The sequence below is a fragment of the Roseicyclus sediminis genome (genome assembly GCF_025515305.1).
In the GTDB taxonomy this organism is placed as follows: Bacteria; Pseudomonadota; Alphaproteobacteria; order Rhodobacterales; family Rhodobacteraceae; genus Roseibacterium; species Roseibacterium sediminis.
The window spans coordinates 1-57,671 of the sequence record NZ_JAOPHT010000018.1 but is presented as its reverse complement, the minus strand read 5'-3'; the positions used below and the strand labels follow the sequence as shown (position 1 = coordinate 57,671).

At 64.0% G+C, this 57,671-nt stretch carries 42 protein-coding genes, 1 tRNA gene and 1 pseudogene (1 of these 44 running past the window's edge); 33 read left to right on the top strand and 11 right to left on the bottom strand.

What is annotated here, in order from left to right; all coding sequences use genetic code 11:
• The 3 genes from N8I71_RS17810 to N8I71_RS17800 all read left to right on the top strand — a co-directional run.
• Positions 1-546, top strand: the 3' end of a protein-coding gene (locus tag N8I71_RS17810; protein WP_262879375.1) for a hypothetical protein. The gene continues 1,455 nt to the left of window position 1, outside the view; 546 of the gene's 2,001 nt are visible here — the last part of the coding sequence; its start codon lies beyond the left edge, outside the window; it ends in the stop codon at positions 544-546.
• An 83-nt stretch (positions 547-629) separates the two neighbouring features.
• Complete coding sequence (locus N8I71_RS17805) at positions 630-2,075, top strand: hypothetical protein (protein ID WP_262879374.1); 1,446 nt, start codon at positions 630-632, stop codon at positions 2,073-2,075.
• Positions 2,076-2,141: 66 nt separating this feature from the next.
• The gene (locus N8I71_RS17800) at positions 2,142-7,745 is read left to right on the top strand and encodes a hypothetical protein (RefSeq protein ID WP_262879373.1); all 5,604 of its coding nucleotides are present in this window, start codon (positions 2,142-2,144) and stop codon (positions 7,743-7,745) included.
• Positions 7,746-8,263: 518 nt separating this feature from the next.
• On the opposite strand, the gene N8I71_RS17795 is transcribed toward N8I71_RS17800, so the two are convergent.
• The gene (locus N8I71_RS17795) at positions 8,264-8,728 is read right to left on the bottom strand and encodes a hypothetical protein (protein ID WP_262879372.1); all 465 of its coding nucleotides are present in this window, start codon (positions 8,726-8,728) and stop codon (positions 8,264-8,266) included.
• Positions 8,725-9,681 carry a metallophosphoesterase gene (locus tag N8I71_RS17790; protein ID WP_262879371.1) on the bottom strand — a complete coding sequence of 319 codons (957 nt, stop codon included), beginning with the start codon at positions 9,679-9,681 and terminating at the stop codon, positions 8,725-8,727. The genes N8I71_RS17795 and N8I71_RS17790 overlap by 4 nt, the downstream gene beginning before the upstream one ends.
• 488 nt (positions 9,682-10,169) lie before the next feature.
• On the opposite strand from N8I71_RS17790, the gene N8I71_RS17785 reads away from it, so the two are divergent.
• From N8I71_RS17785 to N8I71_RS17770, 5 genes are all read left to right on the top strand, one after another.
• Positions 10,170-10,436 carry a hypothetical protein gene (locus tag N8I71_RS17785; RefSeq protein WP_262879370.1) on the top strand — a complete coding sequence of 89 codons (267 nt, stop codon included), beginning with the start codon at positions 10,170-10,172 and terminating at the stop codon, positions 10,434-10,436.
• A 52-nt stretch (positions 10,437-10,488) separates the two neighbouring features.
• The gene (locus N8I71_RS17780; RefSeq protein ID WP_262879369.1) at positions 10,489-11,052 is read left to right on the top strand and encodes a hypothetical protein; all 564 of its coding nucleotides are present in this window, start codon (positions 10,489-10,491) and stop codon (positions 11,050-11,052) included.
• 90 nt (positions 11,053-11,142) lie between these two features.
• The gene (locus N8I71_RS20615; RefSeq protein ID WP_406676244.1) at positions 11,143-11,340 is read left to right on the top strand and encodes a helix-turn-helix transcriptional regulator; all 198 of its coding nucleotides are present in this window, start codon (positions 11,143-11,145) and stop codon (positions 11,338-11,340) included.
• Positions 11,333-11,740, top strand: coding sequence for a hypothetical protein (locus N8I71_RS17775; RefSeq protein WP_262879368.1), 408 nt, complete (start codon positions 11,333-11,335; stop codon positions 11,738-11,740). Before N8I71_RS20615 ends, N8I71_RS17775 begins: the two co-directional genes overlap by 8 nt.
• 137 nt (positions 11,741-11,877) lie before the next feature.
• Positions 11,878-14,469, top strand: a complete 2,592-nt coding sequence (locus N8I71_RS17770; RefSeq protein ID WP_262879367.1) for a hypothetical protein — start codon at positions 11,878-11,880, stop codon at positions 14,467-14,469.
• A 1,180-nt stretch (positions 14,470-15,649) separates the two neighbouring features.
• Here N8I71_RS17770 and N8I71_RS17765 read toward each other — a convergent pair.
• Positions 15,650-17,116 (bottom strand): DNA cytosine methyltransferase, encoded by a 1,467-nt coding sequence (locus N8I71_RS17765; RefSeq protein WP_262879366.1) that lies wholly within the window; start codon positions 17,114-17,116, stop codon positions 15,650-15,652.
• Here N8I71_RS17765 and N8I71_RS17760 point away from each other — a divergent pair.
• The gene (locus N8I71_RS17760; RefSeq protein WP_316249264.1) at positions 17,007-18,056 is read left to right on the top strand and encodes an HhH-GDP family DNA glycosylase; all 1,050 of its coding nucleotides are present in this window, start codon (positions 17,007-17,009) and stop codon (positions 18,054-18,056) included. The two genes, N8I71_RS17765 and N8I71_RS17760, sit on opposite strands and share 110 nt — an antisense overlap.
• 85 nt (positions 18,057-18,141) lie before the next feature.
• Here N8I71_RS17760 and N8I71_RS17750 read toward each other — a convergent pair.
• From N8I71_RS17750 to N8I71_RS17735, 4 genes and pseudogenes are all read right to left on the bottom strand, one after another.
• Positions 18,142-18,842 (bottom strand): annotated as a pseudogene (locus N8I71_RS17750) (transposase); the annotation flags it as partial.
• A 269-nt stretch (positions 18,843-19,111) separates the two neighbouring features.
• Positions 19,112-20,461 carry a ComEC/Rec2 family competence protein gene (locus N8I71_RS17745; RefSeq protein ID WP_262879364.1) on the bottom strand — a complete coding sequence of 450 codons (1,350 nt, stop codon included), beginning with the start codon at positions 20,459-20,461 and terminating at the stop codon, positions 19,112-19,114.
• A gap of 225 nt (positions 20,462-20,686) precedes the next feature.
• Positions 20,687-22,495, bottom strand: a complete 1,809-nt coding sequence (locus tag N8I71_RS17740; RefSeq protein WP_262879363.1) for an ATP-binding protein — start codon at positions 22,493-22,495, stop codon at positions 20,687-20,689.
• Entirely contained in the window at positions 22,482-23,789 is a 1,308-nt protein-coding gene (locus N8I71_RS17735) for an SIR2 family protein (protein ID WP_262879362.1), read from the bottom strand. Before N8I71_RS17735 ends, N8I71_RS17740 begins: the two co-directional genes overlap by 14 nt.
• A gap of 581 nt (positions 23,790-24,370) precedes the next feature.
• Between N8I71_RS17735 and N8I71_RS17730 the strand changes: the two genes are divergently transcribed.
• The 8 genes from N8I71_RS17730 (at position 24,371) to N8I71_RS17695 (ending at position 35,088) form a co-directional block, all read left to right on the top strand.
• A tRNA-Gly gene (locus tag N8I71_RS17730) sits at positions 24,371-24,444 on the top strand.
• Positions 24,445-24,837: 393 nt separating this feature from the next.
• Positions 24,838-26,679 (top strand): ABC transporter transmembrane domain-containing protein, encoded by a 1,842-nt coding sequence (locus N8I71_RS17725; protein ID WP_262879361.1) that lies wholly within the window; start codon positions 24,838-24,840, stop codon positions 26,677-26,679.
• Positions 26,680-26,782: 103 nt separating this feature from the next.
• Positions 26,783-28,675: an acyl-CoA synthetase gene (locus tag N8I71_RS17720; protein WP_262879360.1), complete on the top strand. Its 1,893-nt coding sequence runs from the start codon at positions 26,783-26,785 to the stop codon at positions 28,673-28,675.
• Positions 28,676-28,741: 66 nt separating this feature from the next.
• The gene (locus N8I71_RS17715) at positions 28,742-29,989 is read left to right on the top strand and encodes a winged helix-turn-helix domain-containing protein (RefSeq protein WP_262879359.1); all 1,248 of its coding nucleotides are present in this window, start codon (positions 28,742-28,744) and stop codon (positions 29,987-29,989) included.
• Positions 29,990-30,114: 125 nt separating this feature from the next.
• Positions 30,115-31,581 carry a xylulokinase gene (locus tag N8I71_RS17710; RefSeq protein WP_262879358.1) on the top strand — a complete coding sequence of 489 codons (1,467 nt, stop codon included), beginning with the start codon at positions 30,115-30,117 and terminating at the stop codon, positions 31,579-31,581.
• A 63-nt stretch (positions 31,582-31,644) separates the two neighbouring features.
• Positions 31,645-32,559, top strand: coding sequence for a substrate-binding domain-containing protein (locus tag N8I71_RS17705; RefSeq protein ID WP_262879357.1), 915 nt, complete (start codon positions 31,645-31,647; stop codon positions 32,557-32,559).
• A gap of 61 nt (positions 32,560-32,620) precedes the next feature.
• Entirely contained in the window at positions 32,621-34,135 is a 1,515-nt protein-coding gene (locus tag N8I71_RS17700) for a sugar ABC transporter ATP-binding protein (protein WP_262879356.1), read from the top strand.
• Positions 34,132-35,088: an ABC transporter permease gene (locus N8I71_RS17695; protein ID WP_262879355.1), complete on the top strand. Its 957-nt coding sequence runs from the start codon at positions 34,132-34,134 to the stop codon at positions 35,086-35,088. Before N8I71_RS17700 ends, N8I71_RS17695 begins: the two co-directional genes overlap by 4 nt.
• Here N8I71_RS17695 and N8I71_RS17690 read toward each other — a convergent pair.
• The 4 genes from N8I71_RS17690 to N8I71_RS17675 all read right to left on the bottom strand — a co-directional run bounded on the left by N8I71_RS17690 (position 35,075) and on the right by N8I71_RS17675 (position 39,406).
• Positions 35,075-36,079, bottom strand: a complete 1,005-nt coding sequence (locus N8I71_RS17690) for a nuclear transport factor 2 family protein (RefSeq protein WP_262879388.1) — start codon at positions 36,077-36,079, stop codon at positions 35,075-35,077. The two genes, N8I71_RS17695 and N8I71_RS17690, sit on opposite strands and share 14 nt — an antisense overlap.
• Positions 36,080-36,176: 97 nt before the next feature.
• The gene (locus N8I71_RS17685) at positions 36,177-37,052 is read right to left on the bottom strand and encodes a carbohydrate ABC transporter permease (protein WP_262879354.1); all 876 of its coding nucleotides are present in this window, start codon (positions 37,050-37,052) and stop codon (positions 36,177-36,179) included.
• A gap of 4 nt (positions 37,053-37,056) precedes the next feature.
• On the bottom strand, positions 37,057-38,085 hold the full coding sequence (locus tag N8I71_RS17680; RefSeq protein WP_262879353.1) for a carbohydrate ABC transporter permease: 1,029 nt from the start codon (positions 38,083-38,085) through the stop codon (positions 37,057-37,059).
• An 82-nt stretch (positions 38,086-38,167) separates the two neighbouring features.
• Positions 38,168-39,406, bottom strand: coding sequence for an ABC transporter substrate-binding protein (locus N8I71_RS17675; RefSeq protein ID WP_262879352.1), 1,239 nt, complete (start codon positions 39,404-39,406; stop codon positions 38,168-38,170).
• Between the two features lie 284 nt (positions 39,407-39,690).
• Here N8I71_RS17675 and N8I71_RS17670 point away from each other — a divergent pair, with 284 nt between their 5' ends.
• From N8I71_RS17670 to N8I71_RS17595, 16 genes are all read left to right on the top strand, one after another.
• Positions 39,691-40,731 (top strand): ABC transporter ATP-binding protein, encoded by a 1,041-nt coding sequence (locus tag N8I71_RS17670; protein ID WP_262879351.1) that lies wholly within the window; start codon positions 39,691-39,693, stop codon positions 40,729-40,731.
• Between the two features lie 3 nt (positions 40,732-40,734).
• Positions 40,735-42,246 (top strand): GMC family oxidoreductase, encoded by a 1,512-nt coding sequence (locus tag N8I71_RS17665; protein ID WP_262879350.1) that lies wholly within the window; start codon positions 40,735-40,737, stop codon positions 42,244-42,246.
• Positions 42,243-43,235 (top strand): ester cyclase, encoded by a 993-nt coding sequence (locus N8I71_RS17660; RefSeq protein ID WP_262879349.1) that lies wholly within the window; start codon positions 42,243-42,245, stop codon positions 43,233-43,235. Before N8I71_RS17665 ends, N8I71_RS17660 begins: the two co-directional genes overlap by 4 nt.
• On the top strand, positions 43,232-44,254 hold the full coding sequence (locus tag N8I71_RS17655; protein WP_262879348.1) for a LacI family DNA-binding transcriptional regulator: 1,023 nt from the start codon (positions 43,232-43,234) through the stop codon (positions 44,252-44,254). Before N8I71_RS17660 ends, N8I71_RS17655 begins: the two co-directional genes overlap by 4 nt.
• Positions 44,251-45,219, top strand: coding sequence for a nuclear transport factor 2 family protein (locus N8I71_RS17650; RefSeq protein ID WP_262879347.1), 969 nt, complete (start codon positions 44,251-44,253; stop codon positions 45,217-45,219). Before N8I71_RS17655 ends, N8I71_RS17650 begins: the two co-directional genes overlap by 4 nt.
• A 138-nt stretch (positions 45,220-45,357) precedes the next feature.
• Positions 45,358-46,329: a cupin domain-containing protein gene (locus N8I71_RS17645; protein ID WP_262879346.1), complete on the top strand. Its 972-nt coding sequence runs from the start codon at positions 45,358-45,360 to the stop codon at positions 46,327-46,329.
• Positions 46,326-47,360, top strand: coding sequence for a dipeptidase (locus N8I71_RS17640; RefSeq protein ID WP_262879345.1), 1,035 nt, complete (start codon positions 46,326-46,328; stop codon positions 47,358-47,360). Before N8I71_RS17645 ends, N8I71_RS17640 begins: the two co-directional genes overlap by 4 nt.
• A gap of 30 nt (positions 47,361-47,390) precedes the next feature.
• Positions 47,391-48,455 (top strand): hypothetical protein, encoded by a 1,065-nt coding sequence (locus tag N8I71_RS17635; protein ID WP_262879344.1) that lies wholly within the window; start codon positions 47,391-47,393, stop codon positions 48,453-48,455.
• Positions 48,456-48,464: 9 nt separating this feature from the next.
• Positions 48,465-49,586, top strand: a complete 1,122-nt coding sequence (locus N8I71_RS17630) for a cobalamin-independent methionine synthase II family protein (RefSeq protein ID WP_262879343.1) — start codon at positions 48,465-48,467, stop codon at positions 49,584-49,586.
• Complete coding sequence (locus N8I71_RS17625; RefSeq protein WP_262879342.1) at positions 49,583-50,278, top strand: alpha/beta fold hydrolase; 696 nt, start codon at positions 49,583-49,585, stop codon at positions 50,276-50,278. The genes N8I71_RS17630 and N8I71_RS17625 overlap by 4 nt, the downstream gene beginning before the upstream one ends.
• A 415-nt stretch (positions 50,279-50,693) precedes the next feature.
• Positions 50,694-52,133 carry a xylulokinase gene (xylB, locus tag N8I71_RS17620; protein WP_262879341.1) on the top strand — a complete coding sequence of 480 codons (1,440 nt, stop codon included), beginning with the start codon at positions 50,694-50,696 and terminating at the stop codon, positions 52,131-52,133.
• 329 nt (positions 52,134-52,462) lie between these two features.
• Positions 52,463-53,644, top strand: coding sequence for a tyrosine-type recombinase/integrase (locus N8I71_RS17615; protein ID WP_262879340.1), 1,182 nt, complete (start codon positions 52,463-52,465; stop codon positions 53,642-53,644).
• Positions 53,625-54,122 (top strand): hypothetical protein, encoded by a 498-nt coding sequence (locus N8I71_RS17610; RefSeq protein ID WP_262879339.1) that lies wholly within the window; start codon positions 53,625-53,627, stop codon positions 54,120-54,122. The genes N8I71_RS17615 and N8I71_RS17610 overlap by 20 nt, the downstream gene beginning before the upstream one ends.
• Before the next feature lie 87 nt (positions 54,123-54,209).
• On the top strand, positions 54,210-54,389 hold the full coding sequence (locus N8I71_RS17605) for a helix-turn-helix transcriptional regulator (protein ID WP_262879338.1): 180 nt from the start codon (positions 54,210-54,212) through the stop codon (positions 54,387-54,389).
• Positions 54,379-55,647, top strand: coding sequence for a hypothetical protein (locus tag N8I71_RS17600; protein WP_262879337.1), 1,269 nt, complete (start codon positions 54,379-54,381; stop codon positions 55,645-55,647). The genes N8I71_RS17605 and N8I71_RS17600 overlap by 11 nt, the downstream gene beginning before the upstream one ends.
• A gap of 1 nt (position 55,648) precedes the next feature.
• Positions 55,649-57,442: a hypothetical protein gene (locus N8I71_RS17595; protein WP_262879336.1), complete on the top strand. Its 1,794-nt coding sequence runs from the start codon at positions 55,649-55,651 to the stop codon at positions 57,440-57,442.
• Positions 57,443-57,671 lie beyond the last annotated feature (229 nt).

Sequence of the window (57,671 nt, the reverse complement as noted above, 5' to 3'; positions counted from 1 at the left end):
TATGCCCAGTACCTCGTGAGGTTGGCCTGCGTCTCAACCGGCCGCCCAGCCTTCTCGCAGGTTATCTCGGAGTGGCAGAAACTACGTCTGCGCCTAAACACGGGAAAGCATATCAAGGACGATATTTTGAAAGCGGTCCGCGATGTGGCTTTGCCCAGCACGGACGACCACCATGCGTTCGCTTCGTCTTCTTTGCTTCCCGTACTCAAGCCGCGGGTAAACAGCCCCGGCTTCAGCCAACCGCACTTGGCCATGAGGGTTCGGCCCAAAGACTTCGAGGTCGAGGTTCTTCCCAACGGCGAGAAGATGGTCGTCCGGATCATGGAACGCGGAAGCAATGATTACGCGGAAACGGCATTCGATTTTCATCTCCTGAGAGAGGCGCTTTCGAGACAGCGAGGGAACGGTTTTACAGACTCGCTGCGCCACGTGGAGCCACGTCTCGAAAGGATGAGGGCTCGGCTCCTTTCGATGAAACTTCATGACCCGAAGGGCTCGGGCGATGCCGTGTTCATCACCAGCGATGGCAGGAGATTGACTGCATGATAGGGTCAGACGGAGCTGGACAGCCAGCCGTGTCAAAAGGGTCGGGCCTCTTCCTAGGGCTCAATCGTCCGCAATACGCGAACATGCCTGAAACCCTCATATCGGCATTGGTTTGGGGTTTTGTCGATCAAGTGGCGACGGGTACGAAGATCGAGCTTGTCGTGGACGACGGCGAAGCCGCTAGGCAAGCCGTTGCGTACGATAGGTACGACCAGGGCGGGTCGCGTCTCGACATCGGCTACACTTTGCCTGCTGAAGGTACCAAGCGGCGGGAACGGTTGGTCGATGCCTTGTGGGACGAATTTGATTTCGCGAATGAGCATGATGCCCGTGACGCCGCGCAGGTCCTCGTTCGCGATCTGCGCGCGTTGCGACCCACGAAGTCAAAGACGTTTGCGGCGGTCCCTATCGATCTCTACACGGCGCTCCTTCAAGATAGTTCGGGCCTTTTGAGAACCCGGGGGCCGGCTAACTACGCGGCGATATTCGAACGAATGTTTGCCTTAGGCGGTGGTGGCGGTTCGGCCGCGCAGCAGCTGGTTTCCGCGCTCTCCCGCGAAGGGGAGGGCCATCCGAAGTGGCTAAGCTCGATCCTTGGTTCTGCGGCGCCTGCATACGTCCAAGTCGCAGGCGATAAAGCGCTGGAAGGACTTGGGCGCGATTTCCCAGCCCCGGGAGGAAATCAGCCAGCGTGGCTTGCCGGAAGGAATACGCCCTACACCTGGTTTGCGAGGAGCTGGGTGAACCTTTGCGAGAACGGATGGACGGCTCGAATGCCGCGGCGGCGCTGGGTGGACTGGGCGTCAAGCGTTCTGCGTACAAGCCTTGGCATGGGGTACCTGTTCGAGATGAACCTCGTTCGAACAATGGTATTGTCAGTCGGGGATGAAAGGTCGGAAGAAGCTGTTTTGCGAGCTGCACTTGCAGATGGTCAGCCCCTCCTCCGGTGGGACGACACTGCACGAGTTTCAGACAGGTGCGTTCGCGAGCAGGTTCGCGGTGCCGCTCGCGAAGGCACCGCCGCTGCCAAGCTACTCGAAGGATGGATACAGAGCGAGAACTGCCCTTCTCCTAGTGATCACGAGGACCAGCAGGACGGCCTCGGTTCTTGGCTGCAGGTAGCTCGGGCTTGGGCAAACGAGCGCGGCATAAAGAAAACGGTCCGGGAGATTGCTGCCGCGATGGAAGGTGCTGGAGACCTAAGGCCGGCGAAAAACGTCGACGAAACGATCCTTTACTCGTTGCGTGAACGGTCGGAAGGGCCTTCGGCGCAAGACCACTATGCGCTCTTGAACCGGCGAGGGCGATATTTCGTTGTTGATCCCGGACAGGAGTGGCTCGTCGCGCTTGGTGGGCTTGCGTCTACTGGACCCTCCAAACCGATACGCGTTGCTGACATAGCCGACAGCCTTGCGAGCCTTCGCCTGCAGCCACCGATACCTTCCATCATTCGCCGTCTCGAGGCGAGCGGTCTTGCTCGTGGAAGCCACGATGCCGACGAGGCCATTGAAGTCCAAGCATCATTCTAAACCATTACCAAGGATCAAATGAGCGAAGCACGAAATCACTTGTTGGCAAGAGCCTTGGGGCGGGTAATGGCGAAGTCCGCCGGGCTCACGCGCCTGCAACTGCCCGCGGGCCTTGACCCCGAAGTCGCCGCTGAAGTGGCGAAATCTGCGAACGCCACTCGTGGCGAAGCGCAATTCGCACACGTGGTGCGGCAATCGCCGTCGGAAGGTGAAATTTCCCCTGAAGAAGCCATCAAGGTAAGGACGAGGGAAGACGGCAAGTCTGCGAACGCGCTCCTTGTCCACCAGCAAGGCGAGTTCAAGGAGCTCAAGTCACTGGAGGCTTTCCGGCTGGCAAATCCCGGGAGCTTGCCATCTGGGCTACTGGAAGAAGGCGAGGGCGAGCTCCAGTCAGCCACGCTTTTGGAAGAGGTGGCGTTGCTGTGTCCGGACCTGGCCACGAACGACGCTCAGCGTTCAAGGTTAGCCGGCATTCTCAAAACCGTTCTCTTGTTCCTACTGGACGCCTACCGCGCGGTTGGAAACGACGAAGTAAACTGGACCGATGCTTGGTGGCGGCACGTCGACACGATGCTGTCCAAGCTGACCTCCGTGGGCCAGGCACTTCCATCCGCCCACGGGCTCAACCGGATGGTGATCGCGGTATACGCAGCGGCAGGTCTGCCGATTCCGGACAACCAAACGGCCGGTGTTTATTCTCGTACCAATTCTGGCAAGAAATTTGCCAAGATCATCGGCGAAAGGTGGGGCAGTAGCAACTCGGCTGAGGCTGCGATCAAGGACATTCGCGACATCGAACGGAAGGCGAAGCGGCTGGCGGCCGACGCGGAACATTCCTTGGCGCGATTGGAATGGGAAGACTTGGCTGCGACCCGCGCACGCCTTCGTCACCCGGTGTTGGCGTGCTGTTTTCACGGACATGGTAGCAATGACTGGCTGGATGGTTGGGCCAGTACGAGCGAGACGGCCTTCTTTTCAGGAGCCGTTGTCGACAGCGATGACATCTTGCTGGGGCGTCTCGACGAGGATGGTCTCGTGCCTCTTCCATGTGTACCCGGCCTTGATGCCAGCAATCGCGTACACGTGCTGGCGGTCCGTGACGCGGATTTCGATCGAGGGAACAAGCAGTGGCTGGGAACTTTCGGGTTCGAGTTGCCGTATTCCGCGCAATTTGACGGCGTCGCGCCTAGCTTCGAAGTAGACTGCAATCCGCGAGCCCTCGTGGCAGAAAATGTTCGCGTAGAGCCCAGCGGCGATAAGAAACTCTTGGTATTTGACCTCGAGCTACGTCTTCCCGGCGGAACTTGGAGGGAGAACCCTAGCAAGATCACCGCAACGCCCCAGTCCGACAGCGCTCGTGAAGTCTTGCGAGGAAAAGCCACGATACAACTAGTAATCGCCCACCCGGGTAGGGGCTCCACTTGGTTGGTTGAACATCCCCGGGGAAAATCGGCGAAGGCCAGACTGCTATCTCACAGTACGACCAAGTACTCGATTAACGACGGCAAGATCGTTCCGGTTGAAATCGGGCGCGACGAGACGCCTCTTTTCAAGCTGGGCAAATCGACGGCTAGCTTCGAAGTAATATCAGCCGGTCTGGATGCTCCATTGACGCTTTCCAGCGCCGACAGGGAGTGGCAACCCGATATCACGGAAGTGCACAACGAGGAGCTCCCGCTCAGTCGCAGCGAACCTCTGCGTGCCGATGTGGATCTGCAACTGACCCTTGGCGGACACATAGTGGACATTCAGGTGCCGGAGGTTTCCGAAGAGCACCTCTCTCCATTTACCGCATGCGCCACCAACGAGGCAGTCGCCAACGATATCGACGGATCGATCATGGAAGAGTTGGAGCGAGACCCTCGCTGCGACCTGGAGAAATGGCTCGCATCCGAATTCGTGCTTGGCCCCGCGACGCCCGCACACCCTGGGTCGCTTGGGATCTTGGCCGTCGCCGCGGAAAGGCAGACCCGGAGTGTTGAGCCGAGCTTCGACGCCTCGATGGGGTATTTCGCCGCCGGCACCGTTCCAGGTGCACCGCGACTGCAGGACGGAATCGCGGACTTGGATGAGGTCCAAGATTTTTGGCGAGGGTTCCAAGAGCTTGGCTTGGGAGAAATCGCCGGGGCTAGTGGTGGACCGGCCGCTTGGCCGAGCCGACTGGACCTCAGGTTGCTCGATAAGGGCAAAGTCGAGAACTACTTGGAAGCGTATGGAAAATTGCTCGGGCAGGCACATGCATTCCAGCCCAGCATGTTGCTCGCGTTTCCGTTCTCGATCCCGATCGTTGCGGGCGGAGACCTTGAAGGTATCCTGCTTTCACCTTTGCATCCGCTTCGCCTTGGTTGGTCGTGGTCGGTGCAGAATAGCGCGGCAAACGCGCTGAGCACTCGGAGCAGCAGGGAGGTGCATGACCTGCTTCGTTTCGTTGACGGGCTAGGCTTTCCCTTGATCGCGCCGTCCGTGGAAGAAGAGCACCTGCTTTCCGTTCCCCTCGATCCAAAGCTTAACGGCGTGTTCTCGGCATGGTCATTCCTGGCAGCAAGGCGCGCTACCCGAAACGGCACCGGTACGATACCCACGATTCTAGGTCGTCGCTTTCCATTTGGTGCTGCATCCGGGCTGGATCGTGGCGGGGTGGCTTCAGCTCTTAGGGACTTCTTGCGGGTAAACCCGCTAGTGACCCAATTGAACGTCGGACTTCATGCGGCGGACAAAGTTGAGCGGGCCACGGAGCTCGACCAAGCATTGATCGACGCCGTTGGACGTGAATTGGCCGATGGTATGGGACGCTTGCCCGGCGGCGTAAGGATCTACGACAGCCCGAATAGGCTTGGTGAACTTCCCGAACCGGAGGCAGTCATAGCGTCGATCGAGGATACGATCTCCAGTGCTCGCCGTGGAACTGACCGTTCTGCGCGTACGCCGCACATCGAGTGGGCAACTGCGGACACCGGGGATCTGGATGTACAGTTCTTGGAAACCCCCCTCGTGCGAGTTGAAGTCGGGTCAACCGGGCAAGAGAAACCGGACGGCGCAGCGCCGCGCCTTCCGATTAACCGGCAAATCGTTTGGTCGCGAGAAGGATCCGGTACCCAACGCTCGGCCTACTGCCCGGTTTTGCCGGAGAACAGCTTTCAAGACCTGAGGTTTTACGGTCACTGCCTGCACGAGCTCGAGACGCTGGCTTCGCACGACAGCCTTCCCCGAGTAAGCTGCCGGCTGGCAGGCGTGCCCGCGCTAACGGGGTCCACCGCGCGTTGGACTGTCTCTGGCAATGCCCACATGGATCCAGCGAACCTTTCGAGGGAGCTCGGACAGATCAGCTCGGAGTTGGTCCTCTGGGAATGGCGACCGGCCTTTCTCGCGCGGTTGGAGAACACGTCTCGTTCAAGCGTTGCAACTGCACGTCCTTACATCACGATTTCAAGGCTCGATGACTTCTTCCGGCAGGAGTTGGAGGACGATTGCCGCAAGGCACTTGGGGAAACCGCGAAGTCTTCTGCGCAGCAGGTCCTTACGGAGCTTGGAACGCGGGGTATCGGGTTATCTTCGCTGCTGTCGATTGGTCACACGCAGACTTCGGGAGCGATAGGCTTCTTCCTCGCGTTCAGGGCCCTCAAGGACTGGGAAGAACGGAACAGCGACGATGACATTCGCTGCATTCTCCCGATGGATGCAATTCATCCCGTTCTCGAGGCCATTGCCGGCGAAGATTGGAAACCCGACGACAGGCGGAGGGCTGACGTTCTGGCCGTGAGGGCCAGGAAGCATGACGATGGGACGTACGCCGTGATCCTGCACCCCGTGGAAGTGAAAATGCGTTCGGATGACGGGAATTTCCCCTCGCCGCGATCAAGCCAAATAGAAGAAGCGCTAGGCCAGCTCGCGAATTCGTCGAAGTTGCTGGCGAGCCTGGCGGCACGTGTCAACGATGGGGACGACGTCTTGCTTAACAATGCGGTCGCATCGTTGTTGGAAGCGGCGCTCTCCATCCGCGCCGTCACAGGGCTCGAGGATCAGCGTGGCGAGGTCGAGAAGGAACGTGATTTTCTGAACGCGGTAGCAGAGGGTCGTTGTGACGTGAATACTTCGACGGGTACGCTTTTCTGGTTCCAAGCAGGCGGGCAATCGCTGGGAAGCAGGCCAATCGAAGAACGTGTCGGGGACGGTGCTGATCCTTGGCAGGTGCTTTTGAACCCGCTCCATTATGGAAATGCTCTGGTGGCCGACGAGCCGAGCGAGGCCCACGCACCCTTCACCAGGGCCCTCGACCGAGACGCGATCGGACGTTGCGATGAAAGCCGCCCTGGCACCGATCCTGCTATCGACACAGAAGGGAAGAATGAGAACCAAGGCGACCAAAGAGGAGTTCAGTCCGCCGAGCATCCAAATGGAGACCAAGGCACTGGTAGCGACGGCTCGCACCCGTCTGTTGACGTGCCGACGCAACTTGTTGGCACCGGTGATCATTCGCGACCCTCAGAAAGAGATTTCGTTAAGAAACCTCCGGAAAAGCCCCGGGAGCAGGAGGATGAGACACTCGACGGAGTAAAAATCCATGTTGGGACGCGCGCGTCTGGAACCAAGTCCGAGAAGGTCGTCTTCGATCCCAGCAACACGGCGGTGAACCAGCTGAACATGGGTGTCCTGGGAGACCTTGGCACCGGTAAGACCCAGTTTCTGCGCTCTTTCGTCTACCAGCTTTCGCAATCTGCAGACGACAATGGTGGCCGGCCACCAAAAGCATTCATCTTCGACTACAAGACTGACTACATCGACGAAGAGTTCCTCGAGAGCGTGAACGGCAAGCTCTTGGCCCCTGGGGATGAACCAATCCCGCTGAACTTCTTTGCGCTTCCAAGGGATGCGAAGAAAAATGCATACAAGGCGAGGGCGCGGTTCTTCGCGGACGTCATCGATAAGGTTAACCGCATTGGCACCGTCCAGCGGCAGCGCTTGGTCGATTGCGTGCAGCGCGCCTACGAGTATTTTGGTGACGGGGAGTATCCCCTGGTCAGCGACATCCTCGAGATGTACCGCGAACAAGTTCCGACACCCGACTCTGTTACATCTGCGCTTTCGGACCTTGTCGATCTGGAGGTTTTCGAGACCGACAGGGGGAACCTCCTTACGATCGAAGAGCTGTTCGATCGCACGGTGGTTGTTGATCTCAAGGGCATGCAGGCTGGCGCCCACGTTCAGAGCGTGCTGGTCATTCTCCTGATAGACCTGCTTTTTTCCGAGTACATGCCAAGTCGGCCCAAGGTGCTGCGCAAGGATGCCAATGGCGTGCAGCGGCGGCTGATCGACTCGTTCCTTTTGGTGGACGAGGCACATCACATCATGGCGCACGATTTCGAGGTCCTTAATCAGCTGATGTTGCAGGGGCGCCAGTTCGGGATGGGCGTCGTCCTGTCATCGCAGTACCTCTCCCACTTCAAGCAAAGCAGTATTGACTGGTCGCAGCCGCTCTTGACCTGGTGCATCCACAAGGTGCCCCGGATAAGCGCAAAGGACCTACAAGGTATCGGCTTCACTGGTGACAATGCTGCACTTGCAGAGCAGGTGCCGCAGCTCGAACCGCTTCACTCGATATTCAAGACCGAGCCGGACCTAATGTCCGGCACGTCTATGCGGGACAAGCCTTACTTCGAGTTCTTCGAGTAGCATTACCGATAAGCGGGATAGGACTCTGCATGGGGAAATAACTTGGCGAGCTGGGCAGCATATATTCCAGAGTCGGTTGACGAACGCAGAGACCTAACCCGCTACCAAGAGCGCTGGGGGAACCGCGGCCTTGAGGGGCTGGCTTGCTACGTGGACGATCACGCGACGCGAGCTCACTGGGTGCGGAAAGCTCTCATGCGTGGAAGAGCCATTCATCCGTCAGACTTTGGCCGGAAGCTTTGGTGGGACCCCGAGGTCAACTACTAGGCAAAGGGCGTGTTGGTAAGCAAAAACCCACCTCGAGCAAGACTACGAGCACACTCCGTTCATTCATATGGTAATTCTGGGGAACACGAAATCCCCCTTGGAGCCGAGGAATTCGATTGCGATCTGTTGTTGCTTCTCACTCGTGACGAGCAAGGCGTCACTCAAAGCGACTGCGTTCATTCCTTGTTTAGTGGCGACGGCAGAACAGCTTCTGCTTCTTTCTCGGTTCAACCCGCCGTGCAGGCCAGGATCTAGCTGGCAGGATAAGTCGCTGCGTCCGCCGCCTCGAGGACAGCACTCCAAAGCTGCTCGAATTGCCGCTGTTGCTCCCTGTACCACCTTTCCTGCAGCGTCTCGTCCCAGCGCATCTTGACGAACGCGATCGCAGGGTAGGTTCCTAGACCAGCTGCGATGGCAAGCACGATGACAAGCCCGTGCGGCCCGATAAGAAAGATTGGTGCCACGAGTACGGCAGCCGGAAGCAACATGAAGGCAAGCCACCAGAAAAACGCGGAAGGAAACCTCATAGGATCGGACGGGTAGGGGCCGATGCGCGCTTCGGTTGCGAGCTCAGCTTCCCTTATACTCGTCTCGGCGACTTGGAGTGCCTCTCTTTGCGCTTTCGATAACGGTTCGTCCCAATAGGGGGCGACGTGTAGTCCAGCCGTCGAGAGGTATTCCTGTGCGAGCGTGATAGGGTGGGGGATGCGGTTCATGCCCATGCTCCGCGCGGACCGGAGCCACCCTGACCACCAACTGTGATCCTCTCCAGCCGGAGTTCCTTGTCTCCGGGCATAAAGAGGTAAGAAACAAGCGGACCTTCCCTGCCAGCCGAGTAGTCAAGGCAGAGCGCGTTCGCCGCTTGTATGACCGGGCGCCCCGTCAACCAGTAGTGCCCGAAGAACACCGGCTTCGCGTTGGCCGGGTAGCTCCGCTCCACGATCCCTGCCGGTGGCTCGCCTGGAGGGAGCTCGTTCGGCTCCGGCACGGACATCGCGATGTCGTGCCACGTCCTTGGCTTGGCAGACCACCACTTGGCACGGATGTAGTCGCGCTTGACCCCATCCTTGTCATGGAAACCGTACCCTTTCGGGAGCGGAAACTCCGGTCCCTTTGTCGTCGTCTCCACGGCGTCGTGAAGTAAGTGCCGCGGGTCTGCGACCTCGACGTGTAGCTCCTCGTGGAGAATACCGTCACCGGCCGACGTCTTGATCTCGCAGACGTGGCTTTCGTCCCAGCAGGCGTGGACGGCGCGGAATTCATCGGTCTCTAGGAACAGTGGTAGCGATCGCATCCAATCGATGACGTCACGCGTCTTCGATGCTCCGACTGGGTACTCTTCGAGAAAGGTCCGGTGTTGCTTGGTGTTCTTTTCTGACCGAGCGCGCAGAGGCTCACCGCTTTCAGGGTGTTCGGTGTGGTAGCGGATCGCGTTGAGCTCGTGGTTACCCATGACAGCGCGAGCGGAACCGGCGTCGACCATGCGTCGGACGATATCGATCACCTCGGCGTTCTCGGGGCCTCGATCGATGAAGTCACCGAGGAAGACAGCGGTGCGGGTCACCGTTGGTTGGCGCCATGCGCCGCCGGTGTCGTGGTAGCCTAGGCTTGCGAGCCGGTGCTTCAGCTTCTCTGCCTGGCCGTGGATGTCAGGGATGATGTCGTACATCTAGTCTCCTTGTGTTGGTGTCTGCGTGCATCGTTGCAATGATCAGGCTGGTTCGGGGACGCGAGTGCTCGCTGGAGTGGCCACTGCCTGGCCGTCGGTTCGGGGACGCATCACGCGGTAGCGGTCGATCGGAAGGGACCTTTGCGTCGACCGTGTCTCCGGCGTCCAGTACCAGGAGCGGACGAGGTCAATGCCCGCGACGCCGATCCTTTGTACGACCCCGTTTTTCGCGTTCTTGGGGTCTTCCCGTGAAAATACCTCGACGATGGTGCCCTTCGGCACCGGCATGCACTTGCCGTCATGCCGCGTCCAAGGACCCCAAGCGCCTCGCCATACCTGGCCCATGCGCTCTCCTTGCCAACCATGTTTTTGGAGCGAGGCTGTTTCCCTGCCTCACGATAGAGGTAGTGTTACGTGACACGTATTACAAGTACTGAGTAGCACATTTTTTCACGTCGTGTTACATGGTGTCACACGGAGGCAAAAACATGGATGACAAGCCGATTTCTGTCAGGCTCGGCGCTCGCAGGATGGACGCGCTCCAGCGCTACCTCGACGCCCACCCCGGCGAGAACAGGAATGGCGTCATAGCGGGGGCCGTCGAGCAGTACCTCCGCGATACCGGTTTCTGGGAAGACGAGCTGCCCCTTGGCTCTCACATCGGTCATCCGGACGACCGTAAGCGGCCGACGCTCTCCGAGCGCGTGAAGCGGCTGGAGGAGATCGTCGAGCGCCTCGATAGGGCAGAGAAATGAGAGAGCTGCGGCACCCGACCGATGAAGGTCTCCGTCTTATGGGCGGACAAGTATGAGCAAGAAGAAAGCACGACGTGTCTACGAGGGCGAGCTCAACAAGCCACTGCCGCCTTTTCCGACCGTGCTCGACGAGGATCATGGTGATCGGAAGACGGCGCATGATGCGGCAGTTCAAGAGCGCATTGGACTGCTCTTCGATCTCTACTCGGTTAACCCTGCCGACCCCGTCGCGTGGCGAAAGCTCGCTTTCGAACTAATGGCCGACCACGTCCCGGGCTTCCAATACGTGGAACCCAGGGCCGACGGCGATCGCTTGGTCGAGATCTTGTTCAACATCGAGTACCTCGTGCGGAAGCATGGGGTGTCTCCGGATCAGGCAAGCGCCGTGCTTTCAGGTATCAAGCCGGAGCTTGGCAAGCCCGACGCCATCAGGACCTACTACTTCGACGTGAAGCGTCACCCGTCGAAAGCAGGCCTTGCGCGATTTTTCCAATGGGCCGCCGAGCAGACTTCCGCGGAAGCCTTGATATCGGCGCTGGAAGGCGAAGTCCTTCCTGCCATCGCCGCAATTGAGGACCTTCAGAAGGCTAAACGCGGTCGTCCAAGAAAGAAATAATTCCGAAGGTCGGGAGGCAGGGTTTCTACGGGTTTTTCACGGCATCAAAACGATTCCCATCAAGGCACATGCCAAGAAGGGAAAACACTGATGCGAGTTGAGAAGACATACTTTTCGACACCGGAAGTCGCGAAACACCTCGGTGTTTCTGCATCATGGCTTAACAAGCTGCGCATGCTCGGTGAGGGACCTCGCTATTACAAACTCGGCGCGCGTTGCGTCGTCTACGAGCTTGGCGAAGTCAAAGCCTGGGTTGAACAACACGGCGAGGGTGCTCGCCATGGATAATCAAAAGCGCAGCCTCCTAGCCGATCTCGTTGCAAGCGCTTCGCTGGAGAATGGGTGCATCTCTACGGGGGTTGAAAACCCGGTAATCAGCGAGGTCCAGGGGTACGAGCGAATGCTCATGCGGCTCATGGCGTGCTGGAGAGCATTTGACCAACTCAACGAGCGCAAGCGTCGAGATGTCGGGCATATCGTGGAAGAGGCATTGGACCTTTTTCAAGAGATTACGATCATGATCTGGAAACTCCATGCCGCTTGGGACCCAAACGGCGTCGTGAGCAAGGACGTGTTCAAGTGGGAGCTGGAGCGCTTGGGTCTGGTGCCGACTGGTTTCTTCAGTGATCAGGGCCGTCTGAGAAGCCCCCATACTGGCCGTCTACGCCCTTCATGGCGAGATCTTTGACCATGACAGATCTCCAAGATAGCCCCGACCAAGTCCAGTCCGGACGTTTGACTGTTGTCACCACGAAGCGGCCAGGGACTATCTCGAAGCGCATTCAACTTATGGATGGCACTCTCCGTATGGAGCCCGGCGGCCAAATGTCTGCCGGGCTCGCCGAGCATCGGGAGGTCCTGTCGTTACGCGATTTTTCGGCGATCCTCGAGGGGCTGTCGACATCGCAGGCACTCATCTACGGCATCGCCGAGACGTCGCCGCTCGAGCTGACCACGAAATCGAGTTGGGAGCGGCAGGGCCAGCCGGCGGACACGGCCGCCAGGACGCTCGACACGTTTTCCTGGCCCGACGGCCCTGCGATCATGATGATCGACTACGACCCGGAGGAGGGGGGCGAGGCCCTCTCGACCGATGCGCTAGTGGCCGCGATCAGGTCGGCCGTGCCCGGCTTGGCACAGGTCGACATCCTGTCATGGGCCTCGTCCTCCTCGTGGATCAAGAACCGGGACACCGGTGAATGGGTGTCGCGCCTACGCGGGCAGCGGCTCTACATCATGGTTGAAGACGGCAGCGACATCCTGAGGGCAGGGCAAGTCCTTTTCGACCGCCTCTGGCTCGCTGGCCACGGCTACGTCAAGGTCAGCAAGTCCGGAACGATGCTGCTCCGGACGCTGGCTGACGCGGGTGTTTGGCAGGCGAATCGCCTCGATTTCGCGGGTGGTGCGCATTGCGAAGAGCCGCTTCTCCAAGACCGGGGCAGGCCACGGTTACATCCGGGCGGCAGCGATCGCGTGGACACGTCGAAGGCGCTTCCCGACCTCAACGCTCACGAGCGGGACCTCCTCGAGTCCCTACAGGGCAGGGCGCGCGTTGGGAGGCAGGAGGAGGCATCCACGGTGCGCGAAGCATATGTCGGTGAGCGAGCCCGCGAAATCGCTGGACCAGGTGCCGACGACGACGCGGTTGAGGCAGCGAAGAAGAGCGTGAGGCGTGCCCTGGACACGCGGCGTCTCCCCGGCGATTTCGTCCTCGAGGTGGAGGTTGACGGCGAGGTGAGTAAGGTAACCGTCGGTGAGGTGCTTGATGCCCCGGCGAAGTATAACGGCGCCAAGACCCGCGACGCCTTCGAGCCCGGCTATGACGGCGGACGTATTGTCGGAAGACTATTCCTGGGCGGCACCAAGAAAACTCTACACAGCTTCGCGCACGGTGGCGTCACGTACTTCCTCGAACGCGGCCAAGTGTTCATCACGATCCTGAAGGGCGAGCTCGACAAGGCCGTAAACCAGACGCTAGACGTCCTTCGACACCATCCTGCCTTCTACGATTTCGGCGACGAGCTTGCATGGCTGATCGATGGCCATTTGCATCCTCTCGAACAGTACCGCCTAGAGCAGAAACTCGGTGGCATAATCCAGTACCAGGGTTTTGATGCACGCGGGAACCTCATCCATAGGGACCCTCCTGCGAACCTAGTGAAGCGCATCATTTCGCTTGGCCGAATTCGTGGCCTCAAGTCGCTCGACGCAGTGATAACGGCTCCCTCGCTGCGGCCGGATGGCACGATCCTCGACGCGCCGGGATACGACGCCGAAACCAAGCTGTACTACCACCGCGCCCCCGACGATCCCGAGGTTGCGATCCCGATATCACCCTCCGCGCGCGAGGTGGAGAAGGCGTTGGCTACCCTGATGAAGCCCTTCGAGGATTTCCCTTTCGTGGAGCCGCTAGACCGTGGCATCTTCCTTGCCGCCCTGCTCTCGGCCGCGGTGCGGGGCATCCTGCCGACATGCCCCGGCTTCGGTTTCGACGCTCCAGTGCAGGGCAGCGGCAAGACGTTGCTCGCGCAGTGCGTTGCCGTTCTCTCCGGGGACCACGATCCAGTCGTTTACCCCCACGCGAGCGGACGCGACGACGAGGAAGTGCGAAAACGGCTCATGTCCTTCCTCAGGACTGGCGCCAAGGCTATGGTGTGGGACAACGTCCTAGGCACCTTCGACTCTGCCTCGCTGGCGGCCGCCCTCACGAGCGAGAAGTTCACGGACCGCGTGCTGGGCCGTTCCGAGGTCATCACGGTCCCGAACAAGTCGCTCTTCATGTTCACGGGCAACAACCTCACCCTGCAGGGAGACTTGGTGCGCCGGATACTGGTTTGTCGTATCGACCCGAGGACGGACCAGCCCTTCAAGAGGAGTTTCGACCTAGACCCCTTGGTTCACGTGCGCGAGCACCGCGTGGAATTGATCGCCGCTGCGCTCACGGTCCTGCGGGGCTGCCTCTCAAGCGACGCTGAAAAACTCGTCGGTCGCATGGCATCGTTCGAGGGGTGGAGTGACCTCGTGAGGAACACCGTGTGCTGGATCGCCGATGATATCGGACAGGGTTCGTTCGCCGACCCGCTTGAAGCAGTATCACGCGCGCTGGAACACGATCCCGACCTGGAACTCCACACGGACCTCCTCGTCGCGCTTCGTGAGCGGTACGGTGAACGGGAGTTTCTCGCTGCCGATGTCTACCAGTCGGTTCGCCAAGAGCCGGGTGTCAAAGGCCCGGGTACTGCCCACGCGTTGTGGGAAGCCCTTGTTGCGATCAACGAGCAAACCACTCGCTCTGCATCGACGATTGGCAAGGCCCTGAGTTACCGCAAGGACAGGGTCGCCGGTGGCCTCGTGTTGCGCACCCGGAAGGATGGTCACACCAAGAAGAGCGTGTGGTGGGTAGAGGAAAAGAGCTGATGCCATTCATAGAAGTGGAGAAAAACAATGACGAGACGTACACGTTTCAAAAATATGGCGAGACGTACACTCATGACCGTGATGACAGACGAGGAACGGTTCAATGAAGAGCAGCGTAGGCGACGGATTTGCGACCATCCATTGTTTGGAATTGTCTTGTCGTCGATAAGAGCCGCGCAACAGAGGCACCCTGAAAGAGCACTTTCCACGCAATCCATTCGTGAAATCAGCCAAGAGCTCGGGGTCAGCCCAGCATTCATAACCGATGTGTTCTTGGCATACAGAGGAGATGTTTCGCCAAATCACCTTGGACAGGACGCGCCTGGTTCCTTCCTTAGGGAACGAGCACGCCAATGGACGCAGGGGGCCTACGATCGCCTCGAGGCTAAAGGCTCTATTCGCAATTCAGGCGAAATCCGAAACGGTTTGCCAGTTTACGTGCCGGATCGCCTCTCGATTCACAAGCCAACGCTGAGGGTGCGGAGGGTACGGAGGAAAAGGGAGGCGGATACCACACTTGGTGAATAACGATTGCATCGCGGATATTCATGAAGGGAGATTTGCCCTACGCACCCCCCGCATATTCCGCAAGCCCCCTCAACAGCTGAGGCAGGGCCACCTTGAAAATGGCTGCCAAAGAATCAATGATTCAAATGCGTGGTCGATCGTGCTAACACTCTGACCAGGTTGGTCTTTATGAGGCTTGGCGGCTATACGTACTTGATATCCAATCGATAAACCACAGGGGCTGGGAGACAGACTACGATATGGCTGGTCACGGTGGAAAACGACCAGGTGCGGGCAGACCGCGCGGCTCGAAAAACAAGGCGACGCTCGCGCGCCAAGCCGTCGCCGAGGTTCTCGACGTGGATGAAAACCAGCTTCTCGAGGCGGCCGTTCACAAGCGGGGCCATTCGCTGCTTCTCGAGTTGGAGCGTGTCGCACACGATCCCACGCAGCCGCTGTTGGCCAGGATTGCCGCTGCAAAAACCGTCCTTCCCTTCCTACTGCCGCGACGAGAGAGCGTGAGCACAGAGAAGCAGGTCTCAGCCGACCTCGTCGCGCTTCTACAATCTGGGCGCTCGCGCCTCGCACGGCGTTAGGCTGGTTGGGTTCTGACGGCTATTCCGGTCCCCTGTGTCTTGCACAAGTGGAAGGCAGGACCGCGCAACAAATGCGTTTAAGCTACCGCAGCATCACCTTTTCCGCGGTGCTCTTCAAAGCGAGCAGTCGAGATGATTGAAGCCAGCCTCCGGCCGAGCGCCTCGGCGAGTTTCGGGGGTACGGCGTTGCCAACTTGCGTGTACTGCGGCACCTCCGTGCGCCGTTTCGTACCACCGGTTGTCTCTTTGGCCCTGAACTCGAATGCATCGGGAAACGACTGGAACCTGGCCATCTCCCGCACCGTTAGCGTGCGCGCTTCCGTCGGGTGCACGTAGTCATCGGGTAGGCTGACGACGGTTGGCGCAGGGCTGTCGAGAGAGAGAGCTCGCTGGCTGTGCTTCTTCGTCGCGAGGCGGTTCACGAGGCGAACGAGCGCGCCCTTGCTTCTGGCAATGGTCTTGCCATTTTCCAACATAAGCGGGAACTCTAGCCCCTTGATCGCATCGTGGATCATCTCTCGCCGCTCGGCGTCAAATACATCTGTTCTCAAAGGCAGGGATAGGAGCCGCGTATCGATCCGGGCATCGCGCAAGAACTGGTAGAACTCGAACCTTCGCCTCACTAGGTCCGAATGTGAGCGGAGCACGTGGTTATGCAGGCTTGGGGTGTTTTCGAGCTTGTCATCCTCGCTCTTCAGCAATGGCTCGTTCGTCCTCATTTCCCGTGCGTAATCCGTCAATGGCTGGTCAAAGAGATATCCCTCGTTCCCAAGATCGGAGATCGCGTCCTTGACCGTGAGGTGCTGTCGATGGCCTGTGCCGAAGTGGGTTCGGCTGGGGGCAAGGGCAGGGCGGCTGGGGACTTGCGGCTCATGGGGTGTTTCGTTCTGGGAGAGCCAGGTGTCCGTCGTGACCCGCACGCCTTCCGCATCCGCGAGGTCTCGTCGGAGGCCGACGAGAAACACCCGCGGTCGGTGTTGTGGGACCCCGAAATGCATGGCGTTGAGCGCCATCGGCTGAACAGCGTAGCCCGGCCCAGTACGTGAAAGCGCAATCCTAAGGTCCTCGAAGGGTGACCTCGCACCGTGTTTCCTGAAGTCGTGCCGCATGCCCGCGACGTTCTCGATGATAACGGCCTTCGGCTCGACGCGTTCAACGAATTCGAGGAATTGCCAGGGCAGCTCGTTGCGAATGTCACCCGGATTGCGGCGCCCCGCCAGCGAGAAACCCTGGCAAGGAGGGCCTCCCGCGACGAGGTCGATGCCGGCAGCCCTCAATTCCCGCAGGAGCTCTTCCGATCCGAGGACCTCCTCCAGGGCATCGACGACTAAGCCCCTATGGGCCTGTTCCAGCGTCGACAGCCCGAGGTGGTCGTTCCACTTGGCAGGGTCGCAGATCGGTTCAACGAAGTTGTGGTAGTAGGTCTCGGCAGCCATGGGGGACTTTTCGACTGCTAGCTTAACCTCGAAGCCGGCCCGCTTAAGGCCGAGGGAAAGGCCGCCGCAGCCCGCGAACAGGTCGATGCATGCCAGGGACGAAGTCATGGGCCTTTTCCTGCCTTCTCAACTGCTCGCGAACGGTGCTGACCAAAGAGGCCGACCCCAAAGTTATTCGACCACGGCGACGACTCCAAGGCAAACGAATTCACGGCGCTTTCCACAAGATAGAGTGCGCCAAGAGATCGTCCCTTCAACTTGTAGAAGCTCTGGTCGATCTTTGCCGTTCGCGAGCCTTTCATGGTTTCGTCGGGGCTGGGGCTGCGAGATAAGGAAACCTCTGCAAGCTTTGCCCGAGGTCAGGATGACGCAAGAACGGCTCACTCGGGGCGAGAAGTCCAGGATCACGCGTCTCAGACGCCGCCTACTCGATTGGTACGCGCGTGAGGGTCGCGATTTCCCCTGGCGATCAGGTCAAGCGTCAACCTACGAGAGGATCTGCGTCGAGGTTCTGCTCCAGCGCACCCGGGCTGAAACCGTATCCGGTCTATACGAGTCTTTTTTTGGTAAGTTCCCCACGTGGGGCGCACTCGCCGCGGCAAGCCCCGATGAACTCGAGGACACGATCCGGCCCATTGGTCTATGGAGGCGTCGCGCAGTCTCGATAAAGGCACTCGCGACTTATGCTGACGAAAATGGCGGGGTCTTTCCGGACGATGAGCGAGAACTGTCGAAGGTGCCAGCCGTTGGCCAGTACGTCGCGAACGCCATTTTGCTCTTCCAACACGGGCAGGCCAGGCCGCTCGTTGACGTGAACATGGCACGCGTCATCGAGCGCTATCTCCGCCCCCGGCGCCTCGCGGATATCCGGTATGATCCATGGTTGCAGGAGGCCTGTCATTGGCTCGTCGAGAGCGAGGATCCAGCGCGGGTCAACTGGGCGACGCTCGATTACGCAGCGAAGGTTTGCAAGGCGCCCCAACCCCTATGCTCGGCCTGCGAGTGGAGAGGGCGCTGCAACTGGTGGAAGAAGTGCGCCGCCCAATAGAGGAGTTTGGGGGCGCGGCCAAATCTGCCGGGCGGGCATGCTTTCAGACGAAGCTAGCTCGAAAACTCGTCGGCGTCAGCGCGACGTGGTTATCGAGGGGTGGCCGCAGTTCGAATGCCCTCAGATCGCGGGCAAGATTCCAAACCCGGACAAGGCGCCAGCAATCTCGGTAATGTTCGGCCACGGCCAGCTCGTTTGGCGAGACGAAAGACGGTGTGCGCTCGCCGCCATTGGTGGTCTTCACCTCGAGCAGCCGTTCCTCGCGGTAGATGCGGTAGAGCTTCTTCCAGTTCACCTCCCAGCCTTCGCGGCGGAGCAGTATGTGCAGGCGGCGGTATCCGAACCGCCGTCGCTCGGACGACAGTTCGCGCAGGCGTCGTCGAAGTGGCCCGTCATCGCCCCGCGTCGAACGATACCGATAGACACACGGATCGATCCCGACGAGCCGGCATGCGCGCCTTTGGGAATAGCCCTTCTCGGTGATGGCCCAGTTCACGGCAGATCTCCTCGAACTGGGCCTCAGAAGTTTTTTCCAAGCATCTCGCGCAGCGTCGACACGTCCAGCATCGACTCCGCCAGAAGCTTCTTCAGCTTGGCGTTCTCCTCCTCGAGCGCCTTCAGCCGCTTCGCGTCCGACACCTCCATGCCGCCATACTTCGAGCGCCACTTGTAGAACGTCGGCTCGCTCACCCCGTGCTTCCGGCAGAGCTCCGCCGCGCTCAGCCCGGCCTGGTGCTCCTTCAGAATGCCAATGATCTGTTCTTCGCTGAACCTGCTGCGCTTCATCGTCCGTCTCCTCTGTCGAGGAACAGACTAACCTCAGAATGGGGAGGTTTCAGGGGAGCAGGTCAAGACTAACCTCAGAATGGGGAGGTTTCAGGGGAGCAGGTCAGCGGATTATGCGACATCTGGCGGATGCCTGGGAAGGGCGGAGAGCCGCCATGCGCAGTCGCGCTAGAGAACTAAAGAAAAGCACTGGAAGCAGACATTGCCCCTCGAGGGCTTGCCTGCAGCATTGAAGCCCTGCGCAGAGTGAAAACCAACAATGGAAGACCCTATTCTGTCGTTGGCTTCTTTTTCGCCGAGCATCTGACGAAAGCGGCCTCCTCGACTTCCGATTTCGTGTTGCTCGTTACAACCGAGAGGAAGCGACCGATTGAAGCAACACATTGCATAATCTTACTCCCCGGATGCCTCCACTTCGAATAAGTGTCAGCAGCCACGACATGGACAAATGCGTCAATCTTCATAATTAATTCTGAATTGTGATTATGATCCGATCCATGGTGTGGAACAGTCAAAGTGCCGACACTCTCTATATGGCCACCGTAGTGCTTTAAAAAAATCTTGGCACGTATCTTTGTACTCAGCGCAGCATCGCCTGTGGCGATCCATCCAATTTCTTGGCGCAGTGTTGGTCCTAGAAAATACGAACCGAGGCGGGCTTGGTACACTGCTTCTGTTGCGCCCTCGTTAGTCTTGGGCCCCGAGTAGAGACATAGTGAGGTCAGATTGAAATCGCTCGCGACAGTTTCATACGCTGCAGTAAGGTCGGGCAGACCCGTTAGCAGTAGTTCTACAATATTTGCTTCATCCGCAAGCCAAGACTTCAAATCCGAAACGGGCATTCTTCGAGCTAAGGCCAGCTCACTCAGGAACCGGTCCTTTTTCGACTTGATGGTTGGATCAACAAATGGGGACAGCACCCACTCAGGGCAGCTTTCCCCACCGGCCGTCGCCATTGCCAGAGTGTCGTCAACCACGGCGACGTGTGTGACCGCCTCAGTGCCGTCCGAGTCGGTAAACGGCTGCTGATATTCGTATCCTGTGCCTCGACCGATCAGTTTCCAGTACAGGCCTCCATCGCGTTCGCCTCCCCAAACGCGAGGAATATCCCGCGGCCCATCCGGATCGTCATCATCCTCAACTCTAGAGCCCGGCGCCCCACCATCTGGCGATCCGCGTCTGACAAACAGAATTTGCCGTGGCCCCAACCGTCCCAGTGCATTCACGGGGTTCACGACCAGTTCGCGAAAGAACGGATCACTGATCGAGACGGGGTCGTCGTTAGCAGCTCGCGCATACGCAAACAGGCGGTCTACGACGTTGATGAGCGGCATAACGATGGTATCTACCGCTAGTCCGTTCGCTTTATCCAACAGACGTTCGATTCCACTGATGTGGTCGAAGTGGATATGGGAAATGAACAATATGTCCAAGACAGCATTCGCGCCAACATCTCGCAGATACGCGTCGACACAGGCGTTGCGCGCCGTCTCATACTTCTTCATTGCTCCGCAATCGTAGACGTATCGGAGATTCCGACCGTCCTCCGACTGCAATTCGGCAGTATGGAAGAAGCCTTGACCAACGGCCCGCTGGTGACGGAGGTTGATGAGTGTCATCTTCGTGCCCGTGATGTTCGCCATAAAGTTGATACCCGCCCGACGTATCCTGAACACCCTTCATTCGATCGCAAGAGATTGCAGAACATCTTCGCGAATGACTAGCTTGATGAAGTAGAAAGGCAGCGGTTTGCTCAGTGAGCGTCGCTTCGGCCCGTCCTTTGCGGCTGGACGCAGGCGTACGGGTTAAAGTCGTTCCGCGCGACGCCAGTAAGGTGAACTCGATCAGATTTGCCTCCAGGTGCGTTGATAATCCGGACCGCGCGAGGTTGGCTGTGCAGCTTTATCCGGCGGAGTAATTTGGATCGGAAGCGGTGCGGGAAGATCTGGCCCTAAGACAATTGCCTCGCCTTGGCTCAACGACGGGATAAATGCAGCAGCGGACCTGTCCAGATCACCGCAGGCCCGCTCGATTGTCTCGCGGTCGCGCTCATTCGTAAGCCGATGGACAAACAACGTACCAAGCTGACTCAGCACGTCCTGCGGAACGTCGCGGGGGCGCTGTGTGGCGAGAACAGTCGTCAGACCGTACTTCCGGCCCTCTTTGGCGATCAGGCCGAACGCATCGAGCGAGACGCTGTTGAACTCATCCCCGACAGAACGACCCATGAACTGATGTGCCTCATCGAGGAAGCAGATGACAGGCTGCGTCCGGAAGCGGTCGGCACGGGCGAGGCCGAGGAGATACTCGCCTATTGTGTTCAGAAGCAGTTCGCGGGCGTTGTGGTTGAAACTGACATTCTTGAACGAGATCTGGCATACCCGTTGTTGCGAGTCGTTCAGGAAGCCATCGAGGAGGGCGCAAATATCTTCGCCCTCGTTCCCGAACAGGCATCGCAGCTCTGAGGACACCAGCATTCCACGCATGCGCACGATCAGCGTGTTGCAGTATCCCAACGTAGAGTCGTTCGGCCCGCCGAATTTTGACCGGTCGTTGCGATCATCCGGCCAGATGCACTCATTCGCGATCTGATCGGTCAACCGATGGATATCAAAGTTGCAGTTTTCGCTCGCGATTTCGGTGGCGTAGCGCTCTGTAGCCCTGTTGAATTCAGCGATCTTCTGGCCGGTCTTGCGGATCGTGCCCGCCTGTTCGACCCTGACAGTCCCGAATGATTGGTCGGAGTATTGCCTGCCTTGAGCGATGTCCTGTGCTTGCATTTGCTGGTCGGTCGCCAACGCGCGTGCCAACCTTAAGCTCCTAATGGCCTCGCGCATGGTCGGTCCTTGGCTTTGACCGGTGGGGCGCAGGAGCGCGAAGAGCGACAACTCGGTCATCCTTTCAGAAGGAAACCTGACCAGCGTCTGGTCATCTTCGGCCCGCGTGAAGACGTACTCAACCGCACCGGGCAGCTTGCCCGAGAACTCGCCGGTCGGGTCAAATACGATGGCCTTGCCGCCCAGCCGAGCGACTTCGGAGACGAGCTTTGCCAACGTCCAGCTCTTCCCGCCGCCGGTCGCGCCGAATATGCCACAATGGCGGCCGAACAGCTTTTCCGGCGGCAACGCTATTTCGGCGTCGTCGATGCCAGATATTCGACCGAGGGACACGGCGATCGGCGATCCGTCATTTGGGACGAAAACACCATCGAACAACGCAGTCTGGATCGATTGTGAAAGCGCCGAGCCGCTAGCTTCAAAAACACCATCGCCAACGCGTGGAGTCTCTAGAACGCCCCTTGCGACCGCCTGAGTGGGCGAGACGGCCCCGAGTGCAAGCTTTTGGATCTTTTGAATGGTGGCGAGCAGTTGAACTCTGCCGACCGGCTCTACGTTCGGCTCACGCTCGATCTGCCGCTCCAGCGCGGGACGGTTTCGGTCTGGGACACTTACCTCGACAATGCGCCCGAGGATGACTGCCCGGTCGCAGTCGATGAAGACGAAGTCGCCCACCGTACCACGCGCGATGCCACGCCGACCGGCCGCGGCGAGGGCTTGTGGCAGGTTCAGTTCGATCCCGGAAGCGCTAACTTTGGTCACGGTACCAAGGCGCTTCTCCCCGTCAATCAACGCCGAGCGCTCATCCGTCGACATGGTCCTGCCCCCGGATGCGTTCGAGCCGTGCCTCCAGCCGCTGCCGGTCGGTCTCACCCATGATCTCGGGCAATGCGAGGGCCAAGTCGCTGAAACGGCCGTTGAGGACCATGACCCGGCTATCGCCCTCCTTTACCAGGCTCAAAATGCGTTGCTGGTATGCGCGCAACGTATCCTCGGTCTGTGAGATGACGTGATCTTGAGTGTCGACCACGCTCACGTTAAGTTTGCCGACCGGCACGAAGCAGGGATCGCAAAGCACTAGACGGATTGAGAGGTTCGACTCAAGCGCGGACCAGATCGGAGCGCTAATGTGATCGTCGGCAAATCCGAAACCGCTGACGATCAATGTGGTGTCGGGGTCTCGCAATGCCGCCTGCCAAGCCGCGAACATGTCGAGGTAGGGCGGCGCGAACGCCTCCTGATATTTCGATGAGCGCGGATAGATCAGTACTGGCTCATGGTTCTCGTCGTGACCAAGGCGGCGTATGACCACGCCATCGGCCTTGCGCCGCCGCCAGTCCATCGAGCCGTGCAGCTTGTAGAGGTGAAAAACGCCATCAACGTAGTCTGCGCGCGTGCTGCTGGCGGATCGCCGCACGATGTCCTGCTGAAAGTGGTCGCGGTTAAACCGTTGGACCGCAGAGTGAGAAAAGCCGTCGATAAGGGCGAGGTTACGGGCGACGGCAGCTTCCTCGATGCAGCGGTCGTAGTTCGTCGTGAAGAGCTTCACCCGCGCCTTCTCGGCACTTCGGCGGGCGAGGCGCCGCAAGAACTCCTTGTGGGAGATAAGGTCGGTCTTTTCTGAAACAAAGTCGACGCGATCCAATATCGCCTGTTCGGCTTTTTGGATGAAGGATGGCAGGTCAAGCTGCTCGCCGTCAGATGCATCTTGGCTAATGTCTGCCCCACGGGCGGCTTGCAGCTCGACCGTCATCTTGCAGAGACTGAGAAGCGACTCGATGTCCTTCTTGTCGGTTGCGCCCCAAACCTTGGCTACAACCTTGTCGAAATCTGCCTCCCCAACCTTCTGTCGGGCATCGTCCCAGAGATCACCCATCCCAGGGGCTTGCTTCCCGTCCGCGTTCTTAGCCGCAAAAGATGCGCCCGAACCAAGTAGGGCCATCAAGTTGGTCGCATTCAGCGCCGACAGCAGTCGTTCTTCGACCTGTCCTTTTGCTCCCCGGCGGGTCTTTCCGTCTTCCTCGCGATCATCCCAGGCGAGCCACGTCCCATCGGACTGAAACAGCCGTAGGTTGTTTGCGGACGGTGGTTGATTGGTCCAGTAGCTCAAGGGCACTCCCGCGAAAAACTCACTATTCTACTGTTGATCCACACTATTGGCACGGGCGCCTCTACACGCTGCGAGGGGTACAATGGTCTCGACGCCAAGTTGCAGGCCCATCTACTCCTTTTCAACCTGAATGTACCGGTTTGCAGGTTTGCGCCGTGACCGCTCTGCCAATGTGAGGGCGCAGCACGCAAGGTGATGCTGCGAAAAGCACCCGCCGGTGCCTACGGCTATGGGCCTATAGGTCACGGTTCACGTCAGGCACGGATGGGCTGATGAACGGAAGAGGGGCCGAATGGCGGCATCTGGAAGTTGTCCAACTGGACCCGAGTGTCAGCTGAGGGCCGCCATTGAATGGCTTGCCCCGATGAAGTGAACCGGCTTCAATCTTTGCGCATGACGGGTTTCGGAGCTGCGGTTGGACAGGCCGGCGACTGCGCTACCTCGGGTGCCAGCGTTCTGTAATCCAGCAGGGAGTGCTGGCATTTGGTGTTTTGGTGTTGGCGCCGGCACTCGATGGCGGTTCTGGCTCAGCGAGCGTTCACTTGACCGTCTTCGACGTATACGCTAGCTGGGCACGCTGTGCGGGTGTGATGTAATGGTAGCCTGTCAGCCTTCCAAGCTGAACGCGCGGGTTCGATTCCCGCCACCCGCTCCAGCACGACGCCTCCGACAGATTACCTACAATATTGCGCTTTTTTATCGCCTATATTATTGAAAAATATTCAGTTTAAGGGCTTGTAGCCATAGCCTTCCAAGCAAGAGATACGGGTTCGATTCCCGTCGCCCGCTCCAATAAGCCCCGACCGAAAAATGGCCCGTAGATTGAGGTGGTTAGTCCGTCTGGTGGTTTGACTTAGGGGAAAAATCACGGATTTGGACATGAGCCTTCCAGGCTCCTGGTGATGGTTCGATTCCCGCCGCCCGCTCCAGCCTCTTTCCCGATCCCCCCGTGACATCGCGTCCGATGCCTTTGGCATCCGCCTCGCCTTGTGCCATCGGTCCCCTGAGGCTATCGCTACGGTTGCAACGGAAAGAGACGCGACAGGACATGGCAGCTTCCGGGCCACCGACGACACCGAGATCGGGCGCATCGCTGCCCGCGCCCGCGCCCGCCAGCGCGGCCGAGCAGCGCGAGAAATCGCGCCGCATCGGCAGCCTGAAGGCGCTTGGCCCCTTCCTCGCGCCGTACAAGGGACTGCTGGCGGCGGCCTTCGGCGCGCTCGTTCTGACGGCGTTCGTTTCGCTCACCATCCCGCTGGCGGTGCGCCGCGTGGTCGACGGGTTCGAGACCAGCAGCGTCGAGTTGCTCGACAAGTATTTCCTCGCACTGGTCGTGGTCGCGATCATCTTCGCCGGCGGCGCCGCGCTGCGCTTCTATCTCGTGACCCGGCTGGGCGAGCGGGTGGTGGCCGACATCCGCAAGGCCGTGTTCGACCGCATGATCGGGATGAGCCCGGCCTTCTTCGAGCGCATCATGACCGGCGAGGTCCTGAGCCGGATCACCACCGACACGACGCTCCTGCTCAGCGTCATCTCCTCGTCGGTGTCGATCGCGCTGCGCAACCTCCTGATCCTGCTGGGCGGCCTCGTCCTCATGTTCTTCACCTCGGCCAAGCTTTCGGGCGCGGTCCTTCTGATCGTGCCGCTGGTCATCGTGCCCATCGTGCTGCTCGGCCGCCGACTGCGTGTCCTCAGCCGCGAGAGCCAGGACTGGATCGCGGAAAGCTCGGGGAACGCCTCCGAGGCGCTCCTGTCGGTGCAGACCGTGCAGGCCTTCACCCATGAAAAGCCCTCGGCGGCGCAGTTCGACGCGGTGACCGAGCGCAGCTTCGACAGCGCGAGGAAGCGCATCGCCACCCGCGCGATCATGACGATCATCGTCATCTCGCTGGTGTTCACGGGGATCGTCGGCGTCCTCTGGATCGGCGCGCGCGACGTGCGGGCCGAGGCGATGTCGGTGGGCGAGCTGATCCAGTTCCTGATCTACGCGATCATGGTCGGCGGCTCGGTCGGCGCCCTGAGCGAGATCTGGGGCGAGCTGCAGCGCGCGAGCGGCGCCACCGAGCGGCTGGTCGAGCTTCTCAATACCAAGGACACGGTCGAGGATCCGGCCGAGGGGCGCGCCTTGACGCAGGGCGGGCGCGGGTCCATCGCCTTCGAGGACGTGGTCTTCCACTATCCGACGCGGCCCGAAAGCCATGCCCTCGGCGGCGTCAGCTTCACGATCCGGCCGGGTGAGACCGTGGCCCTTGTCGGCCCGTCCGGTGCGGGCAAGTCGACCGTCTTCCAGCTTCTGCTGCGCTTCTACGATCCGGGGTCGGGACGCATCACGCTCGACGGCGTTCCGCTGACCGAGATGCGGCGCGAGACCTTCCGCTCGGCGATGGCGCTGGTGCCGCAGGACCCGGTGATCTTCGCCGCCTCCGCGCGCGAGAACATCCGCTTCGGCCGGCCCGACGCCACGGATGCCGAGGTCGAGGCCGCCGCCCGCGCCGCCGCCGCCCACGACTTCCTCGTGGAGCTGCCGCAGGGGTACGACACCTACGTGGGCGAGCGGGGCCTCATGCTTTCGGGCGGGCAGAAACAGCGTATCGCCATCGCCCGCGCCATCCTGCGGGATGCGCCGATCCTGCTGCTGGACGAAGCGACGAGCGCGCTCGATGCCGAGAGCGAACGCCTCGTGCAGGACGCCGTGGCCCGCCTCTCGGAGGAGCGCACGACGCTGATCGTGGCCCACAGGCTCGCTACCGTGAAGCAGGCCGACCGCATCCTCGTCTTCGAGGGCGGGCGCATCGTGGCCGAGGGCACCCATGACAGCCTCGTGGCGGAGGGCGGCCTTTATGCCCGGCTCGCGCGGCTCCAGTTCACCGAGGGCCTCGCCGCCGAGTGACCACGCGTATCGCTTGCGCGGCGCGTCGCTTGCCCACATGCTGGGCGCACCCGGACGCCCGGGGGAAACAAGCGGGCGGCGGGTGCACCGAAGGGAGGACGGCATGGTGAGATTCGCCAATCGCGAGGACGTGGCCGGGATCGAGGCGGACATGCCCTGGCCCCAAAGCCTGCCCGCGACAACGCTCTACGAGTTGCTGAGTGACACGGCCGCGCGCCACGGGCCCCGGAACGCCCTGACGTTCCAGATGTTTTCCGGGCCGAGGGACAAGGCCGAGACGCTGACCTGGACCGAGCTTCACGCCCGCGTCACGCAGGCCGCGAACATGTTCCGCGCGCTGGGCGTGACCGAGACGGACACCGTCGCCTTCGTCCTGCCGAACTGCACCGAGACGGCGGTGACGATCCTGGGCGGCGCGGTGGCGGGGATCGTGAACCCGATCAACCCGCTGCTGGAGCCCGAGCAGATCGCCGCGATCCTGCGGGAGACGAACGCGAAGGTCGTCGTCACGCTCAAGGAATTCCCGAAGACCGACGTGGCCCAGAAGATGGCGGAGGCGGTGCGCAACGCGCCGAACGTGCAGGTTGTGCTGGAGGTCGATCTTCTTCGCTATCTCACGGGGCTGAAGAAGTTCATCGTTCCCTTCATCCGGCCCAAGAACCCGACAGGCCACCGCGCCCGCGTGGTCGACTGGGACAAGGAGGTGGCGAAGCACCCGCGCGACCGCCTGACCTTCGGGGACGGAAAGACCGACCGCGTCGCGGCCTATTTCCACACCGGCGGCACCACCGGCATGCCCAAGGTCGCGCAGCACACCTATTCGGGCATGATCTACAACGGCTGGGTGGGCCATACGCTCCTGTTCACCGAAACGGACAACGTGATCTGTCCCCTGCCGCTCTTTCACGTCTTCGCCTGCCACGTGATCCTGATGGCCATGGTCGCCTCGGGCGGACACATGATCCTGCCGACGCCGCAGGGCTACCGGGGCGAGGGCGTGTTCGACAATTTCTGGAAGCTGGTCGAACGCTGGCAGGTGACCTTCATCATCACCGTGCCTACCGCCATCGCCGCGATGATGCAGCGGCCTGTGGATGCCGATGTCTCGACGGTGAAAACGGCCTTCTCCGGCTCCGCGCCGCTGCCGGTGGAGCTGTTCCACCGCTTCGAGAAGGCGACCGGCGTGAAACTGATCGAGGGTTACGGCCTGACGGAGGCGACCTGCCTCGTCTCCTGCAACCCCGTCGACGGGGAGAAGAAGATCGGCTCGGTCGGCATTCCCTTCCCCCATTGCCGGGTGCGCATCCTGAAGCAGACGCCATCCGGCCCCATCGATTGCGACGTGGACGAGGTTGGCGAGATCTGCGTCGACAATCCCGGTGTCCTGGAGGGCGGCACCTATACCGAGGGTGCCAAGAACCAGGATCTCTACCATTTCGGCCGATGGCTGCGGACGGGCGATCTGGGCCGCATCGACGGCGACGGCTATCTCTGGATCACGGGCCGCGCCAAGGACCTGATCATCCGGGGCGGCCACAACATCGACCCCGCCGAGATCGAGGAGGCGCTGGCCGGTCACACCGCCGTCGCGATGGCCGGCGCCATCGGCCAGCCCGACGCCTTCGCCGGCGAACTTCCGTGCGTCTACGTGGAACTCGTGAGCGGTGCGCAGGTGACGACGGACGAGCTCATGGATTGGTGCAAGGAGCATATCCACGAGCGCGCGGCGATCCCCAAGCATCTGGAAATCCTCGACGAATTGCCCAAGACCGCCGTCGGCAAGGTGTTCAAGCCCGATCTCAGGAAACGCGCCATCACGCGCGTCTACAACGCCGCGCTGGAGGAGGCGGGCCTGCCGGCCCGCGTGGCCGCGGTGCACGAGGACAAGAAACTGGGCCTCGTCGCCGAGCTGAAGCGCATGGGCGACGTCGAGGAAGAAGAGGTGCGCAAGGTCCTGGGCGAGTTTACCCGGCCCTGGGAATGGCGGGCGCATTGAGACGATGCGACCATTCGCGGGATCGGGCGCAAACGAGGGGCTTTCCGGCCAGAACCGGCGCGAGCGATGAGCCTGCCCGTCGTTCCCAACGCCGTCGCGCGGCGCCTGTTCCTCGACCGCCACGCGTTGGCCGAACCGCCCGCAGGCCCGGCCACGGGGCAGGCGCTCGGCGATCTCGTGGAACGCCTGGGCTTTGTGCAGGTCGACAGCGTCAACACGCTCGCGCGCGCCCATGACCTGATCCTCTGGTCGCGCCGTCCGGCTTATCGCCCCGCAAGCCTGCGCTGGCTGAACGACCGCGCACGCGGCACCTTCGAGCACTGGACCCACGACGCCTCGATCATCCCGGTCACCTTCTACCCGCACTGGCGCCTGCGCTTCGCGCGTGACCGGGAGCGGCTTCATGGCCGCTGGAAGAACTGGCACGGGGACGCCTTCCACGGCGAGCTTGACCGCATCCTCGCCCATGTCGACGCGGAGGGGCCCGTGTCCAGCGGCGACTTCTCGGGCGAACGTCCGACGAAATCGACCGGCTGGTGGGACTGGCACCCGTCCAAGACCGCGCTCGAATACCTCTGGCGCTCGGGTGAACTGGCCGTCACGCGGCGCGAGGGGTTCCGCAAGCTCTACGACCTTTCGCACCGCGTGATCCCGCCCGAGGCCCTGAACGCGCACCATCCCGACCCGGAGGAAACCGTCGACTGGGCCTGCGCCGCCGCGCTCGACCGGCTGGGTTTCGCCACCAGCGGCGAACTTGCCGCTTTCTTCGACCTTGTCACGCCGGCCGAGGCAAAGGATTGGGTCGCCGGTGCACTGGACGGGGGCAGGGTTGTCGAGGCCGGTCTCGAGGGCGCCGATGGACAGCTGCGCCGCTCCGTCATGTGGCCCGAGACGCTTGATACCCTGTCGGACCTCCCTGAACCGCCCGCCCGGATGCGGGTGCTCAGTCCCTTCGACCCCGCGCTGCGCGACCGCAAGCGGGCCGAGCGGCTGTTCGGCTTCCACTACCGGATCGAGATCTTCGTCCCCGAGGCGCAGCGGCGCTATGGCTACTACGTGTTCCCGGTGATGGAGGGCGACCGCCTCGCGGGCCGGGTCGACATGGCCGCGCGGGCGGGCCGTGAGGTCCTCGATGTCCGCGCCTTCTGGCCCGAGCGCGGCGTACGCATGGGCAAGGGCCGGATCGCGCGCCTCACCTCCGAGATCGAGCGCGCGGCGCGTTTCGCGGGGTGCGCCCGGATCGAGTATGCACCGGACTGGCTCAGGGAGGCGGGTGATTCTGGTGAAATGCCGTTTGTGGACAATCGATCATAATATATGAAATACAATAACTTCATGTATTTTCATGATGTGGATAACTCGAACAGGCCGCGATCGGGATCTGGCGGCAGCCGGGCGCCGAGGCCAGGCTTCGCGCCGGAACGGAAGGATGAGACCCCATGGCGACGCAGGCGCTGATCCTCGGGATCGATATCGGAACCACGGCGGTCAAGGCGGTGGTCTACGACATGGAAGGGGCCGAGCGTCACCGCTTTGCCCGTGCCTATCCCACCCGCCGCGCCGGCGCCTTCGTCGAGCAGGACCCGGCCGACTGGATGGCCTGTCTCGGTGACGCCTTCGCAGGGATCGCGGCCGAAGGGCTCGCGCCCGCCATTGCCGCCATCGGCATCACCTCGCAGGTCAACACCCATGTCTTCGCGGATGACAGCGGCCGGCCGATGCATCCCGCGATCACCTGGGCCGACACGCGTGCCCGTGCCGCCGCCGCCGCGCTCGACGCCACGATCACGCAACAGGAGCGTCTCGCCTGGTTCGGCGCGCCCATGGGCGTCGACGCCAGCCACATGGCCGCCCGCATGGCCTGGATGGAGGAGGCGAAGCCCGAGGTCTGGGCCGCGACCGCCCGCGTCCTGCTGCCGAAGGACTGGGTCATCGGGCAGCTGACCGGCGCCCATGTCTCCGACCCCGTCAGCCAGATCGGCGCGGTCGGGCAGGACGGCCGCTTCGTCGCGGACCTCTTCGCCCGGATCGAGGGGGCCGCCGCCCGCCTGCCCGAACTGCGCGACCCGGCCTCCGTCGCCGGAACGACGACGCTGCCGGGCGCGGACCGCCCGGTGCCCGTCGCGACCGGCCTCATGGACGCCTGGGCCTCGATGTTCGGGGTCGGGGTGAAGGCCGAGGGCGATGCGATGTATCTCTCGGGCACCAGCGAGATCCCGGGCGTGATCTCCTCGAAGGTCCACCCCGCCGAGGGCGCGCTGGTCTTTCCGCCGCACATGGGCCTGACGCTCCATGCCGCGCCGACACAATCGGGCGGCGCATCGCTCGCCTGGCTCTGCCGGCTCTTCGACACCGACCCCGATACTCTGATGGCGGAGGTCGCGGCGCTTGCGCCCGAGGGGCCGGGTCTGCTGTTCCTGCCGCATCTGTCGGGCGAGCGGGCGCCGATCTGGGACGCCTCCGCGCGTGGGACCTTCCTTGGCCTGGACGCAGGCATGGGCCGGGCCGAGATGGCGCGCGCGGTGCTGGAGGGCGTGGCGATGTCGGTGCGGCTGGCCTTCGCGGCACTCGACGCATCCTCCGGCACCCACGCGCGGCTTCTCCAGTGCGGCGGCGGGGGCTTTGCCTCGGACACCTGGAACCAGATCCGGTCCGATGTCCTGGGGCGAGGTCTGCAACGCCTTTCGGCCCGTGATCCGGGCGCGCTCGGCGCCGCCGCGCTCGCGTCCGTCGCCGCCGGCCTTCAGCCCGATCTCGACACCGCGCTCGCCCATGCCGTCTCCTTCGACCGGACCTACGAGCCCGATCCCCGGGGCGCGGCGCGGGCCGAGGCGCTCTACGCGCTCTACCGCCCCGCCTACGAGGCCGCGCGGGCGACCAACCACGCGCTGGCCGCCATGGGCTAGGCGCTTGCTCCCGCTTCAAGGCCGGGGCAATGTCCGCGCAACAGGTCCGAAGGAGGGAACCCCATGAACGTCAAGAGCATTCTGATCGGCGCCGCTTCCATGGTGCTGGCAACCGCCGCCACCGCGCAGGAAAGGGTGGCCGTCATCACCCCCTATCTCGCGCAGCCGGGCACCCAGTTCTACATCGACGGCTTCGAGGCCGCCGCCGAGGGGCGCGGCTGGGAGGTCAACGTCATCGACACGGCGGGCGACATCGCCGCCGTCATCAGCCGGATCGAGGACGCCGTCACCCAGAACGTGGATGCCATCGTCATCAACGTCGACCCCGCGCAGGTCGAGGCCGGCCTCGCCATGGCCGCCGACGCCGGTATCCCGGTGGTCGGCATGGATGCGGGCATGTCCCCCTATGTCGCCACCAACGTCACCTCGAACGGGTACGCCATGGCCGCCGAGACCGCGGCCTATGTCGTCAACCGCCTGAACGGGCAGGGCAACGTGGTGATGTTCGTCTTCGACCCCTTCCCGCCGGTGCAGATCCGCGGCGTCATCGCAGACGCGATCTTCGCCAACACGCCGGACATCGAGGTGATCGCCCGCGTGACCCCCGACGTGCAGGACGGCGGCATCGCCGACAGCCGGGCACAGATGGAGGCGCTTCTGGCCGCGAACCCCGAGCCCGGCAGCATCTCCGCCGTGTGGGCCGCATGGGACCAGCCGGCGCTCGGCGCGCTGCAGGCGGTCGAGGATGCAGGGCGCGCGGGTGAAGGCATCGTGATCGTCGGCATGGACGCAAACCCGCAGGCGCGCGACGCGATCGCGGCCGGCGGCAACTTCGAGGCCTCCATGGCGCAGGACTTCGAGGGGATCGGGGCGGCCGCGGCCGAGGCCGTCGCGCGCCTCGTCTCGGGCGAGACGATCACCGCGCCCGTCACCTACGTGCCGACCCGCCTCATCACCTCGGCCAACGTGGCCGATTGACCGAGAACCCGGACCGAAACCTGGGGCAGCCCGAAGCGGCTGCCCCTTTCCATGGGGCGCCATGCGCGAACTGAAGATCTCCGGCCTCGACAAGAGCTATGGCCCGGCCCGTGTGCTGCGCGGCGTGGACCTCGGCCTGCGGGCGGGCGAGGTCCATGCGCTCATGGGCGAGAACGGGGCGGGCAAGTCCACGCTGATCAAGGTTCTGGCGGGCATCGTTCCCGCCGACGCCATGCGCCTGACGGTCGACGGGGCCGAGCATCGTCTGGTCACGCCCGATGACGCGGCGGCCCTCGGCCTGCGCTTCGTCCACCAGGAGCTGAACATCGTCCCGTCGCTCAGCGTGGCCGAGAACATCCTTCTGTCCCGCCGCACGCCACGCCGCCTCGGCTTCGCCGTCGACTGGCGCGCGATGAAGCAGCGCGCGGGCGAGGCGCTGGCCCGCTTCGGTGCCACCCATATCGATCCCGGCGCGCGCGCGGGCAGCCTGTCGACCGGTGACCGGATGCTGACGGTCCTGGCCGGGCTGGTGGCCGCCGACGACACCGCGCCGTCCGTTTTCGTGATGGACGAGCCCACCGCCGCCCTGACACACGCCGAGGCCGAGCGCCTGTTCGCCGTGATCCGCGAGTTGCAGGCGCGGGGGGCCGCGATCCTCTATGTCTCCCACCGGATGGGCGAGGTGGTGGAAATCGCCGACCGCGTGACGGTGCTGCGGGACGGGGCCGTGGCGCTGAGCTGTGCCATGTCCCAGACCTCCAAGGAGGGGATCATCGCCGCGATGACGGGGCGCGACGTGGCCGACGCCTATCCGGCCCGGCAGACGGAGCCGGGGCAGGGCGCGGTGCTGGACGTGCGGGACCTCGCCGCCGGTCCTGCGAGCGGCGTGAGTTTCACCCTCCGCCCCGGCGAGATCATCGGGCTTGCGGGCCTCGAAGGCTCCGGCCAGTCCGAGATCCTGCGCGCGATCCTCGGCGACATGCCGTGCTCGGGCACCGTCCGCCACGAGGGGCGCGCCGGCCCCCGTTCCGCAGCCGACGCATGGCTGAGCGGCATTGCCTATGTCCCGCGAGAGCGTCGGCGCGAGGGGCTGATGCTGTCGCGCGCCATATCGCACAACGTGGTTCTTCCGCACCTGTCCCGCCTTTCGCTGGCGGGCCTCTGGTCCCGTCCCCGTGCCGAACGCGCGGAGGCCGAGGCGCGCGGCCGCGAGGTGCGGCTGAAATGCGAAAGCATCGGCCAGAGCGCAGGCACCCTGTCCGGCGGCAACCAGCAGAAGGTGGTCTTCGCCCGGGCGATCGCGGGTGCCCCGCGCCTGGCGCTTCTCGACGAGCCCACGCGCGGCGTCGACGTGGGCGCGCGGGCCGACATCTACGGCATGATCAGAACCCTGAGCGGGCAGGGGACGGCGGTCGTCATGGCCTCCAGCGACCTGCCGGAACTCATCGGCCTTTCCGACCGTATCCTGATCCTGCGGGCCGGGCGGCAGGCGGGGATCGTGCCGGCGCAGGGCCTCGGCCCCGCGCGTCTTCTCGCCATGATCTACGGCGATGCGTCCGTTGAGGCCGCAGCATGACACTTGCCTCCCATCTGCGCCGCTACGGCACGCTTCTGGGCTTCGCCGCGATGGTGGTCTTCTTCGCGCTGAACCTGCCCGACACGTTCCTGACCGCGCGCAACCTCCTCAACGTGACGCAGCAGGTCTCCATGCTCGCGGTCGTCGCCTTCACCATGACCGTGGTCATGGCCATGGGCGATTTCGACCTTTCCGTGGGCGCCATGGCGTCGCTTGCCGGGGTGGTCGCCGCGACCCTTTTCGTCGCGGGCTGGCCCGTGGGCCTCGCCATCGCGGCGGCGCTGGGCGCGGGTGTGCTGGCCGGCCTTCTGAACGGGGTTCTGGTCAGCGTCCTCGGCATCCTGCCCTTCGTCGCGACGCTCGGCACGATGACCGTCTTCGGCGGCCTTGCCTTCGTCGTCTCGGACGGGCGGACGATCTTCGGGCGCGATATCCCGGCCTCCTTTTCCGGCTTCGCACGCTCCGCGCTGGAGGCGGGCGACCTCCGCATCCCCGCGCTGACGCTGGTTGCCGTCGCCGTTCTCGCCGTCATCTGGGTCGTGCTGGAACAGACGCCCTATGGCCGCCGGCTCTATGCCATCGGCGGCAATATCGAGGCCGCGCGGCTTGCGGGCACCCGCGTCGTGAAGCTGAGGCTTCTGGCTTTCTGTTTCACCGGGCTGGGCGCGGCCATCGCGGGGCTGATGTACGCCTCCCGCGTGGCCTCGGCCAACCCGACCCAGGGTGACGGGCTGATGCTCGACGCCATCGCCTGCGTCTTCCTCGGCATGACCATGAGCGAGGAGGGGGAACCGCGCGTCCTCGGAACGCTTCTCGGCGTGCTGCTGTTGGGCCTGCTCGACAACGGGCTGACGCAGATGAACGTCGACAGCTACATCCGCGAGGTGCTGGTGGGCACCATCATCATCCTCGCCGTCGCCTCCGGGCGTCTCGGCGTCTTCAGCCGCCGTTGATCGCCTCCATCCTCGCCAGAAGGTCGACCCCCTGGCTGCGGTAGAAATGCAGAATGTCGATGAACACCCAGTTCTCGGCCAGCTTGTCGCCCTCGCGCCGGTAGATGTCGACCACGCGGAATTCGGCCGGGCGGTCGGTGCCCGGCAGGCCCATGAAGCCGCCCTTGTGCCGTGCGGTGAAGTTGGGCCAGCCGAAGAAGCCGCCGTAATGCCCCTCGGCCAGCCGCGCGATGTGGCCCGTGCGCGTCCGGTCGGTGAAGGCCGCGCGGAAGGGGCCTGAATGCTGTTTCGCATAGCGCGGGATCGTGTAAGTGGCGCCGATCCCCTCGGGCCCCCACCACAGCATGTCCTCGACCCAAGTGCGGCGAAGCTCCTCCTCCAGCGGAAGGCCCAGGCTCCAGGTCCCCAGATCGCCGATCATGGCGTTGATCGCGGAGAGCGTCGCCACCCCGTCTTCCGCCGGTTGCGGATCGTCGAGCAGGCCATCGTGTGTCCGGGGGCCGGGCTGGACGAGATGCTGGGCGGTTGCGGGGCCGAAGGGGTTCTGTCCGGCCTGGACCATGAGGTGCGGGATGTCGACGAACTGCGCGGTCTCCACGATCCGGCCGTCCGCGACCCGGTGGAACTCCGCGTAGCGCAGCATCGCCAGTTTCCGGGTCGGGCGGATCCCCAGCCAGGGCGCGTCGAACAGGCCCATGAGGTGGCCCATCGACACCACCCAGCGCCCGGAGAATCCGTCGATCTCGTTCAGGCCGGCGAAGAAGATGTCCTCCCGCCGCTGCATCGAGGTCAGAGCCGCCAGCAGCGGTGCCCAGAAGACCTCGGCCACCGCCGCGGCCCCCCGACGCTCGTCGAAGGGGCACATGCCGCGCCAGTGCCAGTCGGCGCTCGTGTGGGCTGCAAGGGCCGCGGCGACGGTCTCGGGCGTGGCGGCGGAAAGGGCGGCATGGTGGGCGCGGACAAGCGCCTTTTCCGCCTGGAAGTCGGTCATGGTGGCGTCCGGGGACTGGATGTTCATGGGGTGGTGTCTCTGCCTCGAAAGCGTGCCGGTCAAGGGAGGGGCGCGCGGCCGGTCCGAACGCCGCCGCTCACCCCTTGACCGCCCCCGCGGTCAGGCCGCTGACGATCTGGCGCTGGAAGAACAGGATCAGCACGAAGAGCGGCGCGGTGGCCGAGACAACGGCGGCGACGGCGAACATGACGTTCCCTTCCTGCTGGACCGAGCCCAGGAAGGACGCGATCCGCGGCACCATCGTCTGGTTCTCCGAGGACAGCAGCATCGCCGTCACCGCGAAGTCGTTGTAGGCCAGCAGGAAGCTGAACAGGCCCGTCGTGATGACCCCCGGCCACATCACCGGCATGATGACGTGCCGGAACGCCTGGAACCGGGTGCAGCCGTCGACCATCGCGCTTTCGTCGAGGTCCTTGGGGATGTTCAGGAAGAAGGAGTGCAGCATCCACAGGGTGAAGGGCTGGTTGATCGCCACCAGCACGATGATCGCGGTCGGCAGATGCCCCCATAGGTTCCACTGGAAGAACGGCAGGAGGTAGCCCGACACCAGCGTGATGTGCGGCATCGCCCGGAACACCAGCGCGATCATGAGGAGCCAGAAGGCATAACGGAACCCCGAGCGCGCCAGCGCGTAGCCGCCAAGCGTGCCGAGCGTCAGCGAGATGATGACGGTGCAGACCACCACGATCCCTGTGTTCATCACGTTCCGCCAGAACCCGCTCTCGATCCAGGCGCCCCAGTAGCCGCGCCCGGTGAAGGCGCCGCCGGTCTGCTCCTGCGTGAGCGGCCCGGTGATCGCGTTCATCCAGTCCGAGCGCGAGAAGAAGTCGCCCTGAACCTTGAACGAGCCCCAGAGGGTCCAGAGGAACGGAAACGCCGCCAGGATCACCCAGAGTGCGACAAGCGCCGTCGAGACGACGACCAGCGCGGTCGATTTGCGATGCGCGGCCATGTCCCTAAGCCCTCTTGCGGTTGAAGTCGCGCCAGGTGCGGATCAGCACCGGCGCCAGCAGGATGGACACCCCGAGGATGGTCAGCATCGAGGTCGCCGCGGCCGAGCCGAATTGCTGCGTGTCGCCGCGCAGGCTCGAATAGATGAGGTAGCTGAGCGAGGTCGCGCTCGCCTGCGCCTGGAAGCCGACGATCGGCTCGAAGACGCGGAAGTTGTCCATCAACTGCATCAGCGTGATGAAGACGGCCAGCGGCATCAGGTGCGGGATGACGACGTATCGGATGCGCTCCCAGCGGCTTGCGCCATCGATCATCGCGGCCTCGAGCGTTTCCTCGGGCACGGTCTGGAGGCCGGCGTAGAAGACGATGAAGGCGAAGGGGGCCGAGGACCAGACCCCGTAGATGAACAGCGTGATCCAGGTCAGCGTCGGCGAGGCCTTGAGCGACAGGTCGGGGTCGTCGAACAGGATCTGGAGCGTCGCTCCGATCACGCCGTCCGCGTCAATCATCCAGAACAGCACGAGCGACCCGATCAGCGGCGTCACGATCATCGGCAGGAGCGAGAAGAAGATCGTCGGGCCCCGCAGCATCCGCGGCAGGCCGTTCACGCCAAGCGCGATGGCGAGCCCGAGGATCAGCACCAAGGGCGTGACGATGAACGTGTAGGCCAGCGTGAAGACGAGCGCGCGGTAGAAGGGCAGGTTCATGACCTGCCCCCAGAAGGCGCCGAGGCTTTCCGAGCTTTCCCACGCGGCGGCCAGTTCCTGCGTCGCGAGGTGGCCGCGGTCGAGATAGGTCCCGAACCCGTTGAACCGGCCGAGCGGCTGCGCCTCGCGCAGTTCCGCCGTCGCCTCGCGGTCGACGCGCGTTTCCTCGGTGCAGCCGAAGGGGCCGCAGTTCTCCACCGTCACGAGCACCTGTTCGTGCTCGACATGCAGCGACTGGACCAGGACGGACACGATCGGCAGCGCGATGAACAGGATCATCGCGGCAAGCGAGGGCAGGATGAACCAGATGAAGGTGCGATGGGGCATTGGGGCCTCGCGGCTGCCGGGTCTGGCGGGGCGGAGGTCTGGGCGCGGCGGCGGGAGAGGTCCGCCGCGCCCGGGGCGGTCGTTACTGCAGGAAGCCCTGTTCGCGGGCCGCGGCCGTGTAGGCGGCCTCGACATCGGCCAGCGCCTGTTCGGCGCTTTCCTCGCCCTGCAGGAACTGCGCCAGCTCATTGCCGAGCGCGGTGTGCATCAGGCCGACATAGGGCAGCATCGGGTAGGGCCGGGTGCCCGCCTGCGCGGTCGCCGCGACACCGGCTGCCGGCGCGCCGGGGGTATAGCCCGGCATCAGCCAGACCGCCGCGTCGTTGTTGGCCGAGATCACCTCGGGCCGCAGGCCGTGCATCAGCGCCTGGAAGGTCGCCGCCGCGTCCTCGTCGGAGATGTTGGCCGCGATGGTGAACCCGTCCCACCAGAGCGTCGAGGCCGGGATGTCGCCGCCGCCCACGGTCGGGGCCGCGGTCAGGACGGTCGCGCCGGTGATCTCGGGCGTGGAGTTCTCGTCATCGAGGATGCCGCCCCCGCGCGAGCCCCACATGTAGGCCGCGGCCAGTTCGCCTGACTCCCACAGCGCCTGCGTGGCGTTGGAGTCGAAGGTCAGGAAGTCGGGGTTGGCGTATTCGTTCAGCGCCGCCAGCATCTGGAGCGTGGCGAGACCGGTCTCGTTGTTGATCGCGGGCATCGCGGTGCCGGGCTCGAACAGGTCCCCGCCGAAGCCCATGTACATGTTGACGAATTCCTCGCCGAGATTCCAGCCGGAGCCGGTGTTCATCGCCCAGGGATGCTCCATGATCCCGGCCTCGCGGACGGCGGCCAGCACCTCGAGCACTTCCTCGTAGGTCGTCGGCTGCTCGGCGCCCACCTGCTCCAGGATGTCCGAGCGCAGGAAGAGGTGCTGCGCGTTGGCCATGAAGGCCACCGCCATGACCTGTCCGTCGATCGTGATGCGGTTGGTCATCGGCAGGTCGGGCGCATACTGCGCGATCAGGTCGTCGAGCGGCCGGATAAGGCCCTCGTTCAGAAGCGGCACGATCGAGGAGTTGGCGACGATCGCCGCGGTATACTCCGCCGGGTTCGCCGTCAGCGCGGCGACCTGCAGGTCGCGGTGCTCGGTCGTCTGGTTCGCGGTGACCTCGACGGTTCCGGATGCGCATTCCGCCGCGCCCTCGGCCATCGCGTGCAGCGCGGGGAAGTCGTTCGAGAGGATCGCGACACGGCCGCTCTCTATGCCGCAATCGGCCATCGCGGTGCCGGCTGTCATGATCGTGGCGACCGCGGTGAGGGTCGTCATCGGGGTGAAACGCATTGCTGTCAGCTCCCTGTTTCTTGGCTGGCGCGCCCCGGCCTCCGGCCGCGGGTCATGCCTGCCCCGTTGTATTCTTGTTCACGCCCGCCTCGGCCGGTGCGAATCGCGCCCAGGCTTGCATACGTTTTCAATCCTGAGCCATGGCGCCCCGGTCTGGCAAGGTTTTTCCGCGGCCTCGCCATCGGCTGAACCATACGGAAAATAAGGCTTGCGCGGTTTTTGGATTCGGCGCTAGCGTTGATGAAAACGTATGCAATCCGAAGCCCCGGGGAGGGCTCTTCGCCATGGCCGAGATACAGCTCAGGAACCTCTCCAAGCGCTGGGGCAGCTTCGTCGGCGTGGAGAATTTCAACCTCACCATTGCCGATCGCGAGTTCCTCGTGCTGCTCGGGCCCTCGGGCTGCGGCAAGACCACGACGATGCGGATGATCGCGGGGCTGGAGGAGATCACCGGCGGCGAGATCCTGATCGACGGCAAGCGGATCAACGACCTCGATCCCAAGGATCGTGACGTAGCCATGGTGTTCCAGAGCTACGCGCTCTACCCCAACCTCGACGTCTACGAGAACATCCGTTTCCCCCTGAAGGTGCGCAAGATCGACCCCGCCACCCACAAGGAACGGGTGATGCGCGCGGCAAAGATGGTGGAGTTGACGGATTTCCTTCACCGCCGCCCCGCCGAGCTTTCGGGCGGCCAGCGGCAGCGCGTTGCGCTCGCGCGCGCCATCGTGCGCCAGCCGAACGTCTTCCTGATGGACGAACCGCTGTCGAACCTCGACGCCAAACTCCGCGTCTCGACCCGGGCGCAGATCAAGAACCTGTCCCACGAGCTCAAGGTCACCACGATCTACGTCACCCATGACCAGATCGAGGCGATGACGCTCGCCGACCGGGTCGTCGTGATGAACAAGGGCGTGGTGCAGCAGGTGGGCACGCCCACCGACATCTACGACAACCCCGCCAACACCTTCGTGGCGAGCTTCATCGGAAGCCCGGCGATGAACCTCGTCGAGGGCGAGATGAAGGGCGGCGTCTTCGAGGGGCGCGGCATCCGGATCGAGGGGCTTTCGGCGCGCGACGGCAAGTCGGTGCTGGGTTTCCGCGCCGAGGACGCGATGCTGGAGGGCGGGGCCGAACTCAGCGCGCCGATCTACACGCTGGAGCTTCTGGGCGACTCGACCATGGTGACGGTGCGCCTCGGGCACGAGCTTGTCTCGGTCAAGGCGCCCAAGGATTTCCGGGCCGAGATCGACGATCCGTTCACCGCGCACATCCCCGCCTCGATCTGCCATGTCTTCGACGCGGCGACGGGGGCGCGGCTCTGAGCCATGGCCTCCGCCTGGGATTACATCGTCATCGGCGCCGGGTCTGCCGGCTGCGCGGTGGCCCATGGTCTCGCGCGGCACGGGGCGGGCGCGGTCCTCGTGCTGGAGGCAGGGCCTTCGGACCGGACGGCGCTCGTGAAGATGCCCTTCGGCCTCGTCTGGATGCTCGGTGATCGGCGGCGTGACTGGTGCTATCGCTCGGCGCCGCAGTCGGGTCTGGGAGGACGGACCCTCGCCATTCCGCGCGGGCGCATGCTGGGCGGTTCGAGCTCGATCAACTCGATGGTCTGGTTCCGGGGCAGGGCGGCGGATTTCGACGGTTGGAGGGTCCCCGGCTGGTCCTGGGCCGACGTGGCCCCCGCCTTCGACGAGGTGGAAGACCTCCTGAAACCGACGCGGCTTCGCGGTGCCCATGCCCTGACCGAGGCGCTGTCGGGCCTGTTCCCGGACAACGACCCCGACGCCATTCCCCATCCCGACCGCGAAAGCGCAGGGGTCTTCGCCTTCAACCTCTCCGATGGGCGGCGGCGCTCGGCGGCCGATGCTTTCCTGCGGCCGGCGCAGGCGCTGGGCGTGACCGTGCGGACCGGGGCCGAGGTCGCGCGCCTGCGTTGCTCGGGAGACCGGATCGGCGGCGTCGTTCTGGCCGATGGAACCGAGCTTTCGGCCCGCTGCGGCGTCGTCCTGTGCGCCGGTGCCATCGGGTCGCCCGCGCTTTTGCTGGCCTCGGGCTTCGGGCCGGCCGGGGACCTGCGCGACGCCGGCATCGACCCCGTCGCCGACCTGCCGGGCATCGGTGCCAACCTGCACGACCATCCGGGCGCGGGGCTGCACTACGAGGGGCCGGGATCGGGCTATGGGCTTGCGCCCGCGCTCTGGCCGCGCTGGGCGATGGCGCCGCTGCAATGGGCGCTTTCGGGGCGCGGCATCCTCGCCTCGCCCACCGTCGAGGGCGGCGGTTTCTTCAACGCGCGGGGGGATGCCGCGCCGCCGGACGTCCAGAGCCACTTCATCCCCTTCCGCCTGCCCCATGACGGGCGGAAACACGCGCTGAAACAGGGATATTTCGCGGATGTCTGTCTTTGCCGTCCGGCCTCGCGCGGGGCGCTGAGGCTGTCGCGGCAGGGGCTGGAAATCGACCTCGGGCTCTTCCGGGACGAAAGCGACCTCGACACGCTGACGGCCGGCTGGCTGCGGCTCAGGGCGCTCCTGGCCGGGGCCGACCTCGGGTCCCACCGCGCGCCCGAGATCTCGCCCGGCCCTGCCGTGGCGACCGAGGAGGAGGCGCGCGCCCATATCCGCGCCACGGCCGGCACCGCCTATCACCCCGTCGGCACGCTGCGGATGGGGCAGGACGGAAGCGCACCCGTGACGCCCGGCCTTCGGCTGCGCGGGGTGGATGGCCTCTGGGTCGCGGACGCGAGTGTCATGCCCGCCGTCACCTCGGCCAACACCAACGCGCCGTCCATGATGATCGGCCATCGCGCGGGCCGCCTGATCGCGGAGGCCGCATGACACCCGAAGCGCTGAAATCCCTTTTCGCCCCGTGGAGCCATGCGATGGCGACGGCGACGCCGGAGGCCGCACAGACCGCAACTGCGGCTCACTTCGCCCCCGACGCCGCGATCCGGCTCTGCCATCCTTTCGGCGATCTCGTCGGGCCGGAGGCACTTCTGCAGGCGGCCATCCTGCCGCTCCTCGCCGCCATGCCGGACCTCGAGCGCCGCGACATGATCGTGGTCGCCGGCACCACGCCCGAGGGCGCGGACTGGATCGGATGCATGGGCAATTACATGGGCACCTTCGCCGCGCCCTTCCTCGGCATCCCGCCGACAGGACGCCTCACGCATATGCGCTATCACGAGTTCTTCCGCATCGAGGCGGGCCGCGTCGCCGAGATGCAGGCGATCTGGGACATCCCCGAAGTGATGATGCAGGCCCGCGCCTGGCCCCTCGCGCCCCAGCTTGGCGCGTTTCTCGCCACGCCGGGGCCGATGACGGGTGACGGGCTGAGCGTCTCGGGGCATGGCGGCGCGGCGATGACGCGCGTCATCGACATGCTGACCGATCTCTGCCGCCATCCCGCCGATCCCGACCCCGGCGTGATGCGGCTGGAGCATCACTGGCACCCGCGCGTCAACTGGTACGGTCCGGCCGGCATCGGCACGGCGCGCGGCATCGCGGGGTTCCGGGCGCATCACCAGATCCCGTTCCTGCGTGCCTTCCCCGACCGCAAGCTCGACGCGATGGGGGACCTCATGTCCCACTGGATCGCCGAAGGCGACTACGTGGCCGAGACGGGATGGCCCAACATGCGCCTCACCCATGCCGGCGGCGGTTTCCTCGGGCTCGCACCCACGGGACGCGAGGTCACGCTGCGGTCGCTAGACTTCTGGCGCGTGGAGGACGGCCTCATCCGCGAGAACTGGGTGTTGGTGGACCTTCTCGACTTCTGCCGCCAGATTGGCCTCGATGTCCTGGCCCGCATGGAGGAGGCGGCATGAGCGACGCGCGTGTCACCTCACTGGACGTGGCGAGGCTGGCGGGCGTCAGCCAGTCGGCGGTCAGCCGTGTCTTCTCGGGCGCCTCGGCCTCGGCTGCGACGATCAAGAAGGTGCGCGCGGCGGCGGACCGGCTGGGCTACAGGCCCAACTCGCTCGCCCGCGCCATGATCACCGGGAAAAGCCGGATGATCGGCCTCGTCGTCGCCTATCTCGACAACCAGTTCTACCCGCTGGCCATCGAACGGATGAGCGCGGCGCTGCAGGCGCGGGGGTACCACATCCTTCTCATCATGGCCGGCAACTCGACCGAAGGCATCGAGAGCGTGATGCAGGACCTGATGACATACCAGGTCGACGGGATCGTGACCGCCTCGGTCGCCATCAGCTCTGACCTGACCGAGCGTTGCGCCGCGATGGGCATTCCGCTCGTCATGTTCAACCGCGGGCAGGACGGTGCGGGGCTTTCGTCGATCACCTCGGCCAATGTCGAGGGCGGGCGCAAGGTGGCGGAGTTCCTGATCGCCGGGGGGCATGAACGCATCGCCCATATCGCGGGCTGGCAGGGCGCCTCGACCGGGCGCGACCGGATGCGGGGCTTTCTCGAGGGGATGGCCGCCGCCGGCCGCGAACCGCTCGCCGTCATCGACGGGATGTATCACCGCGAACCGGCCATCGAGGCCACGCACGCGCTGATGGAAAGGTCCGATCCGCCCGACGCGATCTTCGTGGGCAACGACCACATGGCCTTCGCCGTTCTCGACACGCTGCGCGGCGCGCTCGGGCTGAGCGTGCCGGGCGACGTCTCGGTCGTGGGCTATGACGACGTGCCGATGGCGGCTTGGGAAAGCTATGACCTCACCACGTTGCGTCAGCCCGTCAACCGCATGGTCGAGGCGACCGTCGAGACGCTCCTGGGGCAGATCGAGGACCCCGCCCGGCTGCCGCAGAAGATCGAGATCGCAGGCTCGCTGATCCTGCGCGGCTCGGCGCGCATACCTGAAGGATGGGACATCACATGAAGGGTTTCGACCCGAAATTCCGCGACTTCCCCGACTACATCATCGGGATCACCCGCGAGATCTGGGAAGACCGGGGCATTCACACGCTGCATGACTACTACGCCCCCGATATCGTTGTGCGCGCGCCGGGTTCCGTGGTCGTCGGCAACACCGGCGTGATCGGCGCCACGATGGCGACGCTGCACGAGTTTCCCGACCGCGTGCTTCTGGGCGAGGACGTGATCTGGTCGGGCGATCCCGAGGCCGGCATGCTGTCGTCGCACCGCATCCTGTCGATGGCGACCCATGCGGGCGACGGCGTCTACGGCCGCGCGACGGGCAAGCGGCTGACCTATCGCATCCTCGCCGACTGCCACGCCAAGGACAACGTCATCGACGACGAGTGGCTGATCCGCGACCAGGGCGCCATCGTCCGGCAGCTGGGGTGGGAGCCGCGCGACTACGCCGCCGACCTCATCGCCCGAGAGGGCGGGCCCGGCGCCTGCGTGAAGCCGCTCAGCCCCGAGACCGACCGCCCCGGCCCCTACACGGGCACCGGCAACGACAGCCCCTGGGGCGAGCGCCTGTCCGAGATCCTGAGCCGGATCATGTCGGCCGACATGAGCGCGATCCCCGGCGAATACGACCGCGCCTGCCATCTCGGCTATGCGGGCGGGATCACGGCGCATGGCCACGAGGCCGCAGACCGGTTCTGGATGGGCCTCCGCGCCGCATTCCCGAACGCCGAGTTCACTCTGCACCATGTCATCGGCCGCGAGGACGAGTTGATGCCGCCCCGCGCCGCCGTCCGCTGGAGCCTCTGGGGCCGGCACGAGGGCTGGGGCGCATTCGGCGCGCCGACGGGCGCCATGGTCTACGTCCTCGGCATCACCCACGCGGAATTCGGGCCCTGGGGCCTGAGGCGCGACTACACGCTCTTCGACGAGACCGCCGTCTGGAAGCAGATCCTTCTGGCGGGGAGCTAGGGACATGCGCTGCCCGCGTCCCCACCGACCGCCGCCGCGAGGGTCCTGCAAGACCCTTGCCCGCGCGATTTCGAAATCGCGTGGAGACGCACGTTGCAACGGGCCTGCCCCCAGCCGGACCACCCGAGGACCCCGCCCATGACACCGCAAGAGATGGAAGCCCGCATCGTCCGCTACGGCGAGCTTCGCCCCTGCCGCACCGCCTTCATCGACGCCCATACGCCGGGCTCGGACCGCAAGGAGAACTTCACCATCATCGGTGGCGGCGTCTCCGAGGCCGCCGACCAGCATGTCCACATCAACATCCCCCACGGCTTCAACATCGGCGCGGCCGGTCAGCCGCCCTTCTGCCGCAACTCGCTCCATTCCCACCGCACGGCGGAGGTCTTCTTCGTCCTGTCCGGGCGCTGGCGCTTCTTCTGGGGTCGCTGGGGCAACGCGGGTTCGGTCGTTCTGGAGGAGGGGGACATCTTCAACATTCCCACCGGCATCTTCCGGGGCTTCGAGAACATCGGCACCGATTACGGGATGATCATGGCCATCCTCGGCGGCGACGATGCGGGTGGCGGCGTGATCTGGGCGCCGCAGGTGATCGAGGACGCGCAGACCCATGGCCTCGTCCTTTCCGAGAAGGGCAAGCTCTACGACACCAAGAAGGGCGAACACCTGCCCGAGGGCGTGAAGCCCATGCCCCTCCTGTCCGAGGAGGAACTGACGGCCTTCCCCGAGCCCGCCGCCGCCGACGTCGTGCCGGGCTACGTCGCCCGCTACTGGGATCTCGTGGCGCTGGCCGACAGGACCCCCGTCACCGTGATCGGCAAGGAGGGCGTCCTGCGAGACAGGCCTGGCTTCGAGGTGCAGCTCGTCACACGGTCGAGCGCCACCCAGACGCCCCATTCCCATGACAGGCCGAGCGTCCTCATGCCCGTGCGGGGCCACTGGCGCGTGACCTGGCCCGGCGGCGAGACCGTGCTTGCGCCCGGCGACACGATGAGCGTGCCGGACAACCTCGCGCATTCGGCCGTGCCCGCGATGACGGGCGAGGCCGCGCTCTATCACGTCGTGGGTACCGACGACCGGCCTGGCTCGACCTGGAAGCCCGCGGCATGATCGCGGTCTTCGACGGGCACAACGACGCGCTCCTGCGCCTGTCGAAGGCTGACGACCCGGTGGCGATCTTCCGCGATGGCGGCGCGGGGCATCTCGACCTGCCAAAGGCGCGCGCGGGCGGGATGGAGGGCGGTTTCTTTGCGCTTTTCTCGCCCACGCCGGACGTTCCGCTCGATTTCACGGTCTTCGACCATCCGCCCTATGACGTCCCCGTTCCGGGCGCGCTCCCCCGCGAGGTGGCCTCGCACCCGATCGCCAGGCAGATCGAGATCGCGCAGGCGCTGGAGGCGGCGGGTCTTCTCGCCATGATCCGCACGCGCGGCGAGGTCGGCAAGGACACCGGCGGGGCGCTCGCCTGCGTCCTGCACCTCGAAGGCGCCGATTGCCTCGGCCCCGAGGGGGAAGGTCTCGAGACGCTCTTCGACGCAGGGCTTCGCTCGCTCGGGCCGGTCTGGTCGCGCCCCAATGCCTTCGCCCATGGCGTGCCGTTCCGGACCGGATCGGACGGCGACACCGGCCCCGGCCTGACGCAAGCGGGACGCGCCCTCGTCCGCTCCTGCCGCGACCTCGGGATGGTCGTCGATTGCAGCCACATCACGATGCGCGGTTTCTGGGACATCGGCGAGGAGGGGCTACCGCTCGTCGCCACCCACTCCAACGCCTGCGCCATCTCGATGAGCGCGCGCAACCTCACCGACGCACAGCTTCGGGCCATCGGCGAGAGCGGCGGCATGGCCGGCCTCAACTTCGGCACAATGTTCCTCAATCCCGACGGGAGGCGCGCGGCCGCCGGCGCGCTGGACCATGCGGTCCGGCATCTCGCGCACATGGTCGAGACCGCGGGCGAGGCCCATGTCGGCCTCGGCTCGGATTTCGACGGCGCGCCGATGCCCGAGGGGCTCGGCTCCGCGGCGGAGCTTCAGGTGCTCGTGGCCGGGATGGAAGCCGCCGGGTTCGGCGCCGATCTGATCGACCGCATCTGCCACCGCAACTGGCGGGACTTCCTTGCCCGCACCTTGCCGCGGGACTAGGGGAGGACGCCCGTGAACAGGAGGCGCGCGATGACGATGAAATCTATCCTTTCCGCCGCCGTGCTCGCGTGTTCGCCGGCGACGGGCGCCGTGGCGCAGACGTGGCAGGCCGAGCTCGGCGACAGCGGCGCGCTGATCTCGGCGCGCGCCTTCGCGCCTCAGGGCTCGCTCGCCTTCCTGTGTACCGCACCGTCCCGGGGCGGTCGCGCCCTCATCGAGACCGGTGAACACGAGGCGCTGAGGACCGGCATACCCTACACGGCGATCGTTGCGGTCGGCGACGCGCTCCTCGATCCCTATGCCGACAATTCCGACCTTCTGGCCGCGCGCGCCACCATCGACGCGACGACCTTCGGCCTGCCGCCGCTCGGCTGGGACGAACTCGACTGGAGCTGGCACGTCACGCTGCCGATGGAAGACGCGCTCTTTGCCGCGACGCTTGCCGCAGGGCGTTTCGTTTTCGATCCCGGGCGGGGCACGGCCTACGAGTATCCCGTCGACGGCCTGTCCATCGCCCTGTCGGCCGCCTTCGGTCACTGCATCGCCGGGTGGCAGGTCGCGGGATACCCGGTGCCCGCGGCCCTGAGCCCCCTCGCGCCCATGGTTGCACCGCCGGGGCATTCGGCGACTGTGGTGCCGCAGGGTTCGCCGGGCCATGCGCCCATCCGCGGACAGCGCCTGCCCGAGGGCTACGTCCTCGCACCCCTCCTGCCGCTTCCCGCGGTTCCGCCGGCACAGGGCGACGCACACCTGAGTTCGCTTTGCCAGGGGGCGTGGTATTCGGACCCGAACCATGTGCAGTCCGCCGATCTCGATGGCGACGGCCTGCAGGACTACGTGCTCAACTGGAGCGGCGTGGAGTGCCATGGCGCGATGACGGGGCGCGCCTTCTGCGGGGCCGCCAACTGCCGGATCGACGTGTTCGTCTCTTCGCGCGGATACGCCGCCCCCCAGGAATTCCTCGGCATAGGCCTCGACATCGTCCAAGACCGACAGGGCCGCACCGGCCTGCTCCTGTCGGGGACGCAATTCATCTGTTCCGATGGCGCCTGCGACAGCCCCTTCTTCTGGAACGGCGCCCAGTTTTCGCAATAGGAGACCCCCATGCCCGTCCTCACCACCCATGTCGGATCGCTCCCCCGGACGCAGGAGGTCGTCGACTTCATCTTCGCCCGCGAGCGCAAGGAACCCTATGACGAAGCAGCCTTCGACGCTGCGATGACCCGCGCCGTGGACGAGACCGTGCGGAAACAGAAAGAGGCTGGAGTCGACATCGTTTCCGATGGGGAAACATCGAAGATTTCGTATGCCACCTACGTCAAGGATCGGTACACGGGCTTCGACGGCGACAGCCCGAGGAACGCGCCTGCGGACCTGAAGCTTTTTCCGAGCTTCCTGGAAAGGCTGGCGAATTCGGGTGGGACGCCGAAATATGCGCGCCCCATGTGCGTCGGCGAGGTGAAATCCAGGGGGCAGGGCGAACTGGGGAAGGATATCGCGAATCTGCAAGCCGCGATGGCCGCCCACGGGGTCGAGCGGGGCTTCATGAACGCCGCCAGCCCGGGGGTCATCAGCCTCTTCCTGCAAAATGCGTACTACCCCAGCCGCGAAGCCTATCTCGCCGCGCTCGCCGACGCGATGAAGGCGGAATACGAGACCATCGTCGCGGCCGGCCTCGACCTTCAACTCGACTGCCCGGACCTCGCGTTGTCGCGCCACATGCTGTTCACCGATCTCTCGGACGAGGAATTCGTGAAGGTCGCCGCCTCCCATGTCGAAGCGCTGAACCACGCGCTGTCGGATGTGCCCGCGGACCGTGTCCGCGTTCATATCTGCTGGGGCAACTACGAGGGGCCGCATGTCTGCGACATTCCCATGGCGAAGATGTTCGACACGCTCATGTCGGTGAAGGCGCGCTACGTCCTGTTCGAGACGTCGAACCCCCGCCACGGCCACGAATGGGCCGTGTTCCGCGACCGAAAGGCCGACATCCCCGATGACAAGGTGCTGGTTCCCGGTGTCGTGGACACGACCACGAACTTCGTCGAGCACCCGGACCTCGTGGCGCAGCGCCTTCAGCGGTTCGTCGACATCGTGGGCGCCGATCGCGTGATCGCGGGCAGCGATTGCGGCTTCGGCACCTTCGCGGGCTTCGGCGCGGTCGACCCCGAGATCGCCTATGCGAAGCTCGCGGCACTGGGCGAGGGTGCCGCCCGCGTGGCATGAGCCTGCCGCTCGTCCTCCTGCCGGGCATGATGTGCGATGCCCGGCTCTTCGGTCCGCAGATCGTGGCCTTCTCCGGCGCTCGGGAGGTCACGGTTGGCGACATCACCGGCGCCTCCGATATCGGGGGGCTTGCAGAAGACGTGTTGAAGAACGCCCCGCAACACTTTGCCCTTGCAGGGCTTTCCATGGGCGGCATCGTGGCGATGGAGGTCATCCGCCGCGCCCCGGATCGCGTTGCGCGCCTGGCGCTTCTCGACACCAATCCGCGCGCCGAACTGCCGGCGGTGCGGGCCCGGCGCGGCCCGCAGATCGAGGCCGTCCGCGCGGGCCATCTCGCCCGGATCATGCGCGACGAGCTGAAGCCGAACTACATCGCCGACACGCCCGACCGCGCCGCGATCCTCGATCTTTGCATGGCCATGGCGCTCGACCTCGGGCCGGAGGTCTTCGAGCGGCAGTCGATCGCGCTCCGCGACCGCCCCGACCAGCAGGACACGTTGCGCGGCGTCTCGGTGTCCGCGCTGATCCTTTGTGGCCGGGAGGACCGGCTCTGCCCGGTGGAGCGGCACGAATTGATGCACGCCCTGATCCCCGGATCGGACCTCGTGATTGTCGAGGGTGCGGGACACATGCCCACGCTGGAGCGACCCGAGGAGACGACGGCGGCGCTGGCGCGCTGGCTTGCGGACTGAACCGGAAAGGGAAAAGGGCCGCCTCATTCTCCGCGCCGCCGACGGCGATGCGCCAGCGGTTGGTCCGGGCGGGGCAGGCACGGGGTGCGCCATGTCGCGCGGCTTGGGCGCGGTCTCGCGCACAACCCGCGTCGGGCCGAATTCGCTGTGGCCGCACGCCGTCTGCTGATCGATCAAGTCACAAAGGATGAAACGGCAGAGACGGCGATGATGGGCGGGGGAGCAGGCCGCAAGCGCCTCTCGGTCCCCTTCCGCCACGCGGGTGACAAGGGTTCTGTCGCCGGTGTCTGGCTTGTGTCGCCCCGGCCAGTCTACATTCGCGGAGAGGTCCGCTATAACAAGGCGAGAAACGCCGCCCGGACCGCAGGAGTGGCGGCGCGCCGGGTGAGGCCGTGAAGAACCGGCGGGGGGAGACATGTATCTCGGGATCGATCTCGGCACATCGGGCGTGAAGGCGCTGGTCATCGGCGAAGGGCAGGAGCCGGTGGCGGAGGCGTCGGCGCCGCTGTCGGTGTCGCGGCCGGATGCGGGCTGGTCCGAGCAGGATCCCGGTGACTGGATCGCGGCGACCGAACGCGTTCTGGCGGCGCTCGCGGGGCAAGGGGCGCTGGCGGGCGTGCGCGGTATCGGGCTGTCGGGCCAGATGCATGGCGCGACGCTGCTCGGCGCCGATGACAGGCCACTCAGGCCCTGCATCCTGTGGAACGACACCCGCGCCCATTCCGAGGCCGCGGCCATGGATGCCGATCCGCGGTTCCGCGCCGTCTCGGGCAACATCGTCTTCCCGGGCTTCACCGCGCCCAAGCTCGCCTGGGTCCGGGCGCATGAGCCGGAGACGTTCGACAAGGTGGCGATGGTCCTCCTGCCCAAGGACTACGTGCGCCTCTGGCTGACGGGGGAACACGTGGCCGAGATGTCGGACGCGGCGGGAACGAGCTGGCTCGACACCGGCGCGCGGGCCTGGGATCCAGGGCTTCTGGAGGCTACGGGCCTGACGGTCGGCCAGATGCCGCGCCTCGTGGAAGGCTCGGCGGTATCCGGCACGCTCCGCGACGGGCTGGCGGACCGGTTCGGCCTGCCGCGAGGCACGCCCGTTGCGGGCGGTGGCGGCGACAACGCGGCGACCGGTGTCGGAATGGGCGCGGTGGTGGCGGGGCGCGGCTTCGTCAGCCTGGGGACCTCGGGCGTGCTTTTCGCCGCGAACGATGGTTATCGGCCCGATCCCGGGACCGCCGTCCACACTTTCTGCCACGCGCTGCCCGGGACTTGGCACCAGATGGGCGTCATCCTGGCCGCAACCGACGCGCTGAACTGGTATGCGGGTCTCGTCGGTGCCGATGCCGCGACCCTGACCGCCGAGCTCGGGACGCTGGAGGCCCCCGGCCGAACGCTGTTCCTGCCATATCTGGGTGGCGAGCGGACGCCGCTCAACGATGCGTCGATCCGCGGTGCGTTCCTGGGGCTCGGACATGCCACCGACCGGGCCGCGGCCACCCGTGCGGTGCTGGAGGGCGTGGCCTTCGCGCTGCGCGACTGCCGCGACGCGCTGGCCGCCACCGGGACTGCGATCGAGGACCTGACGGCCACGGGCGGCGGCGCGCGTTCGGATTACTGGCTCTCGGTCATTGCCACGGCGCTGGAGTGCACGCTGATCCTTCCGCGCGCGGGCGATTTCGGAGCAGCTTTCGGCGCGGCCCGGCTCGGTCTCATGGCGGCCGAAGGGGTGGGGGCAGAGATCGCGCGCCCACCGCCCACCGCCCGCGTGATCGAGCCCGACCGGGGGCTCGCCGAGGCCTTCACGGAGGCCCATGGCCGCTACCGCGCCGCGCAATCCGCCATCAGCGGACTGACATGACCGCCTGCTTCAGGGCGTCCCGCCGCTTGCCCATGAGGGACCGGAGACGGCACACGAGTTCGCCTTAAGCCACTGCGATCCCGATCGTCTCGTTATGGGCGGGCGCATGGCGAAGTTGATCGGCAACCTCGGCTTTTTGCGCAAGATCGGTGAGGAGGACGCTGAAAACGAATGATGGTGCCGCAGGGGGGCGTTGAAGACTTGAACCAAGTCGTTCCACGCCGTCTCAATAGCAATTAAGAACAGACGCTTAGAGCGATCTCTCCGTTTCACCCTGTTCCATTCTGCCCCAAGGCATACCATATCTTGGGGTGGACTGGAGGGTGGACATGTCGACGAGGGCATTGAACAAGCTATCCGCAGCGCAGGTGAAGAGCTGCGCGCCCGGGAAGTATGCCGATGGCGGCGGCCTCTGGCTACACAAGCGTGACGATGGAGGTGCGCAGTGGTTCCTGCGCGTGACCGTCCACGGGCGCAGGCGAGAGATGGGTCTCGGCGCTCTGCGTGATGTGTCCCTCAAGGAAGCGCGAGAGACGGCAGCGGAGTGGCGCTCTGTCGCCCGGCAAGGCAAGGATCCGATCAAGGAGCGCCAGCGGCAGCGCCGAGAGGCTGAGAAGGCCGACCACACCTTGGCCGCCGTCGCGGTGGAAGCCTTCGAGGCGCGCAAGGCGCAGCTCAAGGGCGACGGGAAGGCTGGCAGATGGTTCTCGCCCCTAGAGTTGCACGTTCTTCCGAAGCTCGGACGCGTTCCGATCGAGGAGCTGGACCAGAGAGACGTGAAGAACGCCCTGGCCCCGATCTGGCACAGCAAGGCGGATACGGCAAAGAAGGCTCTGAACCGGCTTGGCATCGTCGTCCGTCATGCGGCGGCGATGGGGCTGGATGTCGATGTCCAAGTCACGGAGAAGGCGAAGGCACTGCTCGGCAAGTCGCGGCACCAGCCACGACATGTCCCGGCCATGCACTGGCGCGACGTGCCCGCCTTCTACCAAAGCCTGAACGAGGGCACGATCACCCACCTCGCTCTGCGGCTCCTGATCCTGACAGCAACTCGGTCCAGCGAGGTTCGCCTCTGCCATGTCGACGAGATCGACGGCGACGTCTGGACGATCCCGGGCGCGCGTATGAAGGGGGGCAAGGAACACCGCATTCCCCTGAGCAAAGAGGCCCAAGGCGTGATCCAGACAGCCCGCGCCTTCGAGCGCGACGGCTTTCTCTTTCCCAACGTGCGCGAGGGCGTGATCTCGGACGCCACGATGTCCCGTTTCATGGAACGCCAGGGACTGGAGGCGCGGCCACATGGGTTCAGGTCGAGCTTCAGGACTTGGTGTGCAGAAGAGACCGACGTTCCGCGGGAGGTGGCAGAGACTTGCCTTGCTCACATTGTCGGCGGCAGCGTAGAGCGGGCTTACCGGCGTACGGACTATCTGGAGCAGCGGCGGGATTTGATGGAGCGGTGGGGTTCGCACGTCAAAGGAGGAAAAGAGCGAGATGACCATGCCACAAGATAACGATAGCGAAGAAGCAATACCGCAATTGTCGGAAGACCAGCCTGACTACGATCCTCTGGACCGCCCCCCAGTCGAAGTCTTCCGCGCGGTCGAAGGCGAATGCAAACAACTTGCCGATTACCTAAGGCGAGGTAGGCCACCTTCGTATTACACAATTGATGCAATCGCAGCGTGGATGGCGGGGGAGTTGCCGCCCACAAGACCGCCAGGTAACCCATACGGAGGTGCGATGCGGCGAGTGGGGCGTGCGGTAGGGCTTAAGCTGGCTGAATTTGTTTACAAAAAACGGTTTGAGCATGCGGGAAGGCCGCCGGGAAAATCGAATGAGATTGCTGATGAAGTGGCTACGGAAAGGGGTCTGGATCCAGAAACCTTTCACAATTATCGGCGCCGCTCGAAGAAACAAAAAGAAATGAAGCGCTTACCTGAGATGTCGGACATGGAAAGGATGTGGTGGGAGTGGAAAGACCAACAGTAACTCGCAAATTTCGCTGAGTTCATGTTGGCTACGTGTGGGCGCCCTTCCCCTAAACCTTGCTCCAGTTGAATAACCACGGAGCACCAAATGACGCGCTTGATAACCCTAAATGAGCTTAGCCGCCGCCTGGGCGGCCGCGGCCGTACCAGCATCTACCGCGATGTATCGTTGTCCCGCCTCCCGCAGCCGAAAAAGATCGGGGGTCGGCTCTATTGGCGAGAGGATGAAGTCGACGCCTTTATCGAGGAGCTGGCCGATGCGGAGTGATGATACAACCTTCCGCCTGGCCGTGTTCAACAAGTTGGGTGGGCCACTCAGCAAGTCGATTTCACTGTGTGACGACGGCCGACCAATCTCGGACGCATCAGACTGCAAGATGTCGGCCGGATATGCCTGCAATGTCATGGTCGAGGGTTTGCTGGGTCTGGGCAACCTGATCTCGGGCCTAGAAAGCGAACAAGCTCTAGCCCTCGGACAAATCCTAAATACCGAAGACGGCAAGATCCTGGAAGTGGTTGTCAAAGAGGCTCTCACGGGAGCACCCGATCAGATCGCGCGATCAAAGGACCACATCCGCTTCGTCGAGGGACAGCCGGGCCTTCTTCTGATCGACTTCGATCAGAAGGGCATGCCAGATGATATCCGCGAACGCATCACCGAAGCCGGCGGTGCTTGGAGCCTCATCTGTCAGGTCGTCCCTGAACTTGCCGAGGCCGGTTGTCTTCAACGCGCCTCGACCTCTGCGGGCTTGCGGAACGCAGAGACAGGCGAGAATTACGAAGGCTCAGGAGGCGAGCACATCTATGTCGCCGTTCAAGATGCCGCTGATATCCCACGTGCCACGGAAGTACTACACCAGAGGCTATCGCTGGCTGGCTTGGGTTGGATCCGGCTCGGAAGTGTTGGGCAGATGCTCGAACGCTCCATTGTGGACCAATCAGTCGGATCACCAGAACGGCTGGTGTTCGAAGGTCCGCCAGTACTCGTGCCGCCTCTGGAGCAGTCTGCTGAGCCGCGTCGTCCCGTTGTGTCAGAGGGTATCGTGGTTGATACGCGGACCGCGCTGCCGGATCTGAGCGCCCGTGAATGGGCGCGGTTCCAGGCAATCGTGCAAGAGCAGAAACAGCTGCTACGACCAGCGGCGGATGAGCTGCGTGAGCGAGCCGACGACCGCCTTGCGCGGGAGTTGGCCGACAAGACCGGACTAGAGCTTCCTGTCGCAAGAGACCAGATCTCCCGGCGCCACAGGGGCGAGCTTTTGCCACTGCATCCACTGCAGTTTGACGATCGCGACCTCGGTGATGTCAATGTGGCAGACGTCCTGCTGAACCCGGATCGTTACGTAGGGGAAGCCCTCGCTGATCCGCTGGAAGGCGTCTCGTACGGCCGCAACAAGGCCAAGGTCTACCGCAGGGATGACGGTTCGCTCTGGATCAAAAGCTTTGCCCATGGCGGCGCTCGCTATGACCTAATCCATGACGCGGGGACACTCCGGGCCCTCCTGCAAGCACTCAGGGACAATTGACATGGAAAACTTCGTAAATGCATTGGCCACAGCCACCCTAGAACCAGGGGAAGAGCGCGAGTTGTTGTGGGAGGCCAGGCAAGTCCTTGGCGTCCCTATTGGAGAGCTCCGCGAACGCCTGGCTACAGCTCGGGACCACGCTGACGCGCGCCGACGGCGAGAAGGTGGGCGACACCGGCGCCGCGACCGGCGGCCGGTGATACCGGCTCCAGCGAGCAAAGCAGAGTTCACACCGACACTCCATCGGCTGGACGAAGAGCTGGCGACCGTCGATGTGGCCGTGCCGCCGTTCCGCACCCTCGACCATCGTATGGCGATGGTCACACGCCGGCCGATCAGTGAACTCCATCAGCTTGTAGCAGAAGAGGAAGAGCCACTACCGGCACCACCAGTGGCCACCATCAAGGTCGCTGATGAAGCGGAAGCCACGCTGATCCTAGAGGATCACGTGAGGTTCGCTCCCGTCGATCAAGATGACAACGTTGACGGTCTAGCGGCAGTACGACTGCAGCTCCCATTTCTTCGGGCATACGCCAATTGGGAAGGGTCTGTGCTGCCCCGCGTTAGGGGTATCGCCACGCTGCCGATAGTGCTGCCCGGCCCCCAACTCAAGACCGGCCGGCGCCTCGATCGGGACCTGGGTCTCATCTTCGAGGTGGATCCCATACTAGATGATGCCGTTTGCCAGATTGGCCCAGTGTCACTCGCGGATGCACAGGAGGCCTACACCTGGCTAGCCGAGAATTGGCTCTGCGATGTGGCGACGGACGCCGAGGGCCTCGCTATCCTGATCGCATTAGGCCTCACTGTCATCGAGCGACACCTGCTGCCGGAGCGCCCAGCTTTCTTCGTCGCAGCGGCTCAGCGAGGGAGTGGCAAGACCACGGCCCTCAACATGGTCTCGACGGCGATTGTAGGTTCGATGGCGTCGGCCGCGTCTTGGTCATTCGAAGAGGAGGAACAACGCAAAGCGGTCTTTTCTTACCTTCGGGAGGGTGCGCCGATGGTCGTGCATGACAACATCCCGCGCGGCTCGGCCATCAGCAGTTCCACTATCGAACGTGCGCTGACCTCTGCCGAGCTCACGGATCGCGTGCTGGGCGAAAGCCGCTCAGAGACAGTTCCGACAGCCACCATCATCACCTTCACCGGCAATAACATCAGTCCCAAGGGGGACATGGCCTCGCGCTCCCTCGTCGCGCACCTGTCGACGAACCGACCCGATCCTGAGAACCGGGAGTTTGTCCACGAAGATCCGTTCGCCTGGACGAAAGCGCACCGTGTCGAGATCCTACGGCGCCTATACACCATACTGATGCTCGTTAGGGCCAAGCCAAACAAGCTCAAGACCCGCTTCAAGGATTGGTGGTCGTTGATCGGTCACCCGGTCGAGCTGGTGGCCGGCGTCGACTTCGAGGAGATCTTCCGAGCCAACGATCAGTTCGATGAAGAAGCGCAGGGGGCGGCGGATTTCCTGGCGATGATGGCGAAATATCTGGAGGGCACCCGCGGCGGTATCGAGAGCGAGTTTACGGCGGCCTCCGTCGTAAAGCTGTGCAAGGACAGGTTTCCCGGGCAATCACGTTCAGACCACGAACCAGACCCTGCTGTCCTGAGGTCCGCCTTAGAAGAGGCCAGCGGTCGCCCGTTCGCTAACGATGTCGTGAACGCCCACCGCGTTGCGAAGAAGCTCAAGTCGATCGAAGGTCGCCCGATCGAAATCGACGGTGTCACGATGAAACTCGTCGTCGTCAAAGATCACGAAGGCAACAGGTACCGGATCGAGCGCATATAGATGCGCAATCGATTTGCCCATGCAGAGCCCGTCAGATCAGTCTGGCGGGCTCAGCTCTGGACCGACAAATAGTACGCCGCAACAGCGTCAGCTTCGACCGAAAGCGGACGCTAATGGAAAACGCAATTATGGCCGGTGTGCGGACGAATCTGACATTGGATCACCCAAGACCTGAAAGTACTCGGCGCAAAGTGGTGCCGCTATGAATCCCTCCCGCCCGTGTTTGGAC

Bases quoted from the DNA above. Each gene is read 5' to 3' on its own strand.
- N8I71_RS17805 (WP_262879374.1), top strand. From the start codon at position 630: ATGCCTGAAACCCTCATATCGGCATTGGTTTGGGGTTTTGTCGATCAA.
- N8I71_RS17800 (WP_262879373.1), top strand. From the start codon at position 2,142: ATGGCGAAGTCCGCCGGGCTCACGCGCCTGCAACTGCCCGCGGGCCTT.
- N8I71_RS17795 (WP_262879372.1), bottom strand. From the start codon at position 8,728: ATGAACCGCATCCCCCACCCTATCACGCTCGCACAGGAATACCTCTCG.
- N8I71_RS17790 (WP_262879371.1), bottom strand. From the start codon at position 9,681: ATGTACGACATCATCCCTGACATCCACGGCCAGGCAGAGAAGCTGAAG.
- N8I71_RS17785 (WP_262879370.1), top strand. From the start codon at position 10,170: ATGGATGACAAGCCGATTTCTGTCAGGCTCGGCGCTCGCAGGATGGAC.
- N8I71_RS17780 (WP_262879369.1), top strand. From the start codon at position 10,489: ATGAGCAAGAAGAAAGCACGACGTGTCTACGAGGGCGAGCTCAACAAG.
- N8I71_RS20615 (WP_406676244.1), top strand. From the start codon at position 11,143: ATGCGAGTTGAGAAGACATACTTTTCGACACCGGAAGTCGCGAAACAC.
- N8I71_RS17775 (WP_262879368.1), top strand. From the start codon at position 11,333: ATGGATAATCAAAAGCGCAGCCTCCTAGCCGATCTCGTTGCAAGCGCT.
- N8I71_RS17770 (WP_262879367.1), top strand. From the start codon at position 11,878: ATGTCTGCCGGGCTCGCCGAGCATCGGGAGGTCCTGTCGTTACGCGAT.
- N8I71_RS17760 (WP_316249264.1), top strand. From the start codon at position 17,007: ATGGGGGACTTTTCGACTGCTAGCTTAACCTCGAAGCCGGCCCGCTTA.
- N8I71_RS17765 (WP_262879366.1), bottom strand. From the start codon at position 17,116: ATGACTTCGTCCCTGGCATGCATCGACCTGTTCGCGGGCTGCGGCGGC.
- N8I71_RS17745 (WP_262879364.1), bottom strand. From the start codon at position 20,461: ATGACACTCATCAACCTCCGTCACCAGCGGGCCGTTGGTCAAGGCTTC.
- N8I71_RS17740 (WP_262879363.1), bottom strand. From the start codon at position 22,495: ATGTCGACGGATGAGCGCTCGGCGTTGATTGACGGGGAGAAGCGCCTT.
- N8I71_RS17725 (WP_262879361.1), top strand. From the start codon at position 24,838: ATGGCAGCTTCCGGGCCACCGACGACACCGAGATCGGGCGCATCGCTG.
- N8I71_RS17720 (WP_262879360.1), top strand. From the start codon at position 26,783: ATGGTGAGATTCGCCAATCGCGAGGACGTGGCCGGGATCGAGGCGGAC.
- N8I71_RS17715 (WP_262879359.1), top strand. From the start codon at position 28,742: ATGAGCCTGCCCGTCGTTCCCAACGCCGTCGCGCGGCGCCTGTTCCTC.
- N8I71_RS17710 (WP_262879358.1), top strand. From the start codon at position 30,115: ATGGCGACGCAGGCGCTGATCCTCGGGATCGATATCGGAACCACGGCG.
- N8I71_RS17705 (WP_262879357.1), top strand. From the start codon at position 31,645: ATGAACGTCAAGAGCATTCTGATCGGCGCCGCTTCCATGGTGCTGGCA.
- N8I71_RS17700 (WP_262879356.1), top strand. From the start codon at position 32,621: ATGCGCGAACTGAAGATCTCCGGCCTCGACAAGAGCTATGGCCCGGCC.
- N8I71_RS17695 (WP_262879355.1), top strand. From the start codon at position 34,132: ATGACACTTGCCTCCCATCTGCGCCGCTACGGCACGCTTCTGGGCTTC.
- N8I71_RS17690 (WP_262879388.1), bottom strand. From the start codon at position 36,079: ATGACCGACTTCCAGGCGGAAAAGGCGCTTGTCCGCGCCCACCATGCC.
- N8I71_RS17685 (WP_262879354.1), bottom strand. From the start codon at position 37,052: ATGGCCGCGCATCGCAAATCGACCGCGCTGGTCGTCGTCTCGACGGCG.
- N8I71_RS17680 (WP_262879353.1), bottom strand. From the start codon at position 38,085: ATGCCCCATCGCACCTTCATCTGGTTCATCCTGCCCTCGCTTGCCGCG.
- N8I71_RS17675 (WP_262879352.1), bottom strand. From the start codon at position 39,406: ATGCGTTTCACCCCGATGACGACCCTCACCGCGGTCGCCACGATCATG.
- N8I71_RS17670 (WP_262879351.1), top strand. From the start codon at position 39,691: ATGGCCGAGATACAGCTCAGGAACCTCTCCAAGCGCTGGGGCAGCTTC.
- N8I71_RS17665 (WP_262879350.1), top strand. From the start codon at position 40,735: ATGGCCTCCGCCTGGGATTACATCGTCATCGGCGCCGGGTCTGCCGGC.
- N8I71_RS17660 (WP_262879349.1), top strand. From the start codon at position 42,243: ATGACACCCGAAGCGCTGAAATCCCTTTTCGCCCCGTGGAGCCATGCG.
- N8I71_RS17655 (WP_262879348.1), top strand. From the start codon at position 43,232: ATGAGCGACGCGCGTGTCACCTCACTGGACGTGGCGAGGCTGGCGGGC.
- N8I71_RS17650 (WP_262879347.1), top strand. From the start codon at position 44,251: ATGAAGGGTTTCGACCCGAAATTCCGCGACTTCCCCGACTACATCATC.
- N8I71_RS17645 (WP_262879346.1), top strand. From the start codon at position 45,358: ATGACACCGCAAGAGATGGAAGCCCGCATCGTCCGCTACGGCGAGCTT.
- N8I71_RS17640 (WP_262879345.1), top strand. From the start codon at position 46,326: ATGATCGCGGTCTTCGACGGGCACAACGACGCGCTCCTGCGCCTGTCG.
- N8I71_RS17635 (WP_262879344.1), top strand. From the start codon at position 47,391: ATGACGATGAAATCTATCCTTTCCGCCGCCGTGCTCGCGTGTTCGCCG.
- N8I71_RS17630 (WP_262879343.1), top strand. From the start codon at position 48,465: ATGCCCGTCCTCACCACCCATGTCGGATCGCTCCCCCGGACGCAGGAG.
- N8I71_RS17625 (WP_262879342.1), top strand. From the start codon at position 49,583: ATGAGCCTGCCGCTCGTCCTCCTGCCGGGCATGATGTGCGATGCCCGG.
- xylB (WP_262879341.1), top strand. From the start codon at position 50,694: ATGTATCTCGGGATCGATCTCGGCACATCGGGCGTGAAGGCGCTGGTC.
- N8I71_RS17615 (WP_262879340.1), top strand. From the start codon at position 52,463: ATGTCGACGAGGGCATTGAACAAGCTATCCGCAGCGCAGGTGAAGAGC.
- N8I71_RS17610 (WP_262879339.1), top strand. From the start codon at position 53,625: ATGACCATGCCACAAGATAACGATAGCGAAGAAGCAATACCGCAATTG.
- N8I71_RS17605 (WP_262879338.1), top strand. From the start codon at position 54,210: ATGACGCGCTTGATAACCCTAAATGAGCTTAGCCGCCGCCTGGGCGGC.
- N8I71_RS17600 (WP_262879337.1), top strand. From the start codon at position 54,379: ATGCGGAGTGATGATACAACCTTCCGCCTGGCCGTGTTCAACAAGTTG.
- N8I71_RS17595 (WP_262879336.1), top strand. From the start codon at position 55,649: ATGGAAAACTTCGTAAATGCATTGGCCACAGCCACCCTAGAACCAGGG.